This is a genomic window from Streptomyces sp. NPDC008139 (assembly GCF_042957025.1).
GTDB lineage: Bacteria > Actinomycetota > Actinomycetes > Streptomycetales > Streptomycetaceae > Actinacidiphila.
Genome location: NZ_JBIBHM010000013.1, coordinates 112,148 through 169,818 on the forward strand (window position 1 = coordinate 112,148; position 57,671 = coordinate 169,818).

The 57,671-nt window shown below is 71.4% G+C and carries 42 protein-coding genes (2 of these 42 running past the window's edge); 29 read left to right on the forward strand and 13 right to left on the reverse strand.

All coding sequences use genetic code 11. The features are described from left to right. Together ACFZBB_RS26725 and ppgK are read left to right on the forward strand one after the other, a co-directional pair. Window positions 1–931, forward strand: the 3' portion of a protein-coding gene (locus ACFZBB_RS26725; RefSeq protein ID WP_391127228.1) for a 4-hydroxy-3-methylbut-2-enyl diphosphate reductase. The gene continues 68 nt to the left of window position 1, outside the view; 931 of the gene's 999 nt are visible here — the last part of the coding sequence; its start codon lies off the left edge, out of view; it ends in the stop codon at window positions 929–931. A 30-nt stretch (window positions 932–961) separates the two neighbouring features. Further along, window positions 962–1,699 carry a polyphosphate--glucose phosphotransferase gene (ppgK, locus tag ACFZBB_RS26730; protein ID WP_355347972.1) on the forward strand — a complete coding sequence of 246 codons (738 nt, stop codon included), beginning with the start codon at window positions 962–964 and terminating at the stop codon, window positions 1,697–1,699. Here the strand turns inward: ppgK and ACFZBB_RS26735 are convergent. Next, entirely contained in the window at window positions 1,620–2,183 is a 564-nt protein-coding gene (locus tag ACFZBB_RS26735) for a DUF6542 domain-containing protein (RefSeq protein ID WP_391127231.1), read from the reverse strand. The genes ppgK and ACFZBB_RS26735 overlap by 80 nt on opposite strands. A 215-nt stretch (window positions 2,184–2,398) precedes the next feature. On the opposite strand from ACFZBB_RS26735, the gene ychF reads away from it, so the two are divergent. From ychF to ACFZBB_RS26765, 6 genes are all read left to right on the forward strand, one after another. Further along, window positions 2,399–3,487, forward strand: a complete 1,089-nt coding sequence (gene ychF / locus ACFZBB_RS26740) for a redox-regulated ATPase YchF (RefSeq protein WP_391127234.1) — start codon at window positions 2,399–2,401, stop codon at window positions 3,485–3,487. Between the two features lie 174 nt (window positions 3,488–3,661). Continuing rightward, window positions 3,662–5,080: a DUF234 domain-containing protein gene (locus ACFZBB_RS26745; protein WP_391127237.1), complete on the forward strand. Its 1,419-nt coding sequence runs from the start codon at window positions 3,662–3,664 to the stop codon at window positions 5,078–5,080. Window positions 5,081–5,641: 561 nt separating this feature from the next. Beyond that, the gene (locus tag ACFZBB_RS26750) at window positions 5,642–11,197 is read left to right on the forward strand and encodes a tetratricopeptide repeat protein (protein ID WP_391127240.1); all 5,556 of its coding nucleotides are present in this window, start codon (window positions 5,642–5,644) and stop codon (window positions 11,195–11,197) included. Window positions 11,198–11,238: 41 nt separating this feature from the next. After that, complete coding sequence (locus tag ACFZBB_RS26755) at window positions 11,239–12,528, forward strand: CHAT domain-containing protein (protein WP_391127243.1); 1,290 nt, start codon at window positions 11,239–11,241, stop codon at window positions 12,526–12,528. Next, window positions 12,525–13,583: a hypothetical protein gene (locus ACFZBB_RS26760; RefSeq protein WP_391127246.1), complete on the forward strand. Its 1,059-nt coding sequence runs from the start codon at window positions 12,525–12,527 to the stop codon at window positions 13,581–13,583. The genes ACFZBB_RS26755 and ACFZBB_RS26760 overlap by 4 nt, the downstream gene beginning before the upstream one ends. A 79-nt stretch (window positions 13,584–13,662) precedes the next feature. Beyond that, window positions 13,663–14,076 carry a hypothetical protein gene (locus ACFZBB_RS26765; protein WP_391127249.1) on the forward strand — a complete coding sequence of 138 codons (414 nt, stop codon included), beginning with the start codon at window positions 13,663–13,665 and terminating at the stop codon, window positions 14,074–14,076. 79 nt (window positions 14,077–14,155) lie between these two features. On the opposite strand, the gene ACFZBB_RS26770 is transcribed toward ACFZBB_RS26765, so the two are convergent. Next, window positions 14,156–14,719: a hypothetical protein gene (locus ACFZBB_RS26770; protein WP_391127251.1), complete on the reverse strand. Its 564-nt coding sequence runs from the start codon at window positions 14,717–14,719 to the stop codon at window positions 14,156–14,158. Between the two features lie 189 nt (window positions 14,720–14,908). Here ACFZBB_RS26770 and ACFZBB_RS26775 point away from each other — a divergent pair, with 189 nt between their 5' ends. Continuing rightward, complete coding sequence (locus tag ACFZBB_RS26775; protein WP_391127253.1) at window positions 14,909–15,493, forward strand: TetR family transcriptional regulator; 585 nt, start codon at window positions 14,909–14,911, stop codon at window positions 15,491–15,493. Window positions 15,494–15,512: 19 nt separating this feature from the next. Here the strand turns inward: ACFZBB_RS26775 and ACFZBB_RS26780 are convergent, their stop codons facing one another. Continuing rightward, a complete protein-coding gene (locus ACFZBB_RS26780; RefSeq protein WP_391127256.1) occupies window positions 15,513–16,259 on the reverse strand; it encodes a hypothetical protein in 747 nt (248 codons plus the stop codon). A 727-nt stretch (window positions 16,260–16,986) separates the two neighbouring features. On the opposite strand from ACFZBB_RS26780, the gene ACFZBB_RS26785 reads away from it, so the two are divergent. Both ACFZBB_RS26785 and ACFZBB_RS26790 read left to right on the forward strand, forming a co-directional pair. Beyond that, window positions 16,987–19,845, forward strand: a complete 2,859-nt coding sequence (locus tag ACFZBB_RS26785) for a hypothetical protein (protein WP_391127259.1) — start codon at window positions 16,987–16,989, stop codon at window positions 19,843–19,845. A 95-nt stretch (window positions 19,846–19,940) separates the two neighbouring features. After that, entirely contained in the window at window positions 19,941–21,311 is a 1,371-nt protein-coding gene (locus tag ACFZBB_RS26790) for a hypothetical protein (RefSeq protein WP_391127262.1), read from the forward strand. A 56-nt stretch (window positions 21,312–21,367) separates the two neighbouring features. On the opposite strand, the gene ACFZBB_RS26795 is transcribed toward ACFZBB_RS26790, so the two are convergent. Together ACFZBB_RS26795 and ACFZBB_RS26800 are read right to left on the reverse strand one after the other, a co-directional pair. After that, window positions 21,368–22,258, reverse strand: coding sequence for an RICIN domain-containing protein (locus tag ACFZBB_RS26795; protein WP_391127265.1), 891 nt, complete (start codon window positions 22,256–22,258; stop codon window positions 21,368–21,370). Window positions 22,259–22,346: 88 nt separating this feature from the next. Next, a complete protein-coding gene (locus tag ACFZBB_RS26800; protein ID WP_391127268.1) occupies window positions 22,347–24,410 on the reverse strand; it encodes a hypothetical protein in 2,064 nt (687 codons plus the stop codon). Between the two features lie 478 nt (window positions 24,411–24,888). Here ACFZBB_RS26800 and ACFZBB_RS26805 point away from each other — a divergent pair, with 478 nt between their 5' ends. Continuing rightward, window positions 24,889–25,836 (forward strand): GntR family transcriptional regulator, encoded by a 948-nt coding sequence (locus ACFZBB_RS26805; RefSeq protein ID WP_391127271.1) that lies wholly within the window; start codon window positions 24,889–24,891, stop codon window positions 25,834–25,836. A 137-nt stretch (window positions 25,837–25,973) separates the two neighbouring features. Here the strand turns inward: ACFZBB_RS26805 and ACFZBB_RS26810 are convergent, their stop codons facing one another. Further along, complete coding sequence (locus tag ACFZBB_RS26810) at window positions 25,974–27,344, reverse strand: glycosyl hydrolase family 18 protein (protein ID WP_391127274.1); 1,371 nt, start codon at window positions 27,342–27,344, stop codon at window positions 25,974–25,976. Between the two features lie 92 nt (window positions 27,345–27,436). Here ACFZBB_RS26810 and ACFZBB_RS26815 point away from each other — a divergent pair, with 92 nt between their 5' ends. From ACFZBB_RS26815 to ACFZBB_RS26850, 8 genes are all read left to right on the forward strand, one after another. Next, entirely contained in the window at window positions 27,437–28,504 is a 1,068-nt protein-coding gene (locus tag ACFZBB_RS26815; protein ID WP_391127277.1) for a DUF4190 domain-containing protein, read from the forward strand. A gap of 77 nt (window positions 28,505–28,581) precedes the next feature. Then, the gene (locus ACFZBB_RS26820) at window positions 28,582–29,334 is read left to right on the forward strand and encodes a GntR family transcriptional regulator (RefSeq protein ID WP_355348321.1); all 753 of its coding nucleotides are present in this window, start codon (window positions 28,582–28,584) and stop codon (window positions 29,332–29,334) included. Window positions 29,335–29,555: 221 nt separating this feature from the next. Beyond that, complete coding sequence (locus ACFZBB_RS26825) at window positions 29,556–30,029, forward strand: RpiB/LacA/LacB family sugar-phosphate isomerase (RefSeq protein ID WP_391127280.1); 474 nt, start codon at window positions 29,556–29,558, stop codon at window positions 30,027–30,029. 4 nt (window positions 30,030–30,033) lie between these two features. Further along, a complete protein-coding gene (locus tag ACFZBB_RS26830) occupies window positions 30,034–30,228 on the forward strand; it encodes an SPOR domain-containing protein (protein WP_391127283.1) in 195 nt (64 codons plus the stop codon). 59 nt (window positions 30,229–30,287) lie between these two features. Continuing rightward, the gene (locus ACFZBB_RS26835) at window positions 30,288–30,680 is read left to right on the forward strand and encodes an NUDIX domain-containing protein (protein ID WP_391127286.1); all 393 of its coding nucleotides are present in this window, start codon (window positions 30,288–30,290) and stop codon (window positions 30,678–30,680) included. 51 nt (window positions 30,681–30,731) lie between these two features. Next, window positions 30,732–31,529 (forward strand): alpha/beta fold hydrolase, encoded by a 798-nt coding sequence (locus ACFZBB_RS26840; RefSeq protein WP_391127289.1) that lies wholly within the window; start codon window positions 30,732–30,734, stop codon window positions 31,527–31,529. Window positions 31,530–32,366: 837 nt separating this feature from the next. Continuing rightward, window positions 32,367–34,895: a SpoIIE family protein phosphatase gene (locus ACFZBB_RS26845; RefSeq protein WP_391127291.1), complete on the forward strand. Its 2,529-nt coding sequence runs from the start codon at window positions 32,367–32,369 to the stop codon at window positions 34,893–34,895. A 212-nt stretch (window positions 34,896–35,107) separates the two neighbouring features. Further along, window positions 35,108–37,651 (forward strand): SpoIIE family protein phosphatase, encoded by a 2,544-nt coding sequence (locus ACFZBB_RS26850; RefSeq protein ID WP_391127522.1) that lies wholly within the window; start codon window positions 35,108–35,110, stop codon window positions 37,649–37,651. A gap of 37 nt (window positions 37,652–37,688) precedes the next feature. Here ACFZBB_RS26850 and ACFZBB_RS26855 read toward each other — a convergent pair whose 3' ends face one another. The 6 genes from ACFZBB_RS26855 to ACFZBB_RS26880 all read right to left on the reverse strand — a co-directional run bounded on the left by ACFZBB_RS26855 (window position 37,689) and on the right by ACFZBB_RS26880 (window position 44,672). Continuing rightward, window positions 37,689–38,405, reverse strand: coding sequence for a PspA/IM30 family protein (locus ACFZBB_RS26855; protein ID WP_391127295.1), 717 nt, complete (start codon window positions 38,403–38,405; stop codon window positions 37,689–37,691). Window positions 38,406–38,491: 86 nt separating this feature from the next. Next, complete coding sequence (locus tag ACFZBB_RS26860; RefSeq protein ID WP_391127298.1) at window positions 38,492–40,543, reverse strand: TPM domain-containing protein; 2,052 nt, start codon at window positions 40,541–40,543, stop codon at window positions 38,492–38,494. 189 nt (window positions 40,544–40,732) lie between these two features. After that, window positions 40,733–41,500 carry a succinate dehydrogenase/fumarate reductase iron-sulfur subunit gene (locus tag ACFZBB_RS26865; protein WP_391127301.1) on the reverse strand — a complete coding sequence of 256 codons (768 nt, stop codon included), beginning with the start codon at window positions 41,498–41,500 and terminating at the stop codon, window positions 40,733–40,735. After that, window positions 41,497–43,464 (reverse strand): fumarate reductase/succinate dehydrogenase flavoprotein subunit, encoded by a 1,968-nt coding sequence (locus tag ACFZBB_RS26870; protein ID WP_391127304.1) that lies wholly within the window; start codon window positions 43,462–43,464, stop codon window positions 41,497–41,499. Before ACFZBB_RS26870 ends, ACFZBB_RS26865 begins: the two co-directional genes overlap by 4 nt. A 1-nt stretch (window position 43,465) precedes the next feature. Further along, window positions 43,466–44,290: a hypothetical protein gene (locus tag ACFZBB_RS26875; protein ID WP_355348294.1), complete on the reverse strand. Its 825-nt coding sequence runs from the start codon at window positions 44,288–44,290 to the stop codon at window positions 43,466–43,468. 94 nt (window positions 44,291–44,384) lie between these two features. After that, complete coding sequence (locus ACFZBB_RS26880) at window positions 44,385–44,672, reverse strand: hypothetical protein (RefSeq protein WP_391127307.1); 288 nt, start codon at window positions 44,670–44,672, stop codon at window positions 44,385–44,387. A gap of 352 nt (window positions 44,673–45,024) precedes the next feature. Between ACFZBB_RS26880 and ACFZBB_RS26885 the strand changes: the two genes are divergently transcribed. The 7 genes from ACFZBB_RS26885 (at window position 45,025) to ACFZBB_RS26915 (ending at window position 55,025) form a co-directional block, all read left to right on the forward strand. Next, window positions 45,025–46,782 carry an ABC transporter substrate-binding protein gene (locus ACFZBB_RS26885; RefSeq protein WP_391127310.1) on the forward strand — a complete coding sequence of 586 codons (1,758 nt, stop codon included), beginning with the start codon at window positions 45,025–45,027 and terminating at the stop codon, window positions 46,780–46,782. Window positions 46,783–46,968: 186 nt separating this feature from the next. Beyond that, window positions 46,969–48,834, forward strand: coding sequence for a translational GTPase TypA (gene typA, locus ACFZBB_RS26890; RefSeq protein WP_391127313.1), 1,866 nt, complete (start codon window positions 46,969–46,971; stop codon window positions 48,832–48,834). Between the two features lie 440 nt (window positions 48,835–49,274). Then, the gene (locus ACFZBB_RS26895) at window positions 49,275–50,918 is read left to right on the forward strand and encodes an ABC transporter substrate-binding protein (protein WP_391127316.1); all 1,644 of its coding nucleotides are present in this window, start codon (window positions 49,275–49,277) and stop codon (window positions 50,916–50,918) included. 140 nt (window positions 50,919–51,058) lie between these two features. Beyond that, window positions 51,059–51,982, forward strand: coding sequence for an ABC transporter permease (locus tag ACFZBB_RS26900; protein ID WP_188285682.1), 924 nt, complete (start codon window positions 51,059–51,061; stop codon window positions 51,980–51,982). 1 nt (window position 51,983) lies between these two features. Continuing rightward, window positions 51,984–52,946, forward strand: coding sequence for an ABC transporter permease subunit (locus ACFZBB_RS26905; protein WP_391127525.1), 963 nt, complete (start codon window positions 51,984–51,986; stop codon window positions 52,944–52,946). 11 nt (window positions 52,947–52,957) lie between these two features. After that, window positions 52,958–53,986: an oligopeptide/dipeptide ABC transporter ATP-binding protein gene (locus tag ACFZBB_RS26910; RefSeq protein WP_391127319.1), complete on the forward strand. Its 1,029-nt coding sequence runs from the start codon at window positions 52,958–52,960 to the stop codon at window positions 53,984–53,986. Next, on the forward strand, window positions 53,949–55,025 hold the full coding sequence (locus ACFZBB_RS26915; RefSeq protein ID WP_355348275.1) for a dipeptide ABC transporter ATP-binding protein: 1,077 nt from the start codon (window positions 53,949–53,951) through the stop codon (window positions 55,023–55,025). The genes ACFZBB_RS26910 and ACFZBB_RS26915 overlap by 38 nt, the downstream gene beginning before the upstream one ends. Window positions 55,026–55,084: 59 nt before the next feature. Here ACFZBB_RS26915 and ACFZBB_RS26920 read toward each other — a convergent pair whose 3' ends face one another. After that, entirely contained in the window at window positions 55,085–55,468 is a 384-nt protein-coding gene (locus ACFZBB_RS26920) for a VOC family protein (RefSeq protein ID WP_391127321.1), read from the reverse strand. Between the two features lie 299 nt (window positions 55,469–55,767). Between ACFZBB_RS26920 and ACFZBB_RS26925 the strand changes: the two genes are divergently transcribed. Both ACFZBB_RS26925 and ACFZBB_RS26930 read left to right on the forward strand, forming a co-directional pair. Next, window positions 55,768–57,414 carry an ABC transporter substrate-binding protein gene (locus tag ACFZBB_RS26925; RefSeq protein ID WP_391127324.1) on the forward strand — a complete coding sequence of 549 codons (1,647 nt, stop codon included), beginning with the start codon at window positions 55,768–55,770 and terminating at the stop codon, window positions 57,412–57,414. 100 nt (window positions 57,415–57,514) lie between these two features. Next, window positions 57,515–57,671, forward strand: partial view of an ABC transporter permease subunit gene (locus tag ACFZBB_RS26930; RefSeq protein WP_391127327.1) — the start only. The gene runs 767 nt beyond the window's last position; only the first 157 of its 924 coding nucleotides appear in the window; its start codon is at window positions 57,515–57,517; the stop codon falls past the right edge of the window.

Consider the following 57,671-nt stretch of genomic DNA (forward strand, 5'->3'; position numbering starts at 1 on the left):
GGGCGTGGACCGGGCCGTGATCACCGTCGAGAAGGCGCTGGAGCAGTACGGCGCCCCGGTCTATGTGCGCAAGCAGATCGTGCACAACAAATACGTGGTCCAGACGCTGGAGAAGAAGGGCGCGATCTTCGTCGACGAGACCGACGAGGTGCCCGAGAACGCCATCGTGATCTTCTCCGCGCACGGCGTGGCCCCCGTCGTCCACGAGGAGGCCGCCCAGCGCAGCCTCGCCTCGATCGACGCGACCTGCCCGCTGGTGACCAAGGTCCACAAGGAAGCCGTCCGCTACTCCAAGGACGACTACGACATCCTGCTGATCGGCCACGACGGCCACGAAGAGGTCGTCGGCACGATGGGCGAGGCGCCCGACCACATGCACCTGGTCGACGGCCCCGCCGACGCCGCCAAGGTCAAGGTCCGCGACGAGTCCAAGGTCGTCTGGCTCTCCCAGACCACCCTGTCGGTGGACGAGACGATGGAAACCGTGGACGCGCTCAAGGAGCGCTTCCCCAACCTGCTCTCGCCGCCCAGCGACGACATCTGCTACGCCACCCAGAACCGCCAGGTCGCGGTCAAGCAGATCGCCGCCGACGCCGACCTGCTGATCGTGGTCGGCTCCCGCAACTCCTCCAACTCCATCCGGCTGGTCGAGGTCGCCCTCCAGTCCGGCGCCGGCGCCTCGTACCTGGTCGACTTCGCCGAGGAGTGCGACGAGGCGTGGCTGGACGGCGTCACCACCGTCGGCGTCACCTCCGGCGCGTCCGTCCCGGAGATCCTGGTCGACGGCGTCCTGGACTGGCTGGCCGAGCGCGGCTACGCCGATGTGCAGGTGGTGACCTCCGCCGAGGAGTCCATCCAGTTCTCGCTGCCCAAGGAACTGCGCCGCGATCTGCGTGCCGAGGCCGCCGCCGGGGAATCCGCCAAGAGGTGACTTTTTCCCGTCACCTCTAACCTGGGGGCCATGAATATGTTCGGTGTGGACATCGGTGGTACGGGAATCAAGGGCGCTCCGGTCGATCTGGACCAGGGCGCCCTGTCGGACGATCGCTACAAGATCGACACCCCTCAGCCCGCGACTCCGGAGTCGGTGATCGACGGGGTGCACCAGGTCATCGAGCACTTCGGCTGGTCGGGCCCGGTCGGCGTGACCTTCCCCGGGGTGGTGGTGGACGGCACCACCCGTACGGCGGCCAACGTGGACGGCGGATGGGTCGGCCTGGACGCGCGCGGCATGCTCGGCGACCGCCTCGGCCTGCCCGTGGTGGTGCTCAACGACGCGGACGCGGCGGGTGTCGCGGAGATGACGTTCGGCGCGGGCCGCGGCCGGGGCGGCACGGTCATCATGCTGACGCTGGGCACCGGCATCGGCAGCGCCCTGTTCGTGGACGGCAATCTGGTGCCCAACACGGAACTGGGCCACCTGGAGCTGCACGGGCACGACGCGGAGAAGAAGGCGTCGGTCAAGGCCCGCGAGGACGAGGATCTGAGCTGGGAGCACTGGGCGCACCGGCTCCAGAAGTACCTGGCGCACGTGGAGATGCTCTTCTCGCCCGACCTGTTCGTGATCGGCGGCGGCGTCAGCCGCAAGTCGGAGAAGTTCCTGCCCCTGGTGAAGGGGATCAGCGCCGAGATCGTTCCCGCTGAACTGCAGAACAACGCGGGGATCGTCGGCGCCGCGATGGCAGCCGCAAAGCTCTGATCCCGACGATCGCGGCGGCCAGCACCGTCCCGGCGTAGAGCCAGCCGGTCATCAGCGCCAGCCCGGTGAAGATGCCGAGCAGATGACCGGCCAGGCCACCGCCCCCGCTGTCGGCGGTCAGCGCGATGCCCACGGCGAAGGCGATCGGCGCCGCCACCGGGGCCGCCACCAGGTCGTACGGGCGTACGTACACCGCCGCCGCCACGCACACCGCGACGAAGACCAGGCCGAAGAAGACGCCGGGGCCGTCGAAGAGCAGGACGTCGATCCCGCCGCCCGCGACCGTCACGGCGGTGGTCAGCAGCCCGGTGCCGAGGCCGGTCAGCCGTGGCCTGGGCCGCTGGGCGGTACGCAGCCGGTGGACGGTCTGCCGTACCGCGGTGGCCATGACGGCCTGCCGGGGGTGCGGGGCGCGGTACACCCCGACTGTGGCCTCTCCGCCGGGTCCCGGAGCGGCACCTGAACGCGCACTGTGTTGGTCCACATACTTACAGTAGGCACGGCAGTCGGGTGATCGCACGGCGGGACACGCGCTTTGCCCCTCCGGGGCGGTGCGGGGCTTTTGGCGCGCACGTCCTCGGGGCGGTGTGCGTACGTCCTCGGGCCGGTGTTCGACGAGCGGCCGGGCGGTACGGCGGCGGCCCGTAGACTGGTGGCCGTCCGAACACCCACCAGCCCACCGCTCCGGGAAGTCTCCACGTGTCGCTCTCCATCGGAATCGTCGGTCTGCCGAATGTCGGCAAGTCGACGCTCTTCAACGCCCTGACCAAGAACGACGTGCTGGCGGCCAACTACCCGTTCGCCACGATCGAGCCGAACGTCGGAGTCGTGGGTGTCCCCGACGCCCGCCTCGGCACGCTCGCGGAGATCTTCGGGTCGGCGCGGGTGCTGCCCGCGACCGTCGACTTCGTGGACATCGCGGGCATCGTCCGCGGCGCCTCCGAGGGCGAGGGCCTGGGCAACAAATTCCTCGCGAACATCCGCGAGTCCGACGCGATCTGCCAGGTCATCCGGGCCTTCAAGGACGACAACGTGGTGCACGTCGACGGCCGCGTCTCGCCCAAGGACGACATCGAGACGATCAACACCGAGCTGATCCTCGCCGACCTCCAGTCCGTCGAGAAGGCGATCCCGCGCCTCACCAAGGAGGCCCGCCTCCAGAAGGAGAAGGCCGCGGTCCTCGCCGCCGCCGAGGCCGCCCAGGAGATCCTGGCCGCAGGTGACACCCTCTTCTCGCGCGGCATCACCAAGGGCACCGAGCAGGGCACCCTCCTCCACGAGCTGCACCTGCTCACCACAAAGCCGTTCCTCTACGTCTTCAACGTCGACGAGGACGAGCTGGCCGACGAGGACTTCAAGAACGAGCAGCGCGCCCTCGTGGCCCCCGCCGAGGCGATCTTCCTCGACGCCAAGCTCGAGTCCGACCTCGTCGAGCTCGACGACGCCGAAGCCCTCGAACTCCTCCAGTCCGTCGGCCAGGAGGAGCCCGGCCTCGCCACCCTCGCCCGCGTCGGCTTCGAGACCCTCGGCCTCCAGACCTACCTCACCGCCGGCCCCAAGGAATCCCGCGCCTGGACCATCAAGCGCGGCGCCACCGCCCCCGAGGCCGCCGGCGTCATCCACACCGACTTCCAAAAGGGCTTCATCAAAGCCGAGGTCATCTCCTTCGCCGACCTCGTCTCCACCGGCTCCGTGGCCGAAGCCCGCGCCAAGGGCAAAGCCCGCATGGAGGGCAAGGACTACGTGATGCAGGACGGCGACGTGGTCGAATTCCGCTTCAACGTATAGCGCGCGACCCGGCACCACACCGCCGCTCCGCCCGCCACGCGCATCAGCAGGGGTCCGGCCCTTCGGGGCCGGGCCTCTGCGTTTTTCCCGCGCTGGGATGGCCCGGGGCACGCCATACGCTAACCTCTATGTTAGTAACATTGTTGTTAGTGTCATGCGTGGAGGTCGACGGGCGTGGTGGATTTTGTGGGCCGTCGGCAGGAGCTCGCGACGCTGGAGCGAGAGCTCCAGAAGGTGGCGGCAGGGATTGGCGGGGAGCGGCCCGGTCGGTGCGTGATGCTGCGTGGGCGGCGCCGGGTGGGCAAGTCGCGATTGGTCGAGCGGTTCGCGGAGCGCTCCGGAGCTCCGTTCCTGTTCTACGCGGCGACCGGCGCGTCCCCCCGGGACGATCTGGCACGGCTGGCCCGGGACGCCCAGGCGTCGACGCTGCCGTTGGCGGGGCTGGTGGCCGCCGCACGGCCGGAGAGCTGGGACGCCGCGTTCGACGTGCTGGCCGCGGCGCTGCCCGTCGACCGGGCGAGCGTGCTGATCATCGACGAGGTGCCGTACCTGATGGACGCCGATGGCGCCTTTGAGGGGATGCTGCAACGGGCCTGGGACCGGGTACTGGAGGGCAAGCCGGTGCTGCTGGTCCTCATCGGTTCCGATCTGTCGATGATGGAGGCGCTGAACAGCTATGGACGCCCGTTCCATCAGCGTGGCCGGGAGATGGTGCTGGGACCGCTGAACCCCGCCGAGGTGGGGCGGATGCTGGGGCTGGAACCGGCTGAGGCCTTCGACGCCGCCCTGGTCACCGGCGGGCTGCCGCTGATCTGCGCGGAGTGGCCGCGGGGTGCGGGGCTGTGGGACTTCCTCGGTGAGGCGCTGAGCGACCCGGTCTCGGCCCTGCTGGTGTCGGCCGAACGTTCGCTGGCCGCGGAATTTCCGCCACAGGCTCAGGCGCGTACGGTGCTGGCGGCTGTCGGCAGTGGGGAGCGGACCTTCACCAACATCGCTCGTGCGGCCGGCGGAATCGGGGCCACACCGCTGCAACGAGCGTTGGAGCTGCTCACGGACAAGCGGATCGTCGCCGCGGAACTGCCCGTATCGCTGCGTCCGTCGAAGGATCGCCGCTACCGGGTGGCAGATCCCTACCTGCGGTTTTGGCTGCACCTGCTCGGCCCCTCCATGGAGGAGATCGAGCGGGGGAGGGGGGATCTGACCTTGGCGCGCATCCGGGAGAGCTGGACCAGCTGGCGAGGCCGCGCCGTCGAGCCGCTCATCCGCGAGGCGCTCGCCCGGATACTGCCCGACGATCAGCTCCCCGCGGCCCCCGCGGTCGGCGGCTACTGGACCCGCACCAATGACGTCGAGATCGACCTCATCGGTGCGGACCGCGCCCCCGTTGCCAAGGAACTGCTCTTCCTCGGCTCCATCAAGTGGCTGGAACGTTCACCCTTCGACCGGCACGACCTCGCGGCTCTCCATCGACACCGGGCCGCCCTCACCGACGAACCCGTTCCCGTCGTGGCGGTCTCGCGCAGCGGCGTCGAATCCCCGGGCCTCGACGCGACCTACGGCCCCGGTGATCTGCTGGCCGCTTGGCCGCTGTGAGCGGCGGATCCGCAGACAGGCGAGGGAGTTCGTGAGCGCGCGAACCGCTGGCGTCCTCCGCCGCCGACATCCTCTTCGTCCCCACCCACCCGCAGACGGGGGTGACCCGGAGCCCGGACGCCTCCCCCCCCGCGTGCCCTTGCCGTTCGGCGTGTGGCGCTCACCCTCGTCCGGCTGCCTGCCGTCCGCAGCCCGTGGCTGCGCCGGATCCTCGACCACCTCACCCGGCCGATGTGCCTCCGTCTCTTCCGACCAGGCTCGCCGATCGGGAAGCCGGCGGGCAGATCTCGCCAGAAGGGCAGCACGGCGATGAGCGTGAAGGCATCGGCGTCCCCGCACGGGAAATACGTGTCCCCGGCACCGGGCTGAGTCCGGTGGGAGCCGGTCAGGTCCCTTGGTCTGATCCTGACCGCTCGCCTGACAACGGCCCTTGCGAAACCGTACAGTTGAGGCTGTATCAGCTCACGGGGCACGACCTTGGGGCGCAGGGGGGAAACGTGGTGGGTTCGGTGTCGGAAGCCTGGTTAACGTCCTGGTTAGAGTTCAGGCGTACCCGCTGAGATGGACATGGTCGGGGAGATCGGCGCGTGGCCTGCCCTGCGGGGCAGAGGCCAGGGCGGCTTCGAGGGCGGGAGTGCCTCCCAGGCCGATCACCAAGGGGGCAATCCGCATACGGAGCAGCGCGCCACCGTGGTTCCGCAGGAGGCACAGGACGCCATCGTCCGCGTGCTTCCCGAGAAGCCGCTGACCAACCTTCCCCGCACAGCGATACGCGAGTTGGTCGGACGCGGTCGCGAACTCGCCGCGATACAAAGGGCGTTGACCGAAGGCGTCGGCGTCGTCTGTCAGGCGGACACACTGCGCGCGCTCGGAGGTGTCGGCAAGACGTCGCTTGCGCTGGACTACGCCAGGAGCTCCGGCGCGGACTACCGGGTGATCTGGTGGGTGTCGGCCGAGACCGAGGAGCAGATCGACGCGGCCTTCGGGGACTTGGCCGGATTCCTGCACCCGTCGTGGGCGCTGACCGCCGAGCCCAAGGTCCGTACCGAGTGGGCGCTGAGGTGGCTGTGCCACCACCGTGACCGCTGGCTGGTCGTCTACGACAACGCCGAGAACCCCGTGGACCTCAACCCCCGGATCAGCCGCCTGCTCGGGCACGGGCATCAACTGGTCACCACCCGCAGGGCCTCCGGGTGGCACTCCGCGGCGCGGGCGATCCGCCTCGACGTCCTCGACCCGGACTCGGCGGCCGAACTGCTCTGCCAGGGCGCTCTTCCGTACGGCGGCGCGGGCACCGCGGAACGGAACCAGGCGCGGCTGCTCGCCGCCGACCTGGGACGGCTGCCGCTGGCCCTCGCGCAGGTGGGGGCGTATCTGCATCAGACCGGGCTGGGGTTCGCGGAGTACCGCACGCGGCTCGGACAGACGCCCGATGCCCTGTGGGAAGCGGGCGCCGTGGACGAGCCCGCGGCCGACATCATCCGCCGGATCTGGCGGATGAGCCTCCCCGCGATCCGCCGCAAGCGGGAGTTCGCGGTCGACCTGCTGAAACTGCTGGCCTGGTACGGGCCGGAGCCGCTGTCCACCGACATGCTGCGGTCGCTCGAAGACGAAGGACACGACGTACGCGAAGCGCTGAACGTGCTCTCCGCCTACGCTCTGGTGACCCCGGGGGACGGCACCATCACCGTGCACCGCCTGCTGCGTACGATGCTGCGCGCCGAATCCGACGGCGCCGTTCACCGCGCCCGCGCGAAGCACGTCCTGGCCCGGAGCATCGCCGAAGCCGCCCGAATCGAAGCGGCCCGAATCGAAGCCGCGACCGAAGCCCCGCAAGACCTCCCCACCCCAGTTCAAGAAGACGACAGCCGCCTCTGGGCTGCCAACCTCCCCCACATCCAGGCCCTCGCGTCCACTGAACCCTCGGACGAACCGACCCTGGAGGTCATCGCCCTCTACCACCGCGCCGCACATCTCCTCGTCGCACGCGAGCACCGCGTCCTCGCGCTGCCGCTGCTGACGGCCGTGGTCGACGGCCAGACCCGCCTGCTGGGCGCCGAGGCGGCCGAAACGCTTGACAGCAAAGACGACTTGGCGGTGACCCACAGCAAGGTCGGCGACCCCGAGGAGGGCGTACGGCTGCGCCGAGAGGTGTGGGAGGCGCGGTCACGGCGGCAAGGGCCGCTCCACGCAGCCACGTTGGCCTCGCGCGACGGACTGGCGTACGCCTATCGCAAGGCGGGCGACACGCTGCGCGCGGTCGAGGAGTACGCCGTGGTCACCCTCCAGCGGACCGAAGAGCTCGGGGAGGACGCCCCCGCCACGCTGTCGAGCCGTAACGCCCTCGCCTACGCGCGCCAGCGCGCCGGTCTGTACACCGAGGCGGTCCGCGACTTCGAGGCCGTGGTCAGGGACCGCACCCGGGTCCTCGGCGACAGCCACCCGGATACCCTCGCCAGCCGCAACAACCTCGCGTACGCCCACCTCCAGGCGGGCCACCACGACACCGCGCTGACGACGTACGCCCAAGCGGTCGCCGACCGTCGGCGCGTCCTCGGCATCCACCACCCGGACACGCTGACCAGCAGAGGGTGGCTGGCCGACGCCTACGCGGCGGCGGGCGACGACGTCAAGGCGCTCGAACTGTGGACGGAGGTGGCCGGCGACCGGGCCGCCACGCAGGGCGCGGACCACCCCGACACGCTGCAGAGCCGCAGCGACCTGCTGTACGCGCTGGTCGAGGCGCACGGGGCGCACGCGGCGAAGGCGGACGCCGAGAAGTTGGTGACCGACTGCGTCAGAGTGCTGGGGCCCGACCACCCCGACGCCCTCGAAGCGGTGGACGACCTCGCCTACGTCCACTCGACGGCGCGCGACTACCCGAGGGCCGTGGAGCTCTACAGGGAACTCGTCGAGAAGTTCGCCCGGGTCAGGGGCGAGAACCATACGCGGACGCTCCAGGCCCGAAGGTCGCTGGCGAACACCAGGAACCTGGCGGGGGACAGCCGGCAGGCGGTCCGGGATCTGGAACGGCTCGTCGCGGACGAGACCCGGATCAGGAGCGGGGACCACCTCGCGACCCTGCTCACCCGGCTCTGGCTGTCGCGTGCGTACTGCGATGTCGGTGACTTCCGCACCGCCGTCGAGACCGGCACCGCGCTGGTGGCCGACCACAAGCGGGTGCTCGGGCCGCACCACCCCAACTCCTTCGCCAGCCGCGCGAACCTCGCCTATCTGCACAGCCTTTCAGGGGATCACCGCCAAGCCGTAGCCGCGTACGAGCAGTTGGTCGCCGACGAGACAGCGGTTCTCGGAGCACATCACCGCGATGTCCTTCTGTCCCGAACCTCGCTCGGCTTCGCCCGCAGCGCGGCACGGGACTACGCGGGTGCCGCCGCGGACTTCGAGGCGCTTGCCGAGGAACAGGCCCGCACGCTCGGCCCCGACCACCCCGATGCCCTCAGCGCCAAAGAAGCCCTGCGCGACAGCCGCAGAGCGGCGAAGGACCACACCGAAGCGGTGCGCCTGGCCACGGAGTTGGTCGAGACGTGGACTCGGCTCCGACCGGCCGACCACCCCAAGGCACTGTCCGCGCGGGCCTCGCTCGGCTACGCGCTGTGGGCGGCGGGGGACTGGGCACAGGCGACCACGGTCTTCGAGGAACTGACGGCCGCACGCACCCGCGTCCTGGGACCGGACCACGTCGACACCCTCCGGGCCGGCGAAGGTCTGGCCCTCACCCGCAAGTTCCTCGGCGACCACGAGCGGGCGATCCCCGCCTTCGAGGCCCTGCTCGCCGACCGGATACGCGTCCAGGGCGAGCAGCACCCGTCAGTCCTTGGCACCCGTGAGAATCTGGCCGAGTCCTGCCGCGCCGCCGGCTACCACCCGCGGGCGATCGAGCTCTACGAACAGTCGATCCGCATACGTACGCAGGCCGACGGCGTCGACGACCCCGAGGTGCTGGACGCGCGCAGGAGCCTCGCCGTCGTCCGTCGCGACGCGGGCGACCTCAGAAGGGCCCTCGCCGATTTGGAGGCCCTGCTCGCCGACCGGATACGCGTCCAGGGGCCCGACCACCTGGGGACACTGGCCGCCAGGGAGGACGTGGCCTCGACGCTCCGGATCGCCGAGGACTACTCCAGGTCCCTGGCCTGTTACGAGGACGCGGTGGCCGCTCGCCTCCGCGTCCAGGGACCCGACCACGGCGAGACCCTCAACGCCCGTATGTGGTGGGCCTTCACCCACCTGTTCGCGCAGAACTACGAGCAGGCGAAGGAGCAGTGCGAAAGCCTGCTGGCGGACCGGACGCGGCTTCAGGGCGCGGAGCACGTCGACACCCTCGAGGCCCGTGAGGACATGGCGCGTGTCCTGCTCTGGTCAGCCGAACACCGGTCGGCCGTGGAGTGGGACACCCGACTGGTCGAGGACCGCACACGCATCCAGGGCCCCGACCACCACGCCACGCTCCTCGCGCGCAAGCACCTCGCGTACGACCACCAGGCGGCGCTCGACTACCGCCGTGCGATCGTCGACGTCAGAGCGCTGCTGATGGACTATCAGCGCGTCCTCGGCCCCGACCACTCCGAAGTCCTCGGCATGCGCTACCACTTGTCCGGAGCCCTGTGGGACGCGGGGGCTCACCACCAGGCGATCCGGGTGCTGGAAGCGCTGGTGGCGGACCGCACGCGGCTGTACGGCAACGGCCACGTCGGTACGTTCGGCGTCCGCGAGCGGATCGCCTTCGTGTACCGGGATGCGGGGGAGTACGCGATATCCGCGGAGCACCTGCGCCGGCTGATCGCCGACCGGGTCGCCGTGCAGGGCGAGCGGCACCAGGACGTCCTCGACAACCGGCGGAGCCTCGCCCGGGTGGACCGGCTGTTAGGCCGGTACGAGGAAGTGATGTCCGAACTGGGGGAGTTGATCAGGACCCTCACCGAAATCAACGGCCCCGACCACGAGAGCGTCCTCGGATGCCGGACGGATCTCGCCTTCGCCCACCGCGACAACGGCGACGTGGCCGAGGCGATCCGTCAACTGGCCGCCATCGCCGAGGACTTCCGCCGCGTCCAAGGGCCGTCCCACCGGGCCACGCTGCGTGCCCTGAGCAGACTCGCGCTCGTTCACACGGAGACCGGTCTGCCCGACCGGGCCGTCGAGACCTGTGAGCGCCTGGTGGAAGAACGCCTTCGCAGGGTGGGCCCCGACCATCCGCTGGTGCTCAACTCCCGCGCCGACCTGGCCTACGCGCTCCTCCAGGCGGGCGAGCCCGAGCGGGCGGTGGCCGCGTACGAGAAGCTCTTCGCGGACCGGGCACGCCTGTGGATACCTGGGCACCCCGAGAGCGTCAGGGCGCTGGGCCGCGCCCACCGGTCGTCGGACGAACGCGGTGACTTCGTCACCACCGTGGTCACCGCGGCGCACCGGCCGCGCGACGGATATCCCGCACTGGCCGAGAACGTGGCCCGGGCCCTTGGCGAGTCGGGCGACTGGGCCGCCGCCGTCGAACTGCTGGAAGGCGTCCGCGCCGGTCGCGAGGAGGTGTTCGGGCCCCACCACCCGGCCACCCTGGAAACCCGCGGCGAATTGGCCCTCGCCCGGGTCCATCGCGGCGACGAGGTACCGAGAAGCGAATTCGCCGACATCCTCCGCGCGTGGGAGAAGGTGCTCGGACGTGAGCATCCCGGACTGGCCGTGCTCCGCCGCCGCTTCGCCCGCGCCAGCCGCGACTGGGTGCCGAGGGTCAGAATCCTCACCGAGCCGCGCGTAGGCCGGACGGCTTCCATCGAATGGCGCCTGGAGCGCACGGGCGGCCCGGACACCGAGGCCGAGGCGGACGAGCGCGATGCGGGCGAGCACGATTCGGGCGAGGCCGCGGCGACCGAGGGTCTCGCGCCGAGCCCGCCGACCCTGCTCCTCGTGCTCTCCGCCAAGACGCAGGCATACGTCAGTCCCGCGACGGCGGAGTACTCACCGGGATCCGAACCCCCGCGTTTCGACTTCACGGCGGTGGAGCCCGGAGTGCACCGCATCCGATTCACCGTGTACGACCGCGAATACGGGGTCGTACTCCAGGAGGTCGAGGCGAGCTTCGACGTTCCGGACGCTTCGTAGAGACGCCGCTCCACAGGTACAGGTACAGCAGGAAGAGACCGATGCCATTCCCTCAAGACGCCGATGTCGACGTACTGGACGATCCGTCGTGGCACTATTCCGTGCTACCGCCGCGTGCCGGTGAGCAGCGGCAGGGCGCGCCCGCGGCGACACCACTGGACCTCGTGGTCTCGCTCCACCGCGAGCGGTCCGACGAGTTGCACATCACCGTCCTCGCGCCGAAGGAGCGGACGCCCAACGCGGGCATCCATTCGGCACGCCTGTCGACCAGCGCCACCGGGGCGGTCAACGCGGGTGCCCGACTGCGCTCGTTGTGGCGCGACCGGTTGATCAACTACGAGTCGCCCGACGAGGAGACGGCCCCGCTCGGCAGCTTTCCCCTGACGGAGGAGGCCGACCTCTCCCAGCTCACCCAAGTTGCCGAAGAACTCACCCGGTTCCTGGTCGGGGAGGGCCACGAACTCCTCGTGGACCTGCTCGACGGACCCGGCCACGAACTGACCGCGGTTCGGGACTTCCTGCTCGGGAAGCTCGGCGGCGCCGAGTCCCTGCGCGTCACGTTCCACTCCGACGTCCATCTGCCGTGGACGATGATGGCCACCGATCCCGAGCTGGAGAGCGACGGCTCGTGGAACGCGTTCCTCGGCCACCGGCACCAGGTCGAGCAGACCGGCGAGAATCACGTGGCACCGCAGAACGAGTGGCAGCGGAAGGGCCCACGGCCCGTCACCCGGATCAACACCGACACCCTGCTGGAATCCGTCGGCCGGGCACGCGAGGTCCACAAGCTGCTCGACGAGCAGACCGAACTCACCGTGTGCACCCGGTCCGACGACTTCCTGCGGGATCTCGGTTCGCCCGTGCTGGACGACGAGGTCATCTATTTCTGGTGCCACGGGCACTTCGTGGCCAACGGTTCGTCCCAGCCCCATCTCGTGGTCAGGCTGTCCGACCAGGCCGACATCGACGCGTCCTTGCTGAGGCACAAACGGCGGCGCTACGAGCGGGGCGAGGGGCGCTTCACGCCGTTCATCCTGCTCAACGCCTGCCACACCGGGCAGGCGGCGGGCAGTACGGAACTGGAGCACCTCGGCAAGGCGTTCGTGGGCATGGGCGCGATCGGCGTGCTGGGACCCCAGATCGAAGTGCCGCAGCTCTTCGCCACCGAGTACGCGTACGCCTTCCTCGAGCTCTATCTGACCGGCGAACACACCGCGGGCGAAATCGCGTTGGCCCTGGTCCGTCGTTTCGCCACCGAGTTCCACAACCCGCTGGCCCTCGTCTACTCGCTGCACTGCGGCATCGACAGCAGCCTGAGGAAAGCGGCGTGATACGGACGAAGAAGCGCGGCCGGGGCGCGGGCCCCGATGTCGCCGTACGGGCGATCGACCTCGACGACCGCGGCAGGCTCCTCGTCCCCGGCACCAGTACGCCCGTGCCGACCAACCGCGTCGGCGAATACCTGGCCCAGAACGTGCGCATCCCGGAGCGCGCCACCGATATCTACGTGTACGCGCACGGGTGGCAGACGGCTCCCGAGGCGGCGTCGCGGTCCGCGGCGGCCCTCGTACGGCAGGCGATCACTCTGCGGGCGGCGCGCGGACGGATGTACCCCGGGCTCGGAGACGGCTATCGGCCCTGGGTCGTCGTCGTGCGCTGGCCCTCGTCCAGTCGTATCTCGCTCGGCGGATTCCTGGCGGTCCGGGACCGGGCGCACGCCATGAGCGCGGCCGGGACGGGCCACGCGCCGTATGTGCTCTCCCACCTCCTCGGTTACCTCGACACGCACAGGGCCGACCCCGCGGACCCCGCGGTGATGGCCAACCGGTACGGGCAGTACCTGCATCTCGTCGGGCACTCGTTGGGCGGCCGGTTCCTGTGCGAGGCCGTGCAATGGGCGACGGAACGGCCCGCGCGGCCAAGCGTGCTCGGCTGGAGCGCCGCCGCCGATCCGCGACGGCCCTTCACCGTCGACAGCATGCTGATCTTCCAGATGGCCGCGCCGCGCGACGCGTTCACCGACTCCTTCACCTCACTGTTCCCCGCCCCCGGCCGGGCGGGCGCGCCCTTGCGCGGTCCGCTGGTCCTCACCCACTCCCGCTGGGACCGGGCGACGGGCTTCTGGCATCTGCGGGCGGAAGGGGCGTCGGGGATCGGCCACTCGGGCGTCGGCAGGACGCCCGTACCGCAGTCCTCGATCCGGCTGCGGACGACGCGCACCGCGTACCGGCTGGACGATCTCGACCACCGCATCGTGAACGTGGACGCGGGATGGCTCTACCGGGGTGGTTGGGGGACCCGGCTGTCGCCCGCCGGGGCGCACTCGGACTTCCAGCATCCGGAGTCCTCTCATCTGCTGCTTTCGCTCGCCGCGCACTCGCGGTGACTCGGCCGGTGGGCTGGGGGATGGGGCGGGTCGGGCGGCGGAGGGGTGGGCGGGTGGGGAGAATGGCGGGGTCGGGGTGGTGAGTGAGTCGAGGGAGTTGGGGGAGAGCGTGGGCGTCGAAGTGGTGGTGCGGGTGGTGCCGGGGGACGGGGCGGACGCCGTGGAAGTGGAGCGGGCCGCGCGGGGGTTGAGGGCGGAGCTCCTGGCGGGGGACGAGGACGGGGTCCGGGAGGTGCGCCCGCGGGGCGAGGCGGCGCCGGAGGGGGCGAAGGGGGACGCGCATTCGTGGGCGGCGCTGGTGATCACGCTGGCGGCGTCGGGGGGAGTGCTGACGACGTTGATCACGGCGGTCAGCGGCTGGCTGGCGCGGCAACGGCCGGACACGACGGTTGTGTTGGAGGTCGGCGGGGACCGCATCACGCTGCCGGGCGCGACCGAGGCCGAACGGGCGCGCCTGATCGGGATCCTGGCCGCACGGCACGACGACGCGTAGCCACGACGACGCGTAGCCACGACGACGCGTCGTCAGGAAAACGCGCAGGAACGCCAACGCGCAGCCCAGCCAGGGGCGTTCAGGCGGGAGAGCCCGCGCGCTTGAGGCGCAGCGCGGAGACGAGGAAGAAGACCCCGCCGAGGAAGGCGTAACCCGCGAGATTGCGCAGGGAGGGATCGTCCTTGCCCGCCTGGGCCACGAAGGACGCCCCGGCGAGGACGGAGATGCCGCCGCTGGCGATCATCGGCCACTGGCCGCCCATGCGGCGGCGGGCGGCGCCGACGACGAGCTGGACGAGGCCCGCGGTGACGGCCCAGGCGCCCCAGACGCGTAGGACCGCGGGGATGCCGGAGGCGGCGGCGATCGCGAGACCGACGCCGGTGAGGGTGCTGAGCGCCATGTTCAGGTAGAGGCCGCGGACCGGTCCCGCGTTCGCGTTGACCGAGCGGGCGTCCACGACGGCGCAGGCCACGTCGAACAGCGGATAGACCACCAGTAGCGCGCCGCTCAGCGGGTTCAGTGAGTCGCCGCTCGCGAACAGCAGCGCGGCCCAGACGGCGGCGAAGGCGAACCGTACGAGGTACAGCTTCCGCAGGGTCACGGGGACGCTGGTGGGGGCTGCGGTGCCGACGAGAGTGTCCATGGGGGTGCCTTCCGGTAAGGGCGCGGGAAACGGCGAGTGGAGCGGTGAGGGAAGTGGGCGTGGGGCGGCGGCGACGAGGGCGCACCCACCCATGAGGGAGAACGTTCGGTCTCATGGTTATCTAAAGGCCCGCCGTGACCGCTGTCAAGACCGAACGTTCTCCCTCATCGCTTTGGTACGCTCGGACCCATGAGTCGGGGCACAGCAGGCGGCAGCACGTCCGAAGCGCGGGCCAGGCTGCTCGGCACGGCGACGAGGATCTTCTACGCGGAGGGCATCCACTCCGTCGGCGTCGACCGCGTCATCGCGGAGGCGCAGGTCACCCGCGCCACGTTGTACCGGCACTTCTCGGGCAAGGAAGAACTCGTCCTCGCCTATCTCGACCAGGCCGACCGGGGGCTGCGCGCACAGGCCGAGACCGCCCTCGCGGGCGCCGGATCGGCGGCCGACCAGGTACGGGCCGTCGCCCGGTCCATCACCGAGGGCATCCGGTCCCCGGGCTTCCGCGGCTGCGCCTTCCTCAACGCGGTGGCCGAGTACCCCGACCCCGCCCACCCCATCCACCAGGCCGTGCTGGCCCACCGCCAGTGGTTTCTGGACACCGTCACGGACCTGCTGGCCCAGGTCGGCTACGACCCCGCCGACGCGGCCGGCCGCCACCTCGTCATGCTCCGCGACGGAGCGATGGCCGCGGGTTGCCTCTTCGACCCGGAACTCATCTCCGAGACCTTCCTTCAAGGCGTCGAAGGCATCCTGGCGGCGCGTACCGCCTGAGACCCGCCACGTCAGGGCCTCACGCGGGCCTCAACGGGGCTTCCTCCCTCGGCGGTTCGGCGGTGAGGCCCCTGAAGGTGGTGCGGCCCCACTGGGAGGCGCAGTCGACTGATATGCCGTCAGGCGCCAAGCGCTCGTTGAGCCGTACGATCCGGGCCTGCAAGGCGCGGCGGGTCATCGGCTCGTCGGCCGCGCCGAGCAGGAGGCACAGGTCGTGGCAGCACCAGGGGCGCGCGGTGGTGCGGAGGATGTCGAACAGGACCTGCTGGGTGCCGCGTTGGGGGCGCGGCGATCCGTGGCGCGGTGCGGCCGGCGGCGGCCGGCGGGGCGATGACCTGGTGTCGAGCCACCGCCGTTCGGCGAGGATCCGGCCGGCCAGTTCACGGGGGTCCGTGTCGCGCGGGATGACGTTGGCGGCGCCGGCCAGCAGCAGGTCAGCGGAGTCCGTACGGTCGGGCACCAGCACCACCACGGACGAGAGGTGGCTGAGGGCGTGGACGCGCTGGCCCAGATCGCCGGTCCCGCGCGGGCTCGGGACGTCCAGCACGGTGAGGGGGGTCCCGGCCCTGCGCAGCAGCGTGCGGTAGGCGGATTCCGAACCCCAGGGGTGGCACAGCGCGGGCAGTACGTGGTGGGTGCGCAGGGCGCGCAGCAGGGCCGAGGTCCGCTCGCGGTGGAGCGAGAGAACGACGCTCACGGGATACGTGAACTGCTCCTCGGCCGGGACGGAGCGAATTAACTTCTCGCCAAACAGGTCAATAGGCATGGCAATGCCGCTGACACGGACCTCTCCTGTGGACGATCACGGGAGCCGGGGACGGCACTCGGGTGCGGGAGACGGGGGACGGGACGCGATGTTACTGACGGCGATCCCCAATTCCCTGTGGCTGAGCATGGGTTGGTCACCATCTGAGCACGGTCGGGCCCCGTGCTGAGCGTCCGGAGGGGTAGGCGGGAGAAGGGCCGGAAGACCGGCCGGGCCGTCGATCGCGGTCGGCCGCCGTGCTCCCGGCCGGGTCATACGGTGGGCGGCCACGAGGCGTTGGCCGGTCCGACACCGTGGTGCCATTGGGGTCTGATATATCTGGACGCCTGAATGACCCAACCAATAGGGCCAATTATCGCTCCACAGGGATAGGCAGTACACCGGCCGCCGAGCAACGCCGTTCCGGTCGGCCGGGATTGGGCAGGGGAGGGCAGGTGGTGGGGCGTCTCCCACACGTCCGCGAGCGGTACGCGTCCGGTACGGCGCGAGGTGACGGACATCGTTGTCCGGTCGCTCCCGCGCTGACACCGCGCGGGCCGATCTCTCGTGGGGCGAGGTGAGGACGCATCCGCCCGGTCCGCGGAGGCCCGCCGGTCCACGCAGGCTCGCGTGACCGGCCGGGAAGCACTCACCGAACGAGGACAGTGATGAGCCAGCAGGGCGCGGGACGGCCGCGGTCGCCGTCGCGCACGACGGCACGGTACGGGGACCACGGGGAGGGCGGGGCATGAGCCGTTGGGCCTCCCGCCTGTCCCGCAAGGGCGGCGGCGCGAGCGGTACGGGCGGCGCGACCCGTACGAGCGCCACGGCCGGTACGAGCCGCGGCGCCGGTGCGGCGGAGTCCGTCCCCGCCCCCCTCGTCGAGGACATCGACGGCGTCCTCCTGGTCCGCTCGGTGGACGACGACTCCTTCCCGATGGCCGTCCTGGCCGAAGTGGCCCACACCTTCGGCGCCGAGGCGGACATCGTCACCGTCATGGTCGGCTCGGAGGGCGCGGGGCAGGGCAAGGGCGGCGGTCACTGGCCGCGCCTGGTCACCCTCCTGGACTCGCTGCGCGCGCAGGGCACCCGCCGCGTCCGCCTCGTCCTGTCCGGCGCGGGCGACGACCGGCCCGGTCGCCCCAGCACCGCCCGCAGGATCGCCGACGGTTGGGGCTTCGAGGTGTTCGCGCCGGACGGCGTCGTCCTCATCACGCCCGGCGGCAGCCTCTTCGTCCGGGGCGACGACCGTCCCGAGGGCGGCTGGTGGCGTTTCGCGCCCGGTGAGGCGCCCCGGAAACTGGGCCCCCGCGCGCCCGCACCGGCCTGGCAGGAGGCCGTGGGCCGCGTGCCCACGCGGACATCGGGCGGCTGCGTGGTCGAACAGATACCGGCGGGCCTGGTGATCCGCCCCGCCGACGCGCCCGGGCCGCGCCCCGACGACCTGTGCTTCGCGGTGCCGCTCGACTCCGCGCACGCCGTCGTGCTGGTCGGCGCCCCGCACGCGGAGGACGTCGCCGCCGACGAGGTCGCCACCGTCCTGGCCGCGCTCCCGGCGGAACACCGCGCCCGCGTATGCCTCGCACCCGGCGGACAGGCCGACCTGCTGCGCCTGGCCCACACGGTCGCCGACACGCTGGACAGCCGGGTCGACGTCCTGACGGGCCTGCCGCTGCTCGCCGACCACGCGCCGCCCGGCGCCGTACCCCGCCCGACCCTGATCGGCCGCGACGGCGAACCGAGTTGGCAGCCGTACGTCACCGCCGTCGCGTGCCTCCCGACCGACGCGCAGGGCAGAACGCCCCTGCCCCGGCTGCTCGGCAGCCTCCCGCCCGACTGGCTCCCCGGCGGCACAGAACCGGGCACCGTACGGCTCACGGACGGCTGGCAGGCGACAGTGACGCGCTCCGGCCTCGCCCTGTGGGCCCAGGGCACGCCCCGCCCCCCGCTCGTGGGACCCGCCGTCGACCCCGAGACCTGCGCCATCGAACTCGGCGCGCCCGGACAGCGGTTGGACGCCTCCCTGCTCACCGCGCTGTCCCGCCTGCTCACCGGCCTCGGTGCCACGGCCCGCTCCAGGACCACCCTCCTCGTGCGAGGGCGGCTCACCAGCGGGGAGGCCGAACTGCGCCGCCTGGCGGCGGAGCACGGCGTACGCGGCATCCGCTACGTCACCGCCGCCCGCCCGACCCCGCCCTCCTGGCAGACCCCGCCCCGCCCGAGCCCGCCTCGCCCGAGCCAGGACCGCCCAGGACCGGACCGCCCGGCACCGGCAGCGTCCCCGCGCCCACACGCGCCCGTGGCCGTACCGCCCGACGCTCCTCGTGAACGACCGCCCGCTGTCAGGGAGTTGACCGGTACGGCACTGGCTCCGGCGCAGGGTACGGAGCCCGCACGCCGTCCGGCCGCCGCGAGCGTGCCCACCGACAGCGCGTCCCCGGCCGGGGACAGCGGCACCGACGGAGCGCTCGTCCGCACGCCGACGACGGAGACGGATGTCGCCGCGCGCGACCGTTCCGCGCCGGGTGCTCCGGGGGAGCGGGGCGGTGAACGGCCCGACGGTACGGACGAGGCGGGCCGTACGGTCGCCCCCGGCCCCCGCACGAACAGCCGGGGACACGGTCCGACGCGGTCGGCACCCGCGATCACCGCACCCCTGCGGGGCTCCGCACTCGTTCGCGCACTCGTCGTCTCACCCGGCCCCGACCCCGACCCCGAGCCTGACCCCGCCCCCGACTCCCACACCGACCCCGCCCCCGTACCCGTCGCTCAGCCGGAACAGCCGGAACGGCCGGAACAGCCGGAACAGCCGGAACAGCCCGAACAGCCCGAGCCACCGGCACCGTTGGCCGTCAAGCGGGAGGCGCCCCGCCTCGTGCTGCCCGGACATGTCAGCACCGCCGCGCAACGGGCGGCGTTCCGCGAGCTGGTGGGGGACGGCTGGGAGGGTCACGCCGCCACCGTGGACGAGCTGTTGGAGCGGAAGCTCGGGCCGCGCGGGGACGAGCGGGAGGCGGCGCGGCTCGATCTGGTCGCGGTGCGCGCGTATCTGACGGCAAATGAAGGGCCCTTGTGTCACCGGGAGTTGGTGCGGGGCCTGCGGGCGGGGGAGGCGCGGTCGCAGGCGTACGCAGGGTGTGTGGCGTCCGGGCTGCGGCGGCTGCCGTCGTACCGGGGCGTGGCCCTGCGCGGCGGCGCGGTGGGCGGTGCCGAGCCGCGGGTGGGCGCGCTGCTCCAGGACCCGTCGCCGGTAGGGGCGTTGGCCCGGATTCCGGCGGAGGGCGAGACCGCCGTGCGCTACGCGATCTGGTCGACGACCGGCCGCGAGGTGGGTGATCTGGCGGCGGCGGACGGTGAGATCGTCTTCGCGCCGGGCACCGGATTCCGCGTGCTGGGGACGTGGACCGCACCCGCCGGGACCTCGGTCGTACTGCTGCGGGAACTGCCCGCGCACGCGACCACGTACATGGACGGAGCACGGGAGTTGAGCCCACGGGACCTCACCGCGCTCACCGAACTGAAGGACGCGCTCGCCGGTGGTCCGCCCACCGAGGAGGGCCGGAGCTGGCCCGGGCGCTGTGTCGGGCCCGTGGGCGGCAGCGGGTAGCCGCCCGCACCGCACATCCGGGCCGCGCGCCCGCCGACACGCAGGGCAGGACACCGCGCCGCACGACCGACTGACCACCAGGCCGAAGGAGAACCATGAGCAGCCGTCAGACCCGACCCGACCCCGACGGAACGCCCCGCGCCACCGAAGGAGGCGCGAACTCGGCTGCCTCCAGGGGCGGTTCGTCCGTGCGCCGGGCGGTCACGCTGGGTCCCGTGGCGGCCGATCCGGGCGAGGCGCTGACGCCCGCGGCGCCGCGGTCCACCGGTGCGGCGGCGCCCTCGGCCCCCGACACCTCGTCGCGCCCGGGCACGTCGTCCGCCCCGGTGACGGCCGCCGCCGCGCGGCCTGAGCCCGCGGCGGGCGGTACGGCGGAGGCGGGCGGTACGTCCGAGGAGCCGACGCTTCCCGGAAAGGGATCGGCCGAGGAGACCCCGACCCCGACCCCGACCCCGACCTCTGCCTCGGCCTCCGCCCCGACCGCGGCGCCGGCCACCGCATCGGCCGCCGCCTCGGCCCCCACCACCGAAGCGGGCGAAACACCCGCCGAGACCCCCGACGCGAAGGCCACCCGCGAACTCACCCGCGAGACCGGCCCCGGAGCCGCCCTCCCGGCCGAGGGACCGCCCTCCGGCCCGTCCCGCAAGCCGCTGCTCGCCGCCGTCGGCCTGGTCGGCGTGGTCATCCTCGCGGTGCCCCTGGTGGCCTGGGCGACCAGCGGCTCCGGGCACAAGAACGACCATCTGACGACGGCGGCCAGCACCGCCGGGCGGATCACCGACCCGCCCGCGACCGTCCCGCACATCCCCCTCCCCCAGAAGTCCTCGGCGTCGCCCACCGCCAAGCCCACGACGAAACCCAAGGTCAGGACCAAGGCCGTGGCGCCGCGCCCGCCCGCGCCGCCGAGCCCGACGGCCCGGCCGACCGCGACACCCACGAAGAAGGCGACGACCCCGTACCTCGGCCCCGGCCCGCAGATGCCCGGCGACGACAGGACCGCCTCGGCCACGGTCCTTCGGCTCGCGGCGCGCGAACCCGGCCGCCACATCTGCTACCGGGTCTACGTGGCGACCTTCGGCTGGCAACCCGCCGTCTGCGACGGGTCCGTGGCGGGCTCCGAGGTGGACGCGCGGAGCATCAAGGCCATCCAGATCGCCGTGTCCGGCACCAAGGGCACCTCCGCCAACGCCTACTTCCAGGCGAAGGGGTGGGTGAACAAGTCGTGGACCACCGTGGAGGACGGCGCCGATCTGACCCTCGGCGCGGCCAAGCAGGACGCGCCCAACATCTCGGGCTTCGGCATCAGCGTCGGCAGGGCCACGGGCACCGTCTGCCAGACCACGTACAGCCGCGGCGGGCCGTGGGGCAGCATGGCCTGCGACACCCCGCAGACCGCCGACAACTACATCTTCGGCGGCACGCTGGACGAGACGCGCTGGCTCGACGCGGTGCGGTTCACCGTCTGACGGGCGTCCACGGGCAGGGGACGGCCGCACGTCGGCCGTCCGTCGGGGGTCCCTTGTCAGCCGAGCAGCCGCCAGCGGCTGTCGTCGTCGGTGCCGCACGCGTCGATCACGAGCCGCGCGGAGGGCGCCTTCTTGTCGGTGCCCTCGACGCGCAGGCACAGATGGTTGCTCGCGTAGTTGCGTATCCACACGGTGTCGCCCCCGGCCGGGGCGAGCCACCACAGTTGGTTGTCCTCCAGCGTCCCGGTGCAGTTCGCCTCGGACAGCTCGGTCCCCGACGGCTGGGCCCCGCGCTCCGGCGGGTCGATGCACAGACCGTCCGTCGTGTTGGAGAACTGCACGAGATCGGTGCCGCCGGGGCCGCTCGCGGGGAGCTTGACCGTCATGTTCCAGAACTGGTTGTCCTGGTCGGTGCCGTCGCAGTGGTACTGGTCGATCTCCAGGCCCAGTTGGCCCGGTCCGTTGTACGGGATGTCGACGCACATCCCGCTGTAGGCGTTCATGATCAGCACCTTGCGGTCGTGCGCGGTCAGCGCCCGCGGGTCCTTGCCGCCCGATCCGGCCGTGCGCTTGGGCGTCGGCGTGGTGGAGGGGGTCCTGTGCGGCTTGGGCGAGGTGGTGTGCGGGACGGGCTTCTCGGTCCGCTTCGGCACGGTCTTCGTCGGCTTCGGCGTGGGCGACGGCGACGCGGAGTGCGCGATGTTCTTGTAGGCGGCGGTCCGTTGGGCCGCCAGGTCCTGCTTCTTGTCGCGCTCGTCCGCCTGGTGGCTGCGCCAGGCGCCCATGCCCAGCGTGGCCCCGGCGGTGAGGGCCAGTACGGCCACGGCGCCCGCGACCCTGGTGCCCACACGCGAGCGCTCGCCGGGCTGACGGGCGTGCGTCGTCAACGCGTCGACGAACCGCGCCCGTTGCCGCCGCTTGGCCTCGTCGTGGTCACTCTCGCTCAACGCCGCTCCCCACTCGCGGTAGGTCCGACTGACAAGGTACGCGGGTACGTTCGCACCGCCCGCTCACGTCGGCCGGGAGGGGCGCAGTTCACCGCGGCGCCGATCCGTACAGCTCGCGCTCGCGCAGCACTTCCGCCGCCGTCGCCAGCGCGGTGGACAGGCGGCGCCGGTAGGTGCTGAAGGACAGTCCCGCCCGACTCGCGGCGGCCTGCTGGCTGCGCGGCCCGCTCAGATACGTGATCTCCAGGACGTTGCCCAACTGCCGCCGTCCCGGCTGCGCGCGCAGGTACGCCACCGTCTCGGTCAGTACCTCGCGCAGCGCCGCCGCGTCCCCGTCCGGCGGCACCAGCCGGGTGCCGAGCAGTGAGCTCTCCGCGAGCTGCCGCGCGTCCTGGAGGCTGCGGTAGGCGTGCTTGACGGCTTCCGCGAACTCCGGCCACGGCATGGCGGACTCCGCGGTGACGGCCACGGGCGCCGGGCCCGGCGCGGGCTCGTCGGCCAGCAGCCGGACCCGCAGATCCACCGCCCACCGGTCGAAGGGCGCGCTGCGCCAGTCCTGCACGAAGGCCAACGCGCCTTCGCCGTAAGCCTCTTCGCCGTACGGTCCTTCGGCCGGTGCCACCCGCTGCTGCCCGTACAGGTCGAGCAGCGAGGCGAGACCCGGCCGGTCCGGGGCCGTGCAGGTCCAGCTCACCGCGAGGTTCGGTGTGGTCGCCCACAGCGTGGTCAGCGCGAAGGCCGCGGCGGCCGCGCCGCCGGTGCTCCACCGCGTCAGCAGCAGCCGCTCGGCGCGCCGCAGCGGCCACCGGCCGGCGGTGTACTCCAGCGCGGCACGCGCCGTCGGGTCGTCGGGCAGCCCGGTGGCCCCCGGGTCCAGGCAGGGCGCGACGAGGGCGGCGGTGACGCCGCGGCGGCCGTCCTCGGCGACGCAGAAGGCGCCCGGCTGCCAATCCCACCACTGCCGGGCAAGACCGGCGGCCTCGTCGCCGTGCTCCTTGCCGATCGCGGCCAGCACCTCGTCCAGATCCTCCGGGCGGGCGGTGCGCAGCCGCAGCCGGTCCGTACCGCGCCAGTCGACCGTCTCCCGTGGGAAGCGGCCGGAGCGCCCCAGGTAGGCGAGGCCCGCGCCGAACGCCCAGCGGCTGCCGGTGCGGCACGCCAGTTGCTCGGCCAGATGTGCGTGCAGCCGGGTGAAGAGCCGTTCGTACGCCGACAGGTCGCGCCAGCGCAGCTCGACCAGGAGCGCCTCGCGGACCAGCTCGTGCGGGACCAGGCCCTCGGCGGTGCTGCGGACGAAGGAGAGTCCGCGCAGCCAGGCGCAGAGCTTTCCGGCCTCGGCTGACGGCACGTCCAGCGTGTGCCGCAGCAGATCCTCGGTGGTGACCCGGGCCAGCGCCAGGACGTGCAGCGCTTCGGCCTGACCGGGCGACAGACTCTCGCGCAGCAGCAGGTGCAGCAGTTCGCCCACCAGGTCGGGGGAGTCGGCCAACTCCCAGGCGGTGCGCGGCTCCACGGAGTCGGTGGCGCGTTCGCGCGCGTCGGCGAAGAGCGCCAGGGCCAGCGGCACGCCGTGCGCGGCCCGCACGATGTCGGGGATGTCCGCCTCCGGAACGTCCCGGTTGCGCAGCAGCTTCGTGGCCTCCGCGGTGTCCATGCCGCGCAGTTCGACACTGCGCAGCGCCTGCCACCACTGCACGTCGGCTCGCCACTCGGCCGACGGGGGCCGCCTGCTGCCGACCACCAGGAACAGGTGCGAGGGCATCCGCGGCAGGAAGTCGTCGCGCAGCCACTGCTCCAGCGGCCCGAGCGCCTCACCGGAGTCGATGAGCAGCAACTGGGCTTCCTGCGAAGGGCCTTGCGCGTCGAGGGCGGCCAGGAACGCCTCCGGTGTCGCGGCCGTGGTGCGCATGTCGACGGTGCGGACCGTCCTGCCGTGCGCCTCGGCCTCGTCGGCGAACCGGTGCAGCAGGCTGCTCTTGCCGAAGCCGCCCATGCCGTGCAGCCACACCACGAAACAGGAGCGCCGGTCGCTGAGCATCAGGTCCCGCAACAGCCGCAGTTCCGCGGTCCTGCCGGTGAACACCGCTCTCCTGCGGGCGGCCAGCGTGTACCCGTGGGAGTCGGCCGACAGGGGTGTGGGGGATATGCGCATCATCTATTGATGAGTCCTCGGGAACGGGTGCGGTTCCCCCGGGCGCCGGGACGTCCGGTTCCCGCGCCGGTCTCTGGTGCCGTCGGCTCGAACGAGAAGGGTCACTGATCGCTCCCGTTGCGGATGGGGGTGGGCGCCACAGGCCGACGCGACCGGGGCCGTCACTCGGCGGCGGGGTACTGCCTACCCTGGTGGGTCGATGTTAGACCCATCGATTCACGGACGGGCGACGGCCAGGGATATATGTCCCGTTGTGTCGTTGCGGCACATTTGCGCAGGCGAAGCGGGGTGCGGGCGCTGTCGATCTCCGCCGGGGCGGGGCGGCCTGACGTGCTGTCTGCCTAGCAGGTTGGGCCAGTTCAAGCCGAAGACAAGTGGGCGCGCGGGGCATGCTTGACTGCCTCCCGCGTGGATAAGGTGCTTTGGCTGAGATGCGCAACGGGGGAAGGCCGGGCACCTGGTGGACAGCGACTTGCGGGTGAGTCGTCACTCGGACGTACCCATCTACCGGCAGATCGTGACCCAGGTGTCGTTCATGATCGAGACCGGCGATCTCGCGGCCGGCCAGACCCTTCCCAGCGCCCGGCTGCTGGCCGACAACCTCCAGATCAACCGCAACACGGTGGCCCGCGCCTACGCGGAGTTGAGCGGGCTGGGCCTGGTCGAAAGCCGGGGCCGCAGCGGGACGACCGTCGTCGGTACGGGCCTGGCGCGTACGAGTTCGCCCGCCAGGGAACGGGCGTGGGCGGTACTGGACGCGGCGGCCAGGGAGTGCGTCGCCCTCGGCCTGTCCGCCGTCGAGATCCAGTCACTCGTGACGAGCCTCGCCCTGCGCGCCGAGGACGACGTCCTCAAGGTCGCGTTCGTGGAGTGCAACGCCGACCGGGCCGGCTACTTCGCGAGCGAACTCGGCCTGCACCTCGGTCTCAAGGTCAAGCCCCTGGTGCTCGGGGACTTCTCGCCCGAGGAGGAGCACGACGACCTCGCCCTCACCTCGTTCTTCCATCTGGCCGAGGCGCGGCGGCTGTGGTGCGGGGAGCCGACCGAGGTGGTCGCCATCGTCGCCGCGCCGCATGTGCAGACCCTGGTGCGGATCGCCTCCGCCGCCAGGAGCGGCACGGTGGGCATCTGTTACTCCACCTACGGCCAGGCCGTCAGCATCGGGGACTCCCTGACGCAGTCCGGGATCAGCAACGTCAGGGTGCTGAACGGGGACGAGGGGGAGGACGTCGGGGACCTCGAACTCGTCGTGATCCCCAGCGACATGCCGCAGTTGAAGGCACGCTTCGAGGAGCGGGTCGAGGTGGTCGAGTTCGGCAATGTGCTGGACGCCGCGTCCGTCCGGATGGTGACGCAGGTCGTCGGCGACATGCAGGCGGCCAAGCTGGCCGCCAAACGGGCCGCCGCCTCCGCCGCGCGCGGCTGACGTATCCGCCGCGCGTGGGGAGGCCCGGTGCTCCCCCGCGGAGAGGGAGGGCTGGGGAGCACCGGGCGTGAGGGGTGGGGTTACCCGAGGCCGAGGCGCCGGGTCACTTGGGGAGCCGGGTCACTTGGGGACCCGGGTCACCTGTGGTGCGCGGCGAGGCCCTGGTGAATGGCGTTGATCAGCTCGCCGTCCGCCGTGTCGCCGTCCAGGGACCAGACCATCGCGCCGCCCAGGTGGGCCCGCTTGATGTAGGCGGTCTTCTGGGCGATGACCTGCGGGTCGTCGTAGGTCCAGAAGTTGGTGCCGTCGTAGAGCCAGGCGAAGCCGTTCCGCACGTCCCGGTGGACGGCGTAAGTGCCGGAGGAGGCAAGGGCCTTGAGGGCGTGGTAGTCCTCGTTGCCCGCCTGCCAGGTGGCGGGGGCGGGGCCGGTGGACGGCTGGAAGAGGCCCGCGGTGCCGCCGTCGGGGACGCCGGTCCAGCCCTGGCCGTAGAAGGGCACGCCGAGGACGAGCTGCCGGGCGGGTGCGCCGCGCTTGAGCCAGTCGCCGACCGCCTGGGTGTCGCTGAAGTCGTGCGGGACGGGCGAGTTGCGCGGGGCCTTGAGCGCGGACTGCTGGTTGGTGGTGGCCTCGTAGGGGCCGTGGAAGTCGTAGCCCTGGACGGTGCCGAAGTCGAGGTACTTGAAGATCTTCCTGACCTCGAAGCCCGCGTCGATCTTGGCCGGTGCGGCGGGCAGGAAGGCGCTCAGGTCGTAGTGCTTGTGCGCCTTGCGGCCCAACGCGTCGAGCTGGCCGCGGAATTCGGCCGCGAGCGAGGTGAAGTTCCGCTTGTCCTCGGGCCGGTAGACGGTGTCGACGTCACCGGAGGAGCCGGGCCACTCCCAGTCGATGTCGACGCCGTCGAAGAGCCCGGCGGCCGAACCGGGGCCGCCCTTGCCGTCGAGCAGCGGCAGATTGCCCTTGACGAAGATGTCCAGGCAGGACGCGACGAGCGCCTTGCGTGACGCGGCGGTGCGGGCCGCGTCGGAGAAGTGCGTCGACCAGCCCCAGCCGCCGATCGAGATCATCACCTTCAACTTCGGGTTGGCGGCCTTCAGTTCGCGGAGCTGGTTGAAGTTGCCCGCCAGCGGCTGCTCGGCGGTGTCCGCGGTGCCGTCGACCGAGGAGGCGGCGTCGAGCGGGCGCTGGTAGTCGGCCCAGGCGTCGCCCTCGCCGGCCACATTGGCCTCGAAGCACTTGCCGTCGGCGCCGATGTTGGCGAACGCGTAGTTGAGGTGGGTGAGTTTGGCCGCGGTGCCCGAGGTCTGGACGTTCTTCACCTGGTAGTCGCGTCCGTAGACGCCCCACTGGGTGAAGTAGCCGACGCTCTTGTACGACGAGGCGGAGGAGCCGTGGTCGTCACGGCCGTGCGCCTGGGCGGCGGAGCCGCCCGTGACGGCGGGCAGGACGGCGACCAGGGAGAGGGTGGCTGCGGTTGCGGCCATACGGCCGAGAATTCTTCGACGCATGCGCGTGAAGGTATTGGTCTGGACCAATAAGGGTCAAGGGGGACGGCGCAACCCGTTCACAACCGGTCGGCGCCGAACCGTAGGATCCCCCAGTGGACATACCGCCGCCGCCCCCGCCTCCGCCGTCCTCCGACGACGCGCCCCCGTCCCAGCCCCCGCACGACGCCCCCACTTCGCCGTACGCCGGGCTGCCCTCGTATCCGCAGAAGCCGTACGACCAGCAGGGCGGACCGCCGTACAGCGGTCCGGGACAGCCGACGTACGGCGGCCCGTCATCGGGCGGGCCCGGCCCCTACGGCTCCGTGCCCCCGCCCTACAGCGGACAGCGGCCCCCCGGCTCCGCGCCGCCCTACGGCGGGCAGGCCCCGTATCCCGGGCAGGCCCCGTATTCCGGCCAGCCTCCCTACGGCGGCCAGGCTCCGCACGGCGGTCAGGGCCCCTACGGCGGGAATCCGTACGGCGGGCAGAATCCGTACGGTCCCCAGCCGTATCCCGGCTACCCGCAGGCCGCCGGCTGGTACAACCCGCAGGCGAACACCAACGGCATGGCCATCGCCTCGCTCGTGGTGGGCTTCACCTGCATCCCCGTCCTCGGGGTGATCTTCGGCCTCGTCGCGCTCAGCCAGATCAAGAAGCGCGGCGAGCGCGGCAAGGGCCTGGCCATCGCGGGCCTGATCCTCAACGGCGTCGCCACGGTGCTCCTCGCGGTCTTCATCGCGCTCGGCGTGTCGGGCGCCTTCGACGACGGCAACACCCGCGTCGACCGGATCAGGGTCGGCCAGTGCTTCAACACGGTCGACAGTTCGCTGGGCGACTACGGCGGCGACGGCGCGCGCTCCACCACCGTGGACGTCGTCGACTGCTCCGAGGAGCACGACGCGGAGGCGTACGCGATCTTCACCGTCGACGCGGCGGACGACGGCGGCTACCCCGGAACGGATCGCATCTCGGCCGTCGCGGAGTCGAAGTGCGCCTCTTACGCGGACGACTACGCGGACGGCACGCCCTGGGAGAAGAGCGCCGACGTCTACTACTACATGCCGCCGGCGGACGGCTGGCGCCGTGGCGACCACAAGGTGACCTGCTTCTTCGGCGCCACGCACGGCTCGATGACCGGCTCGGTGAAGGACGGAGGCACCAGCTCCGGATTCGGAGTGTGATGCTCGGGGGAAGGCTTGCGGACGGGCACCGACGGTTGTCAAGCTGTCGCAGACAGTCAACCCCTTGGGAGGGGCACGTGCCTTTCGGTGAGCAGCCCGCCTACCTTCGCGTCGCCGAGGATCTGCGGCGCAAGATCCTCGACGGGACGCTTCCGCCGCACGCGCGGCTGCCCTCGCAGGCCCGGATCCGTACCGAGTACGGGGTCTCGGACACCGTCGCGCTCGAAGCGCGCAAGGTCCTGATGGCCGAGGGCTTCGTGGAGGGCAGGTCCGGCTCCGGCACGTACGTACGGGAGCGGCCGAGGCCGCGGCGCATCGTCCGCAGCGGCTACCGGCCCGCCGGGACGGCCAGCCCGTTCCGGCAGGAGCAGGGGGACGAGGGGTGCAAGGGCACCTGGGAGTCGCGCAGCGTCCAGGACCACGCCTCGCCCGCCGTCGCCGAGCGGCTGCGGATCGAGCCCGGCGACCGGGTGATGCGCACCCACTACCTCTTCCGCACCGAGGGCGAGCCCTCGATGCTCTCCACCTCCTGGGAGCCGCTGGCGCTGACCGCCCGCACACCGGTGCTGCTGCCGGAGGAGGGGCCGGTCGGCGGCCAGGGCGTCGTGGAGCGGATGGCGGCGATCGACCTGGTGGTCGACCACATGGCCGAGGAGGTCGGCGCCCGGCCGGGGCTCGCGGAGGAGACGGCGGCGCTCGGCGGAGTGCCGGGGCACATCGTCATCGAGATCCAGCGCACGTACTACTGCTCCGGGCAGCCGGTGGAGACCGCGGACGTCATCATCCCGGCTGAGCGGTACCGGGCCGTCTACCACCTGCCGGTACGCTGACCCGCCGTCAACTCCCTTACGGCACAGGGCCGTACGGGCTGTACGGACGGTACGGGCTGTACGGGCGCCGGTGCGCACTCCGGCGTGCGCCCGGCGCGACCACCGGGGGTGTCGGACAGGTGTGACCTACAGTCAACTTCTGGTCGAACACCTGGCCGGAACGGTACCTCTTCGTGTCATTCCGTGCCCGCGCCGTGAACCTCGGGCGTAGGGTCGGGCATATGCGCATCGCCGTTTCCTCGGACATGGATGAACCGGTGGCCAGGCAGGTCGTCGACGAGCTTCGTCACCGTGGTCACACGGTGCTCGCCTACGGCGCACTGCGCCCCGGAGACCGCAAGGACTGGGCCTGGAGCGCGGAGGCGGCGGCCCGCGCGGTGGCCGAGGGTGCGGCCGACCAGGCGGTGGTCTGCTGCTGGACCGGCACCGGCGCGTCCATCGCCGCGAACAAACTCCCGGGCGTGCGCGCCGCGTTGTGCGCCGACGCGTACACCGCGCGGGGTGCCCGCCGCTGGAACGATGCCAACGCGCTGGCGCTGAGCCTGCGTTCGGTGTCCGGCGCCGTGCTCGGCGAGATCCTGGACGCCTGGTTCGACAGCGCCGCGAGCGACGCGGCGGACGACCGAGACAATGTCGCGCACCTGGCGGACCTGGAAGCCGGTTCCGCTGCCGCGACCTCGCCTGAGGGGGCCTGAGCTGATGACGACCGACCTCGTATGGCTCCTCATACGGCAGGACGAGAGCGGCAACCGGTACCGGGTCGGGCGCTACGCCACCCGCGCCGAGGCCGAGCGCGTCGCGGCCACGCTGAACGGCCCCGGCCTCAACCGGGACCAGCAGCAACGGCGTTACGTGATCGAGCGGTTGACGCCGCGCGCCGTGCCGTCCTCGTAACGGATTCGCGCCGCGCGCTGTGCGGGTCGCGTGTCTCCGTATTACGTATCCTGCGTCGCATGACCGAACGTGTGGTGGTGGGCGGGGCCGTGCTCGACGCCGGACGGCTGCTGGCCGCGCGGCGGACCGCGCCGCCCGCGCTGGCGGGACGCTGGGAACTGCCGGGCGGCAAGGTCGAGGCGGGGGAGAGCCCGCGGGACGCGCTCGTGCGCGAGCTGCGCGAGGAGCTGGGCGTCACGGTGGAGCCCCTTCAACGCGTCCCCGGTGCCTGGCCGTTGGCCCACGGCCTCACCCTGCATGTCTGGACCGCCCGCCTGTTGAGCGGCACGCCCCGCCCCCTCCAGGACCACGACGAGCTGCGCTGGCTGCTCCCCGCGCAGACCTCCGACGTCGACTGGCTCGACCAGGACCGCCCGGCCGTCGAGTGGGCGTCGCGCCTTCTGGTCGGCTGACGGCCTGCGGGTAGGGTTTTTCGGTGTCCGCGACCGAGACGGGGGATTCGAGTGCTGGTGCAGGTGGAACGCGACGGCGTGGTGCTGGTGCTCGGCCACCGGGTGGGCGAGGGCAGGCCGCTGCTGATCGTTCCGGGGGTCATGGCCGACGCCGTGTCGTGGCAGCCGGTGGTGGACGCGCTTCCGGCCGACCGGCCGGTGTACGTACTGAACCGGCGCGGCCGACGGCCCAGCGGTGAGCTGGGTGACGGGTACGGGGTCGGCACCGAGGTCGCGGATCTGCGGCGGGTGCTCGACGAGGTCGCCGGGCGGCACGGCGGCGACGGCGGGGTGGACCTCTTCGGCTGGAGTTACGGCGGCCTGATCGCGCTGGAGGCCGCGACGCGGCACTCCGGCGTCCGTTCCCTGACCCTCTACGAGCCGGTGGTGCGGCCCTTCGGCGCGCGGGTGCTGGACTCACTGCGCGCGGCCGACGCGGCCGGTGACCTGGACCGGGCCGTGGAGATCGTCAACCGGGACGTGTCCGGATTCTCCGCCGAGTACGTCGCCGAGCTGCGCCGGAGCCCGGCCTGGCAGGTGCTGCGGCCTCTCGCGGCGCCGCTCGGGCGTGAGCTGACCGCCCTGAACGAGCACCACGCCGACCTGGCCGCCTACGGCAAGCTCGACATGCCCGTCACCCTGCTGATCGGCGGCGACAACGACGGCGTCGGCCCCTACTACGAGCCCTTCGCCCGCATCGCGGGCGCCATGCCCCGCGCCCGCGTCCACGTCATGCCGGGCCAGGGCCACCTCGCCCACGTCCAGGCCCCCGCCGCCCTGGCCGCCGCCCTCACCCAAGCCCTAGCCTGACCGTCCCCGCACACACCTGCCCCCCGCCGTACCCACCCCGCTCGACCGGGCCTCCGGCCGCCCAGCGCTCGGTGCTTCCCACTGGCCCCGGCCCCGTCGAACTCGGCCTCCCGGCCGCGCCCGGCGCTTTCCGCGCCGCTGGTCTCGGCGCCCTGGCCGCATCTGGCGCCAGCGCCGGGCCGACCCCGGCCACCGGCCGACTCCCGGCGCTCCCGACTCCGGCTCCCATCGCCCGCGTCGCGCCCGGCGCTTCCCGCGCCGCTGGTCTCGGCTCTCGTCGCCCGCGTCGCGCCCGGCGCTTCCCGCGCCGCTGGTCTCGGCTCTCGTCGCCCGCGTCGCGCCCGGCGCTCCCGACTCCGGCCGACCCCGGACCTCCGGTCGCCTCCAGCGCCCGCGCCGCGCCACGCGCTTCCCGCTGACCCCGGCCGCACGCCCCCCGGCTGCTACGCCGTTTCGCCGTGGCCCGCGCGGTATCGGGGTGTTTGGGAGAATATCGGGTAAGGGGGATAATTCCCACTGACAGTGGCCGGGGTGGAACCGGCCCGACCCGGTCGGGGGTGACGCATGAGCGCCAGCGGCGGCGATGGCCCTGAGGCGTCCCCGAACCGCGCCCCGGACCCCGCCGACGGCGGTCCCGCGGAAGGCGGACAGGTTCCCGCCGGCGGCGGTCCTGCGGAAGGCGGACAGGTTCCCGCCGGCGGCGGTCCCGCTGAGGTCAGCCCAGCCCCCGCCGCAGGCGGGCAGGCCCACGCAGGGGAGGGCCCCCCGGCGCGCTCGGGCCAGGCGGCCTCGGAGGGGCCGGCGGCGGGTCGGCCGCATCGGCATCATCATCCGGATATGGATCCCGATCCGGAGTCGGGGGGTGAGGGGCGGGGGGAGAGCACGGGGACGCTGCTCGACACGCTGCGGGTGGCGGTCGTCATGCTGGACACGTCGGGGCGGGTGCTCCTGTGGAGCCCCCTGGCACAGGAGGTGCTGGGGTGGGCGGGGGAGCACATCGTGGGCCGCCGGGTGGGCGGGCTGTTCGGGCCGCCCGAGAGCCCGCCGGGACAGTCCCCGCGGCGCGGGCCGGACGAGATCCCGCGGATGCCGGACCCCAGCCCCGCCGAGCAGATCCTCGCCGACCTGCTGCGAGGGGGCCGCTGGGACGGCATCCTCTCGCTGCGGCACCGCGACGGCCACACCGTCCAGGTGGAGACCCGCGCCTCGCTGCTGGTCGACGGCGACGGCCGCCCCTTCGTTCTGGCCTCGATGGTCGAGACGAGCCGCCTGCGGACGCTGGAGCACGACCTCGCCGCCCTCGACTCGCTCTTCGACTCCTCACCCCTCGGCGTCGCCATCTTCGACCGCGACCTGCGCTACGTACGGCTCAACGAGGCGCTGGCGGCGATGGACGGCAGGCCCGTCGCCGACCACATCGGCCACACCGTGCGGGAGGTGCTGGACGAGCGGTCGGCCGCCGACCTGACCGCGCTCCAGCGGGACGTCCTGGCCACCGGACGGCCGGTGATCGACCTGGTCACGTACGCGCCGCAAGGCAGCGGCCACCGCTCGCTGTCGTACCACCGGCTGGTCGACCGGGCCGGGCGGGTGCTGGGGATCAGCGCCACCGTCATCGACGTGACCGAGCGCGTGCAGGCCGCCGCGAAGGTCGAGCGGGCCCGGCGGCGGCTGGCGCTGCTCAACGACGTGGGCACCCGGATCGCGAACGTGCTGGACGTCCGCCGGTGCGCCGAGGCGCTGGCCGCCGCCGTCGTGCCGACCTTCAGTGACTACTCCGGGGTGATCCTGCACGCCGAGGTCGCCGATGGCGGCGAGCTGCCGACCGCGCCGTACGGCGACAACACCCCGATGCGGCAGCTCGGCACGGGCGCGGTGCGCTGGGGGCCCGAGGTCGAGCGGATGATCCTGACCGGGCAGCCGATCCGCTTCACCCGCAAGTCGATCTTCGGCACGGTGCTGACCACCGGGCAGCCCCGGATGGTGAGTTCGGAGGAGGAGCTGCTGGCCACCACCTTCCCCGGCGACCCGAAGGTGCGCGCGGCCATCGCGCTCGGCGTCCACTCGCTGCTCGTGCTGCCGCTGCGGGCCCGCGGCGTCGTCCTCGGCCTGCTGGTGGTCAGCAGGGCCCGCGAGCGCGAGCCGTTCGACCACGACGACCTGGCCCTCGCGATGGAGCTGGCCAACCGCGCGGGCGCCGCCCTGGACAACGCCCGGCTCTACGTCCGCGAGCGCGAGGGCGCCCTGATGCTCCAGCGCAGCCTGCTCCCGCAGAGCGTCGTCGAACCGCCCGGCGTCGGCGTCGCCTTCCGGTACGTGCCCGGCAGCAGCGGCGCCGAGGTCGGCGGCGACTGGTTCGACGTGATCCCGCTGGCCGGCGGCCGGGTCGCCTTCGTCGTCGGCGACGTGATGGGCCACGGCCTGGGCGCGGCGGCCACCATGGGCCGGCTCCGTACCGCCGTACGGACGCTGGCCGGGCTCGACATGCCGCCGGACGAGCTGCTGCGCCGGGTCAACGAGCTGGGCGACGACCTCGCGCAGGGCCAGGCCGAGGGCTGGATGGCCACCGCCGTCTACGCCGTCTACGACCCCTCGACGCGCCGGATCGCCATCGCGCAGGCGGGCCACCTGCCGCCGGTCCTGGTCGAACCCGTCACGCGGGCGCCGGACGGCGAGGGACCCGGCGCCCACCCGGACGAGTGCCGGGCCCGGCTGGTCGAGCTGCCATCCGGCGTCCCCCTGGGCGTCGGCGGCGTCCGCTTCGAGACCACGGAGCTGGCGGTCGCCGACGGAGCGGTCCTCGTGCTCTACACCGACGGCCTGGTGGAGACCCGCGGCCACGACATCGGCGAGGGCCTGGAACGGCTGCGCCAGACGCTGTGCCGCCCGCTGCCCTCACTGGAGGACTCCTGCGACGACGTGCTCGCCATCATGCAACCTGGCCGCGAGCCCGACGACGTGGCGCTGCTGATGGCCAGGCTCGGCGGGCTGCCCGCCGGATCCACCGCCTCCTGGACGTTCCCCGCCGAGCCCAGCGCCGTCCGGCTGGCGCGCCGCCAGGTCCGTGACACCCTGGTCGAATGGGGTCTCGCGCAGCTCACCGACGTCACGATGCTGCTGGTCAGCGAGCTGGTCACCAATTCGCTGCGGTACGCGCACGGACCGATCGGTGTACGGATGGTGCGCGGCGGCTCGCTGCTGGTGGAGGTCTCCGACCCGCTGCCGGACCCGCCGCGCGAGCGGATCGCCACCCTGGAGGACGAGGGCGGCCGTGGTCTGCAACTGGTCGCACGGGCCTCACGGCGCTGGGGAACGCGTCACGGACCGTTCGGAAAGACCGTCTGGTTCGAACTGGCTCTGCCGTGACGCGCGTAATGATTCACGGGAGCTGTGCCGGGTATGCCGAAGACGCGGGAGCGAGGGGTGTGACCGCGCTGTCCCGGGGACGGTCCCCGTACCCCAGGAGCCGAGATGATGCTGTGATCGACAAGACCGTGTGCTGGACGGTCCTCATGCTGAATACTCGGCTCCAACCGGTCCATGTGTGCTGAGCTGGAGGGGTCGGGCGAGTGAGCGACATGCCAGCGAGGGCGGTACCGCCCCGAGACGACACGGACGCGGTCGACGCGGTCTGGCAGTCGAGTCCGCCCGGTTCGCTCTACGACTACATACGCGTGGCGTCGTTCTCGCTCGACGGTGACGGCCGGATCGACCAGTGGAGCGCGCGGGCCGCGCAGTTCTTCGGCGTACCCGCCGAGCGCGCGCTCGGCCGCGACCCGGTGAACGCCTTCGCGCCCGAGCACGTACGCGAGCGCGCGCACGAGCGCCTCGCGGAGATCCTCGACGGCCGCGAGTGGACCGGACTCGTGCCGTACCGGGACGCCTCGGGCGGCCAGGGCCTGGCCGAGGTCTACGTGATGCCCGCCGACCACGGCGCGCTGTGCATCGCGGTCGACGTCGCCACGCTGCGCCAGATCGAGACCGATCTGGCCGCCTCCCAGGCGGTGTTCGGGCAGTCGCCGATGGGCTTCGTGCTCTTCGACACCAGCCTGCGGCTGATCCGGGTCAACGAGCGCTTCGCGACCGTCTTCGGCCGCGAGGCCGAGGAGAACCACGGCCGAGGCCCGCACGACTTCCTCTCCCGCGTCGAGGCCGACCGGCTCAGCGCCGCGCTGCGCCAGGTGCTGGAGACCGGCGAGCCCGTCCTGGACATGCCGCTGGTCGGCACCGTGCCCGGCGATCCGGGGCGGCGGCGCTGGTCGATGTCGCTGTACCGGCTGCACAGCGGCACCGGGCGGCCGATCGGCGTCGCGGGACTCGCGATGGACGTCACCGGACGTCAGCGAGCCGAGCGCGAGGCCGCGCACGCCCGCCGCAATCTCGCGCTGCTCAACGAGGCGGGCGCCCGTATCGGCACCTCGCTCGACCTGGAGACCACCGCGCGCGAACTGCTGGACGTCGCCGTCCCGCACTTCTGCGACATCGCCTCCGTCGACCTCTACCAGGCCCTGCTGTCCGGCGCCGAGGACCTGACGGGCACCACCGACGGCAGCGGGGACGTGCGCCGGGTGGCGTTCGCCAGCTCCGTGTCGGACGCGCCGATAGCGATGGCCGGGGACGACGACGATGTGGCGGACGGCCCGGTCGCGGTCGGCGCCGTGCACCGCTACCGCTTCAGCTCCGCCAGCGCGCGGGCGCTGCGCACCGCGCAGCCGCAGGTCATCGACGGCGACGGCGGGCCCGACCTCGGCGGCACCCTCGTGCAGTCCACGCTCGTGGTGCCGATGGTCGCCCGCGACACCGTACTGGGGCTGGTGCAGTTCTCCCGTGCCAAGGGCAGCGAGCCGTTCGTGGACCGCGACCGGATGCTCGCCGAGGAACTGGCCGCCCGCGCCGCGGTGTTCATCGACAACGCCCGGCTCTACCGGCGTGAGCACGAGCGCGCGCTGATCCTCCAGCGCAGCCTGCTGCCCCCCGACGACCCCGAGGCCGCGGGCCTCGACATCGCCTGCCGCTATCTGCCGGGCAGCATGGAGACCGAGGTCGGCGGCGACTGGTTCGACGTCATCGAACTGCCGGGCCACCGCACCGCGTTGGTGGTCGGCGACGTGATGGGCCGCGGCCTGCGCGCCGCCGTCGCGATGGGCGAACTGCGTACCGCCGTACGGACCCTGGCCGCGCTCGACCTCGAACCCGCCGAAGTGCTGGGCGCGTTGGACGAGGTGGCCAACGGCCTCGGCTCCCCGAACCAGGGCCGTACCCGCCGGGCCAAGGACCGCGGCGGCGCCGACCTGTCCGAGGTCTACCTGGCCACCTGTATCTACGTGGTCTACGACGCGGTCACCCGGCGCTGCACGATCGCCAACGCGGGCCATCTGCCGCCGGTCGTCGTGGAGTCGGGCGAGTCGCCGCTGCTGCTCGAAGTGCCCAGGGGAGTGCCGCTGGGCGTGGGCGGCGAGCCGTTCGAGGAGATCGAGGTCGAGCTGAACGAGGGGGCGCTGCTCGCCCTGTACACCGACGGTCTCGTGGAGTCCCGCAACCACCCGCTGGACGAGGGTCTCGACGCCTTCCGGGACTCGCTGGCCGGGCCGCCGAGACCCCTTGAGGACATCTGCGACCACGTGCTGGCCACCTTGGACACCGCGCACGGTGAGGACGACATCGCCCTGCTGATGGCCAGGATCCGCGGTCTGCCCGCGGAGCAGGTCGGCGACTGGACGCTGGAACCGCGCCCCACGTCGGTGGCCAGGGCCCGCGAGCTGGCCCGCGAGCAACTGCTGAGCTGGGGGCTCGGTGACCTGGTCGACACCACGGAACTGCTGGTCAGCGAGCTGGTCACCAACGCGCTGCGGCACGGCTACGGCGACATAAGACTGCGGCTGCTGCTGGACCGCACCCTGGTGTGCGAGGTGTGGGACAGCGCCCTGGTGCAGCCGCGCCGCCGCCGCGCCCGTGACACCGACGAGGGCGGGCGCGGCCTGCAACTGGTCACGATGCTCAGCGAGAGCTGGGGCAGCCGCCGTACCCACCGCGGCAAGACCGTCTGGTTCGAACTCGCCCTGCCCGGCGAGCAGTCCCACTCCAGCGGTCCTTCGGTGGACGAACTGCTGAGCATGTTCTAGCGCCTGCCGCGCGCGGCAAGCGGACGGCCGTCGGCGGTCAGGCCGCGCGGCCCTTGAGCTCGGCCAGCCGCGCGTCGATCTCCGCGCTGTCGCCGAGCGCGTCCAGCGACTCGAACTGCGCGTCGAGCGAGGACGCGGCCAGCTCCTCCTTGCCCTTGGCCCTGGCCTCCTCGCGCCGCACCTTGTCCTCGAAGCGGCCCAGTTCGCTGGTCGGGTCGAGCACGTCGATGTTCTTGACCGCGTCCATCATCTGGTTCTGCGCCTGCGCGGACTTCGCGCGCGCCACCAACGAGTCGCGCTTGCCCTGGAGTTCGCCCAGCTTGGCCTTCATCGAGTCCAGGCCGGACTTGAGCTTGCTCACGATCTCGTTCTGCGAGGCGATCGTCGGCTCGGCCGTCCGCGCCTCCTTCTCGGACTGGAGCTGACGGCCCAGCGCGATCTTGGCGAGGTTGTCGAAGCGGTCGGCCTCCGCGGCGTTGCCCGAGGCGCGCTGCTCGTCGGCCTTCTTGCTGGCCGCCAGCGCCTTGTCGCCCCACTCCTTGGCCGCCGCGACGTCCTCGGCGTGGTCCTGCTCCATCAGCCGCAGATTGCCGATGGTGGTGGCCACCGCCTCCTCGGCCTCGCGGATGTTGGTGGTGTAGTCCCTGATGAGCTGGTCCATCATCTTCTGCGGGTCCTCGGCCTGGTCGAGGAGGGCGTTGATGTTGGCCTTGGCGAGCTGGGTTACCCGGCCGAGGATGGTCTGCTTCGTCATGGTCGTACTCCTTGCGTGTCCGTATCCGTGGGCCCGAAAGAGGGGCCGGAAAGTAGGGGGCGAGAAAGGAGGGGGGTCAGGGGAGTTCAGAAACGGCCGCCGCCGCCCATCCGGCCGCGGGTCTGGCCGCCGCCGAAGCTGCCGGGTCCCGAGCCGCCGCCCCCGAAGCCCCCGCCGAAGCCGCCACCCCGGCCGCGCCCGCCGCCGAGGATCTCGCCGAGGATGATCCCGCCGAGCACCGCGCCGCCCATGCCGCCGCCGGAGCGCCGGCCGCCGGACCCGCCGAAGCCCCCGCCGTACCCGCCGACGTCGCGCCGGGCCGCGTCCTGCGCCTGCCGGGCCAGCCGGTCCGCCTCCTGCGCGTGCGCCAGCGCGCCCGCCGCGTCGGAACCGGCCAGCGCCCCGGCCTGCTGGAGCCGCCGTTCCGCCTCGGTGAGCCGGGTACGGGCCTGGCTGCCGACCGCGCCGCGGTTGGTGGTGACCATGTCGCGGGCGGCGGCCACCTCGCTGCGCGCCCCCAGCAGCGCCTGGTCCAGCAGCCCGCGCGCCCGCTGCTCGCTGACCTCCCGCTCGCGGGCCCCCGCCAGCGCCTCGTCCAGCGCCGCGTCCGCCTCCTCGACCCGGCGCAGCCCGGCGATCGGGTCGTAGCGCCCCGCCGCCAACTCCTGCCGTACGTCGGCCACGACCGTCTCGGCGCGGGCGATCCTGCCCTGGAGGTCGGCGGTGGAGACCCCGGCGGCGGTGCCGCCGAGCAGGCCGCGGGCCTCGGCCAAGTCGGTGTCGGCCTCGGTCAGCGCGTCCCGCAGCTTCCCGTCGGCCTCCGCCAGTTCCTGGGCCCTTCGGGTGACGGAGTCGGTGAGCATGACCGCCTGGTCCAGCGCGCCCTCGGCGGCCCGTACGTACACGGCGACCTTGCCGTGGTCGGTGCCGACGGCGGCCCTGGCCTGTACGAGGCTGGCGTGGGCGAACTCCAGCCGGTCCCTGGCCTCGGCCGGGTGGCCGGTGACCGGGTCGAGCGCGGCGTCCGCGTACTTCTGCGCCAGCGGCGCCAGCGACGCCTCGGCGGTGTCGATCCGGCTCGGCAGCGCCGCCGCCTTCGCCTCGGCCTGCTCCAGCACCTCCGGCGCGTTCGCCTCCAGGGCGCGCAGCCGGTCGAATGCCTCGGACTCCGCGTCCAGCCGCCGGTTGGCCTGGGTGCAGCGGGACAGGATCTCGTCCAGCATCTGCCGGCGGGTCGCGTCGTCCTCGGGTATCGCGTCATCGAGTTGCTGCCGCAGCCGGAAGGCCGCGGTCAGCTCGGTCTTGGCGTACTCGACGGCCTCGGCGAACGGCCGCGCGGCCTCCTCGCCGAACTGCGCCGCCGCGAAGCCCACGTCCTCCTGGCTGGTGCGGACCGCGTCGTCGGTCTGCACCAGCAGATGCTTGGCCTGCGAGTCCAGCTCGGGCAGCGGGGTCGGCTGCGGGGCGCCCCAGCCGCGCTCGCCGGGCGCCGGTTTGGCGGGCTGCCGCGGGCCGCGCTTCCTGCGGAACGCCCACACCCCGACCGCGCCCGCGGCGCCGACGGCCACCACCGGAATCCACAGGTCGGCCGCGGAGTCGCCCGGGGGGGCCCCGCTGCCGCCCGGGTCCGCGGTGCCGGGGGTGATCGAGGGGACGGTCACCGGAAGGCCGCTGAGGACCGCGTCGTAGCCGGTGGCCGCGCCGATCGCGGCGCCCGCCCAGTCGTTCTGCCGCAGCGCGGGTTCCACGGCCTGGCTGCTGACCTCGTTGAGCTGGGCCGCGGTCAGGCCGGAGTCCTGGTCGGCGGAGACCGCGTACTGCCGGTCGTGGGTGGCCACCGCCAGCAGGACGTCCCGCTGGCCCAGGCCGTTCTTGGTCGCGGTCGCGTTCGCCCAGTCCTGCGGACCGCGGCCGGAGAAGGTGCGGACGTACGCCACGAAGAGCTGGACGCGCTGCTTCTGGTAGAGGCCGTCCAGCGCCGTGACGACCTGCGACTGCCGGTCGCCCAGTGCGCCGACCTTGTCGGTTATCTGGCCGGACCTGGACAGCGTGATCGGGTCGTCCGCCCGTGCCGACGGCGCGCCGGACAGCAGTATCAGGGCGCCGAGCGCCGCAACGATTCCCGCGAGTCGCCGCATGCGTACCGCGCCCTTCGCCGCGCCACGGCCGCTTGCCGCGTGCTCCTTTTCGGAGGCTATGTCCGGTGTGTCCGGAGCGCGACTCGGAGATCCGTTTTCTGTTCTCGCCCGCCTGCCCGCCTGCCCGCCTGCCCGCCTGCCCGCCTGCCCGCCTGCCCGCCCCGTGCGGGGCGGGCGGGGGGAGGGGAGCTACTCGCCCCGGCGGCGGATCTTGTTGCCCAGCCAGATCAGCGGATCGTACTTTCGGTCCACCGCCCGCTCCTTGAGCGGGATCAGCGCGTTGTCGGTGATCTTGATGTGCTCGGGGCACACCTCGGTGCAGCACTTGGTGATGTTGCAGTAGCCGAGCCCGTGGTCCTCCTGCGCGGACGAGGCGCGGGTCAGACCGACCTCGGAGGCCGCGTCCAGCGGATGCATGTCCAGCTCCGCGATCCGCATCAGGAAGCGCGGTCCGGCGAACGACGTCTTGTTCTCCTCGTGGTCGCGCACCACGTGACAGGTGTCCTGGCACAGGAAGCACTCGATGCACTTGCGGAACTCCTGCGAGCGCTCCACGTCGACCTGCTGCATCCGGTACTCCCCGGCCGCGACCCCCTTCGGCGGCACGAAGGCCGGGACCTGCCGGGCCTTGTCGTAGTTGAAGGAGACATCGGTGACCAGGTCGCGCACGACGGGGAAGGTCCGCATCGGGGTGACCGTGATCGTCTCCTCCGGTTCGAAGACCGACATGCGGGTCATGCACATCAGCCGGGGCCGTCCGTTGACCTCGGCGCTGCACGACCCGCACTTGCCCGCCTTGCAGTTCCAGCGGACCGCCAGGTCGCCCGCCTGGGTGGCCTGGAGGCGGTGGATGATGTCGAGCACGACCTCGCCGTCGTTGACCTCGACCTGGTAGTCGCGCAGCTCGCCGCCCTCGGCGTCACCGCGCCACACCTTGAAGTGCGCTTCGTAACTCACCCGTCGAGCTCCTCGTCCGTCAGGTATTTGAGCAGCTCGTCCCTGTCGAAGAGGTCGAGCAGGTCGCCCCGGATCGGGTCCGTCGCGCGCCGGCGCAGACCGATCTGGCCGTGGTCGGGGTCGGTGGCCGCCAGGTCCCCGGTGGGGTCGGTCAGCTCGCAGACCAGATTGACCTTGCGCCAGGCGCGGTCCATCTCCGGATGGTCGTCGCGGGTGTGGCCGCCGCGGCTCTCGGTCCGCTCCAGCGCGGCACGCGCCACGCACTCGCTGACCAGCAGCATGTTCCGCAGGTCGATCGCCAGGTGCCAGCCGGGATTGAACTGCCGGTGCCCCTCGACGCCCGCCCGCCGCGACCTGGCCCGCAGCCCGGTCAGCCGGTTCAGCGCGTCCTCCATCTCGGGACCGCGCCGGATGATGCCCACCAGGTCGTTCATCACCTGCTGGAGCTCCTGGTGCAGGGTGTACGGGTTCTCCGCGGGCCGCGCCCCGCCCGCCTGCGCGCCCTCGGCGGCCTCCGCCGCGTCCGCGTCCTCCGCGCTGAACGGCCGCAGCGCCTCGGCCGCGGCGGTGTCGATCTGCTCCTCGGGTACGACGGGACGCGCGCCCTCGACGAACGAGGCCGCGTACCGCGCCGCGTGCAGCCCGGCCCGGCGGCCGAAGACCAGCAGGTCGGAGAGCGAGTTGCCGCCCAGCCGGTTGGAGCCGTGCATGCCGCCCGCGACCTCGCCCGCCGCGTAGAGTCCCGGCACCCCGCGCGCCGCGGCCGTGTCCGGGTCCACGTCGACGCCGCCCATCATGTAATGACAGGTCGGGCCGACCTCCATCGGCTCCGCGGTGATGTCGACGTCCGCCAGCTCCTTGAACTGGTGGTGCATCGACGGCAGCCGCCGCTTGATCTCCTCGGCGGGCAGCCGCGTCGACACATCGAGGAAGACGCCGCCGTGCGGGGTGCCCCGCCCGGCCTTCACCTCGGAGTTGATCGCGCGCGCCACCTCGTCGCGGGGCAGCAGCTCCGGCGGTCGGCGGTGGGTGTCCGGGGCGGAGTACCAGCCGTCGGCCTCCTCCTCGGACTGCGCGTACTTCTCCTTGAAGACGTCCGGCACGTAGTCGAACATGAACCGCTTGCCGTCGCTGTTGCGCAGCACCCCGCCGTCACCGCGCACCGACTCGGTGACCAGGATGCCCTTCACCGAGGGCGGCCAGACCATGCCCGTCGGGTGGAACTGGATGAACTCCATGTTGATCAGCGGCGCCCCGGCCAGCAGCGCCAGCGCGTGCCCGTCGCCGGTGTACTCCCAGGAGTTGGACGTCACCTTGAAGGACTTGCCGATGCCGCCGGTCGCCAGCACCACCGCGGGCGTGTCGATCACGAACAGCCGCCCGGACTCGCGCACGTAACCGAAGACGCCCGCGACCTTGTCGTCCTGCTTGAGCACGCGGGTGACCGTGCACTCCTGGAAGACCTTCAGCCGCGACTCGTAGTCGCCGGTCTCCGCGAAGTCCTCCTGCTGGAGTGAGACGATCTTCTGCTGGAGGGTGCGGATCAGCTCAAGGCCCGTACGGTCGCCGACGTGCGCCAGCCGCGGGTACTCGTGGCCGCCGAAGTTGCGCTGCGAGATCTTGCCCTCGGGCGTGCGGTCGAACAGCGCGCCCCAGGTCTCCAGCTCCCAGACCCGGTCGGGAGCCTCCTTGGCGTGCAGCTCCGCCATCCGCCAGTGGTTGAGGAACTTCCCGCCGCGCATGGTGTCGCGGAAGTGCACCTGCCAGTTGTCACCGGAGTTGACGTTGCCCATGCTGGCCGCGATGCCGCCCTCGGCCATCACCGTATGGGCCTTGCCGAACAGCGACTTGCAGATCACGGCGGTACGCATGCCCCGCTCCCGGGCCTCGATCGCGGCCCGCAGCCCGGCGCCGCCCGCGCCGACCACGACCACGTCGTACGCGTGCCGTTCGACTTGTGTCATCTCAGAAGAACCTCGGATCGTCGAATACGCCGCTGGAGACCAGATAGATGTAGAGGTCGGTGAGGCCGACGCTGATCAGGGACGACCAGGCGAGCAGCATGTGACGGCCGTTGAGGACGCCGACCCAGCCCCAGAGGCGGTAGCGCACCGGGTGCGCGGAGAAGTGCCTGAGCTTGCCGCCCATGATGTGCCGACACGAGTGGCACGACAGCGTGTACGCCCAGATCAGGATGATGTTCACGAGCAGGACGACCGTGCCCAGACCCATGTGGCCCCAGCGGTCGTGCTCGTCGCGGAAGCCGAGCACCGTGTCGTAGGTGAGGATGCCCGCCACCGGCAGCGCGAAGTAGAAGAAGTAGCGGTGCACGTTCTGCAGGATCAGCGGCAGCCGCGTCTCGCCGGTGTACTTCGCGTGCGGCTCGGCGACCGCGCAGGCGGGCGGCGAGGCCCAGAAGCCCCGGTAGTACGCCTTGCGGTAGTAGTAGCAGGTCAGCCGGAAGCCGAGCGGGAAGACCAGCACCAGCAGGGCCGGTGACAGGCCCCACCAGTCGCCGAACAGCGGCCAGTTGGCGCCGCCCTTCATGTCCGCGCAGTTCGACGCCAGGCACGGCGAGTAGAACGGCGAGACGTAGGGCGCCGCGTAGTAGTGGCTGTTGGCGAAGGCCCGCCAGGTCGAGTAGACGACGAAGGCCGCCAGGCCGAGCGCGGTGACCAACGGTGGCACCCACCACCGGTCGGTCCGCAGATGCCGTTCGGAAATGGCCGCGCGCCCCGGCGTCAGGACGCCGCGGCGCGCGGTGGGGGAGGGGGTGGTTCCGGTGGCCAAGGAGGACTCCGAAGGAACGGGGGAGGGGACGCCGCCGGGTGCGGGCGCCGAGGGGTGCGGGGGTGGTACGGCCGCCGCGGGCCGGTGCCGCGCGCTACGGCGCGTGCCGGTGCGGCGAGCCCAGCCCCTCGTCCTCCGCGTCGGCCCACAGGCCGCGGTCGTACGGCGCGTCCGGGATCGTCACCATCTCGACCTTGCGGATGCCCGCGGTCGTCGGGACGGCCTCCTGCAGCAGAGCCAGGCTCTCCCGCAGATGGGCCGCGTCGGCCCGCACCCTGCGCATGTCCAGGCTGTCGCCCACGTGCTCGTCCAGCCGCCCGACACAGCGCATCAAATCGTCGAGCCGCCGTGTGACCGACGTCAGATCGTCTTGCAGGGACATACGGATGCCTCACCTTCTCCGCCGTGCGGGGGTGATGCGGTTGATGACGCTGCCGCGCCTGGAAGTGTCGCGCGTCACACCTTCCGTTGGGAAGACGCGTGCACCAATTCCCCTCCGGGGCGGTTCGCCGATCTCCGGGCTCGCCGCCCGCCCGGCCACCCCGCGCGGGTGGGCGCGCCCCTCATGGGGCGCCCCGGCGCCAAGGGGCCGTCCGGGTGGAAGAGCGGGGCATTGCGGTCGTGTCGGGGCGCAGACGCCACCCTTGCCCCCTCCACTGGGAAGTGATTACCCGGAAATCAGGCCAAATGAGTATGTCCCCGGTCTATGCCGGGCCGCCGGAGGTGTCCGATCCATGAACCGCAGCGCGAACCCACCCGTATTGCGCGCCGCCGTGGCGCTGACCGCCGGGGCGGCCATGACCCTGACCGCCTGCTCCTCGGGCGGCGGCGCCGCCGGGACGGCGGGCACCGACATCGCGACCGTCTCGCGCGCGGGCGTCCGCGACGGCGGGACGCTGCGCTGGGCGACCGATGAGCTGCCCCGCACGCTGAACGCGTACCAGGCGGACGCGGACGCCGACACGCTGACGATCGCGGGGGCCACCCTCCCGGCGATGTACCGGCTCGACGGCCACGGCTCCCCGCGGGCCGACAGCGACTTCCTGGCGAGCGCGGACGTCGCGCAGTCACCGCGCCAGGTGGTCACGTACCACCTGAACCCCAAGGCGAAGTGGAGCGACGGCCAGGCGGTCGGCGCGGCCGACTTCGTCGCCCAGTGGAAGGCGCTGAACGGCAAGAACAGCGCCTTCTGGACGGCCCGCAACGCCGGTTACGACCGGATCTCCGACGTGCGGCAGGGCAAGGACGCCCAGCAGGTCGACGTCACCTTCGCCAGCCCGTACGCGGACTGGAAGTCGCTGTTCAGCCCGCTGTACCCGAAGTCGGTGACCAGTGACGCGGACACCTTCAACGACGGCGTACGCACCAAGCTGCCGGTCGTCGCGGGCCCCTTCGCGGTCGAGGCCGTGGACACCAAGAAGGGCACCGTCACGCTGGACCGCAACAAGGCGTGGTGGGGCGAGCCCGCCAAGCTCGACCGGATCGTGCTGACCGCCGTGCCGGTGGACAAGCGCCCCGCCGCGCTCGCCGCGGGCACCCTCGACCTGGCTGAGATCGACCCCGGCGCGGTCACCGCCGTGAGCAGGACCAGGGGCCTGGCCGTACGGAAGGCGCCCGACGCCGCGTACGCGCAGCTCGCCATCAACGGCAGCACGGGACCGCTGGCCGACGAGCGGATCCGGCACGCCGTGGCCCGCGCCATCGACCGCAAGGCCATCGCCACCGCCGTGCTCAAGCCGCTCGGGCTGCCCGACGAGGCGCTCGGCAACCACCTGGTGCTGCCCTCGCAGGACGGCTACCGCGACAACAGCTCGGCGCTCGGCACCAACGACGTGCAGCAGGCCCAGGCGCTGCTGGCCGACGCGGGCTGGACGCGCAGCAACGCCAAGACCGGCGACCAGGCGGCCGGCGGCCCCGGCCGTACCGCGGCCTCCGGCGCCGTCACCGTCGTGGAGCCCGCGGCCGCCGTCAGCAAGGCGGGCAAGCAGCTCACCATGCGCTTCGTGCTCCCGGCGGACTCCCCGACGCTGGACGACGTCGGCACCCGGATCGCCTCAATGCTCTCCGCCATCGGCATCCGCACCGAGATCACCAAGGTCGCCGGCGACAGCTACTTCCAGGACCACATCGCCTCGGGCGACTTCGACCTGGCGCTCTACTCCTGGCCCGGCACGGCCTACCCGGCCACCGACGACACCCCGATCTTCGCCAAGCCGGTGCCCGCGCCCGACGGCTCGCTGACCGTGGCGCAGAACTACACGCGGGTCGGCACCGACCAGATCGACCAGCTCCTGGACCGGGCGGGCGGCGAGCTGGACACCTCCGCGGCCCGCGACCTGACCTCCAAGGCCGACGCCCGGATCTGGGCCGCTGCCGGTTCCATCCCGCTCTACCAGCGCCCCGGCCTGGTCGCGCTGCGCACCACCGTCGCCAACGCGGGCGCCTTCGGCTTCCAGACCCCCGACTACCAGAACCTCGGCTTCCGCAAGTAGGCGCGCGCGGCCGCGGAAAACCGTGCGATTACGGGCCCCAAATCCCCTCTGAAGCCAGCCATCGGCGGCCGAGGGGGGTTGGGGCCCGTACCATGGGGTAAGGCCGCGGCGTGACCTTGCCCGGCAGGCGAGCGCGTCAACGAGGAACGCGACGTCCATCCACGATTCCGGGAGAAGCGCCGCAGCATGTCCACGCGCCACGATATTCGTAACGTCGCCATCGTCGCCCACGTCGACCACGGCAAGACGACCCTCGTCGACGCGATGCTCAAGCAGGCCGGCGCATTCGCCGCCCACCAGCATCTCGACGATCGGATGATGGACTCCAACGACCTGGAGCGCGAGAAGGGCATCACCATTCTCGCGAAGAACACCGCCGTGAAGTACCACCCCAAGGGCGGTGGCGATGTCATCACGATCAACATCATCGACACCCCGGGCCACGCCGACTTCGGCGGCGAGGTGGAGCGCGGCCTGTCCATGGTCGACGCGGTCGTGCTGCTGGTGGACGCCTCCGAGGGCCCGCTGCCGCAGACCCGTTTCGTGCTCCGCAAGGCGCTGTCGGCGAACCTGCCGGTCATCCTCTGCGTGAACAAGACGGACCGCCCCGACTCCCGGATCGACGAGGTCGTCAACGAGACGTACGACCTGTTCCTGGACCTGGACGCCACCGAGGACCAGATCGAGTTCCCGATCGTCTACGCGTGCGCGCGGGACGGCATCGCCTCGCTGACCAAGCCGGAGAACGGCACGGTTCCGGCCGACAGCGACAGCCTGGAGCCGTTCTTCTCCACGATCCTGTCCACCGTCCCGGCCCCCACGTACACCGAGGGCGCGCCGCTCCAGGCGCACGTCACCAACCTCGACGCGGACAACTTCCTCGGCCGTATCGCCCTGCTCCGGGTGGAGGAGGGCGAGCTGCGCAAGGGCCAGCAGGTCGCGTGGATGAAGCGCGACGGCTCGGTCAGCCAGGTCAAGATCACCGAACTGCTGATGACCGAGGCGCTGACCCGCAAGCCCGCCGAGATGGCGGGCCCCGGCGACATCTGCGCGGTGGCCGGTATTCCGGAGATCACCATCGGCGAGACGCTGGCCGACCTGGAGAACCCGGTCGCGCTGCCGCTCATCACGGTCGACGAGCCCGCGATCTCGATGACCATCGGTACCAACACCTCGCCGCTGGTCGGCAAGGGCGGCAAGGGCCACAAGGTCACCGCCCGCCAGGTCAAGGACCGCCTCGACCGGGAGCTGATCGGCAACGTCTCGCTCCGCGTGCTGCCCACCGAGCGCCCCGACGCCTGGGAGGTCCAGGGCCGCGGCGAGCTGGCGCTGGCCATCCTGGTCGAGCAGATGCGCCGCGAGGGCTTCGAGCTGACCGTCGGCAAGCCGCAGGTGGTCACCAAGGTGATCGACGGCAAGATCCACGAGCCGGTCGAGCGGATGACGGTGGACTGCCCCGAGGAGTACCTGGGCGCGATCACCCAGCTCATGGCGACCCGCAAGGGCCGCATGGAGACCATGACGAACCACGGCTCCGGCTGGGTCCGCATGGAGTTCGTCGTCCCCGCCCGCGGCCTGATCGGCTTCCGTACGGAATTCCTCACCGACACCCGCGGCACCGGCATCGCGCACAGCATCTTCGAGGGCCACGAGCCGTGGTTCGGCGACCTGCGCACCCGTAACAACGGCTCCCTGGTGGCCGACCGCGCCGGAGTCGTGACGCCGTTCGCCATGATCAACCTCCAGGAGCGCGGCGTGATCTTCGTCGAGGCGACCACGGAGGTCTACGAGGGCATGATCATCGGTGAGAACTCGCGGTCCGACGACATGGACGTGAACATCACCAAGGAGAAGAAGCTCACCAACATGCGCGCCGCGTCCGCGGACAACACCGAGAACGTGGTGCCGCCGCGCAGGCTCTCGCTGGAGCAGTCGCTGGAGTTCTGCCGCGAGGACGAGTGCATCGAGGTGACCCCGGAGACGGTCCGCATCCGCAAGGTCGTCCTGGACCAGAAGGAGCGGGGACGCTCGGCCGCTCGGGCCAAGCGCTGACCGCGCAGCGCCCGTAGGGGCGCGGGGAGCCGCGCGACCAGACTCCGCCGCCGGACGGCGGGGACCGGTCACGCGCTCTCCGCGCCCCTTTTGGGTTTTTCGCACCGTCCGTTATTCGGACGTTCATCTCCGCTCACCGGCGTAAGAAAGATCACACTGTCCGTTTCGGACCTGTCTGTGTACGTTCCAGATTGTCCGAATTTTGAGCAGGCTCCTCTGCCCATCGTGACCGAAGCGAAACCAGACCCTGTTCCGAGCGACCTCAAACGTGCCCGATAGTGGACGAAGTTGAGCTCGGGTCAATGGGTCACGCGCTGATGGGGAGCGCCGACTCACGAGCACGGAAGGCCAGGCCCTTCTCCTGTCAGGGGTGTCAGGAGTGTCAGCGGCGACCGGCCTTCCTTTCACGTATCGACAGTGACTCCTGAGGAGGCAAACCCATGCGCGGTGCCAAGAGCGCCAAGTGGGTCATAGGCGCGGCAGTCGTCGCCCTCGCGGCAACCGCCTGCGGTTCCGGTGGTTCGGACAACAAGGCCGGCGGTTCCAACGACGGCATCGTCAGGGCGTGGTGGGGAGACCCCCAGAACCCCCTGGAGCCGGCGAACACCAACGAGGTTCAGGGCGGCAAGGTCCTGGACATGATCTTCATGAACCTCAAGGAGTACGACCCCAAGACGGGGAAGGCCAACCTTGAGGCCGCTGACTCGATCACCACGACCGACCAGCAGAACTTCACCATCAAGATCAAGCAGGGCCTGAAGTTCTCCGACGGCACCCCGGTGACCGCCAACTCGTTCGTCGACGCCTGGAACTACGGCGCGCTGCTGACGAACAAGCAGCTCAACGCGTACTTCTTCGCGGACATCGACGGCTACGCCGCGGTGCACCCCGACAAGGAGGGCGCCGCCCCGACCGCGAAGACCATGTCGGGTCTGAAGGTCGTGGACGACACCACCTTCACCGTCAAGCTCACCCAGAAGTTCTCCACGTGGCCCGACCGCCTCGGCTACAAGGCGTTCGCGCCGCTGCCGAAGTCGTTCTTCACCGACCACGCCGGCTACCTGAACAAGCCGGTCGGCGACGGCCCGTACATGATCGACTCGTACAGCAAGGGCTCCAGCATGAAGCTGGTCCCGAACCCGAACTACACGGGCCCGAGCAAGCCGAAGAACAAGGGCGTGCTGCTGAAGGTCTACACCGACAGCAACACCGCCTACGCCGACCTCCAGGCGGGCAACCTGGACGTCCTGGACGACGTTCCGGCCGAGCAGCTCAGCCACGTGAAGTCGGACCTCGGCGGCCGCTACCTCAACCAGCCGGCCGGCATCATCCAGACGGTCTCCTTCCCGCTGAACCAGAAGGCGTGGAGCGCCCCCGGCATGGAGAAGGTCCGCCAGGGCCTGTCCATGGCGATCGACCGGAAGACCATCACCGAGAAGATCTTCCAGGGCACCCGCACCCCGGCCACCGACCTCACCTCCCCGGTGCTGGGCGCGGCCGGCGGTTACAGCGACTCCGTCGGCGGCGAGTCGGTCACGTACGACCCGGTCAAGGCGAAGCAGCTCATCCAGGAGGGCGGCGGCATTCCCGGCGGTCACATGACCATCGGGTACAACGCCGACACCGGCTCGCACAAGCAGTGGGTCGACGCGGTCTGCAACAGCATCAACAACGTGGTGGGCAACAACAAGGCGTGCGTCGGCGCCCCCACCGGCACGTTCGCGGACTTCCGCAACCAGATCACCAAGGGTGAGATGACCCAGCCGTTCCGCTCCGGCTGGCAGATGGACTACCCGCTGATCGACAACTTCCTGACGCCGCTGTACGTGACGGGCGCCAGCTCGAACGACTCGCACTACAGCAACCCGCAGTTCGACTCGCTGATCAAGCAGGCGAACTCGGAGCCGGACACCGCCAAGGCGATCGGGTTCTACCAGGACGCCGAGAAGATCCTGATGAAGGACATGCCCGTCATCCCGCTCTGGTACCAGAACGGTGGCGCCGGCTGGTCGTCCCGTGTGTCCAACGTGACGGAGAACGCCTTCAGTGTCCCCGTCTTCACCGACATCACGGTCAACAACTGACCTGATGCGGTAAGCGCGCCCGCCATGGCACCCCGTGGCGGGCGCGCGTTCGGGGGGAACTGACAGCAACCGCTCGCGGTGCGGAGGTCGGCCGGGGTCACAAGCCCCGGCTCACGTCTGCCCCGATCCCTGGAGGACAGATGGGGCGCTACGTCATTCGACGACTGCTCCAGATGGTTCCGGTCTTCATCGGAACCACCTTTTTGATCTTCGTCATGGTCTACGCGCTCGGCGACCCGGTGGCCGCCATGTTCGGCGACCGGGCGCCCGACCCCGCCACGGCGAACCAGATCAGGCACGATCTGTATCTGGACCACTCGCTGCCCGCGCAGTACGGGCACTACATGTGGCAGATCCTCAGCGGCAACTTCGGTACCGCCGCCACCGGGCAGCCGGTCACCGAGCTGATGGGCACGGCCTTCCCGGTCACCATCCGGCTGACCATGGTCGCCTTCGCGATCGAGGCGGTCGTCGGCATCGGGCTCGGCCTGCTGGCCGGGCTGCGGCGCGGACGGTTCGCGGACTCGGGCGTGCTCGCGTTCACGCTGCTCGTCGTGTCCATCCCGACCTTCGTGACCGCCTTCCTGCTCCAGTACTTCGTGGGCGTGAAGTGGGGCCTGGCCAATCCGGCGGTCGCCGAGGGCGCCCCGATCGGTGACCTGATCCTGCCGGGACTCGTCCTGGCCGGTGTCTCGCTCGCCTATGTGGCCCGGCTGACCCGTACCTCGGTCGCGGAGAACTCCCGCGCGGACTACCTGCGCACGGCCGTGGCCAAGGGCCTGCCCAAGCGCCGGGTGGTCACCGTCCACCTGCTGCGCAACTCGCTGATACCCGTGGTGACCTTCCTCGGCACCGACCTCGGCGCGCTCATGGGCGGCGCCATCGTCACCGAGCGGATCTACAACATCCACGGCGTCGGCTACCAGCTCTACCAGGGCATCCTGCGGCAGAATCCGCCGACCGTCGTCGGCTTCGTGACGATCCTGGTGATCGTCTTCCTGGCCGCCAACCTGCTCGTCGACCTGCTTTACGCGGTCCTGGACCCGAGGATTCGCTATGTCTGAGATGTCCGACGCCCGGAGCGCCGCGAACGCGATATCCACAGCGCCCGCCGGGCTGCCCGTGGACGGACCGCTCGGCCCCGGGGAGCCGTCGAAGCCGTCGCGTGAGGCGGAGCGCGAGAAGCCGCGCAGCCTGTGGAACGACGCCTGGCACGACCTCAGCCGCAAGCCGATGTTCTACGTGTCCGGGCTGCTGATCCTCTTCCTGGTCGTCATATCGATCTGGCCCAGCCTGATCGCCGGCGGCAGCCCGCTCTCCTGCGACCTCGCCAAGTCGCAGAACGGGGCGACCTCCGGGCACCCCTTCGGCTTCGACCAGCAGGGCTGCGACGTCTACACCCGTACCGTCTACGGCGCGCGCGCCTCGGTGTCGGTCGGTATCTTCGCGACCCTGGGCGTCACCGTGCTGGGCTCGCTGCTCGGCGGCCTGGCCGGTTACTTCGGCGGCTGGTGGGACTCGATCCTCTCCCGGATCAGCGACATCTTCTTCGGCATCCCGATCCTGCTCGGCGGCATCGTCTTCCTGTCCGTGGTCAAGGGCGGCAGCGTCACCACCGTTTCGCTCTTCATGATCCTGCTCGGCTGGCCGCAGATCGCGCGTATCGCGCGCGGCTCGGTCATCACGGCCAAGCAGCAGGACTACGTGCAGGCGGCGCGGGCGCTCGGCGCGGGCAACGCGCGGATGCTGCTGCGGCACATCGCGCCGAACGCGCTCGCCCCGATCATCGTCGTCGCGACGATCGCGCTGGGCACGTACATCTCGCTGGAGGCGACGCTGTCGTTCCTCGGCGTGGGCCTCAAGCCGCCGGCCGTCTCCTGGGGCATCGACATCTCCCAGGCGTCCACCCAGATCCGCAACGCGCCGCACATGCTGCTGTGGCCCGCGGGCGCGCTCAGCGTGACGGTGCTGGCGTTCATCATGCTCGGCGACGCGGTGCGCGACGCCCTCGACCCCAAGCTGCGCTAGGAGGTACGGCGTTGACTGTCATCGATGAGACCGCGAACGCCCCGGCGCCCGGCGTGCCGACGGCTCCGCTGCTCGAAGTACGGGACCTGCACGTCGAGTTCCACACCCGCGACGGTATCGCCAAGGCCGTGAACGGCGTCAACTACTCGGTGAACGCCGGGGAGACGCTGGCCGTGCTCGGCGAGTCCGGCTCGGGCAAGTCCGTGACCGCGCAGGCGATCATGGGCATCCTCGACATGCCGCCCGGCCGTATCCCGCAGGGCGAGATCCTGTTCCAGGGCCGCGACATGCTCACGATGTCCGGCGAGGAGCGGCGCAAGCTGCGCGGCCGGAAGATCGCGATGATCTTCCAGGACGCGCTGTCGTCCCTCAACCCGGTGCTGTCGGTGGGCTACCAGCTCGGCGAGATGTTCCGGGTGCACCAGGGCCTGTCCCGCAAGGCCGCCAAGGCCAAGGCGGTCGAGTTGATGGACCGGGTGCGCATCCCGGCGGCGAAGGAGCGGGTGAACGACTACCCGCACCAGTTCTCCGGCGGTATGCGGCAGCGCATCATGATCGCGATGGCGCTCGCCCTCGAACCCGACCTGATCATCGCGGACGAGCCGACCACCGCGCTCGACGTCACCGTCCAGGCGCAGGTGATGGATCTGCTCGCTGAACTCCAACGGGAGTTCAACATGGGCCTGATCCTGATCACCCACGACCTGGGTGTGGTCGCGGACGTGGCCGACAAGATCGCGGTGATGTACGCGGGCCGGATCGTGGAGAGCTCGCCGGTCCACGAGATCTACAAGAACCCGGCGCACCCGTACACCAAGGGCCTGCTCCAGTCGATTCCCCGGCTGGACCAGAAGGGTCAGGAGCTGTACGCGATCAAGGGGCTGCCGCCCAACCTGCTGCGTATCCCGTCCGGTTGCGCCTTCAACCCGCGCTGCCCGATGGCGCAGGACATCTGCCGGACCGAGGTGCCCGTGCTGCACACGATCGGCGACGGGCGCGGCAGTGCCTGCCACTTCTGGAAGGAGACGCTCGGTGAGTGACCTCTCGAACCGGGGTGAACCCATCCTCCAGGTGCGGAACCTGGTGAAGCACTTCCCGCTGACGCAGGGCATCCTGTTCAAGAAGCAGGTCGGCGCGGTCAAGGCGGTCGACGGGATCTCCTTCGACCTCTACCGGGGCGAGACGCTGGGCATCGTCGGCGAGTCCGGCTGCGGCAAGTCCACGGTCGCCAAGCTGCTGATGAACCTCGAACAGGCCACCGCGGGCGAGGTGTTCTACAAGGGCGAGGACATCACCAAGCTGACCGGGCGGGCCCTGAAGGCCGTCCGGCGCAACATCCAGATGGTGTTCCAGGACCCGTACACCTCGCTGAACCCGCGCATGACGGTCGGCGACATCATCGGTGAGCCCTTCGACATTCACCCCGAGGTGGCTCCCAAGGGGTCGCGCCGCAAGCGTGTCGAGGACCTGCTGGACGTGGTCGGCCTCAACCCCGAGTACATCAACCGGTATCCGCACCAGTTCTCCGGCGGCCAGCGGCAACGCATCGGCATCGCACGGGGGTTGGCGCTCAACCCGGAGATCATCATCTGTGACGAGCCGGTCTCCGCGCTCGACGTGTCGGTGCAGGCCCAGGTCATCAACCTGATGGAGAAACTCCAGGACGAGTTCACCCTCTCCTACCTCTTCATCGCGCACGACCTGTCGATCGTCCGGCACATCTCCGACCGCGTCGGCGTGATGTACCTCGGGCGGATGGCGGAGATCGGCACCGACACCGAGATCTACGAGCACCCGACCCACCCGTACACCCAGGCCCTGCTCTCCGCCGTCCCGGTCCCGGACCCGGCCGCGCGCGAGCACCGTGAGCGGATCATCCTCTCCGGCGACGTGCCCTCCCCGGCCAACCCGCCCTCCGGCTGCCGCTTCCGCACCCGCTGCTGGAAGGCCGAGTCCCGCTGCGCCGAGGAGACCCCGCTGCTGGCGATCCCCGCCCGCTTCCAGGGCGGCTCCACCCCGGCCACCCACGAGTCGGCCTGCCACTTCGCCGAAGAGAAGGACGTCGTCGGCGCCGCCTGACAGTCCCGCACCCCAGAGGGGCGCCTCCCCCATCCCGGGCGGCGCCCCTCTCGCGCGCGTCAGGGATGGGCGGCCTCGCGGTCGGCTTGGCTGCGCAGGACGCAGAATTCGTTGCCCTCGGGGTCGGTGAGGACGGCCCAGCCGGTGCCGTCGGGGTTGCGGCGGTCGGTGAGGAGGGTGGCGCCGAGGGCGAGGAGGCGGTCGACCTCCTCGTCGCGGGTGGTGTCAGGGCGCAGGCACAGGTGGACGCGGTTCTTGGCCGTCTTGGGCTCGGGCACCTGGTTGAAGTGGAGCAGAGGGCCGTCCGCGAGGAGCACTTGGACCTCCGGGTCGCCCGGCCGGTCCTCCGGATCCAGCGGACGGCCGGTGACGCCGCTCCAGAAGAGAGCCAGGCTGTAGGCGTCCGCACAGTCGATCGCCACGTTCTGCACTACCGAGACCATGGCCCGAGCCTTCCCGATCCCGGCGCCCGGCGCCACCGGGTATCCGCCGGGCCGGTCCGCAGGCCGGACGGTGCCGCTCCGCCACCGCACGGGACCGGACGGCCGAGCGGGCGCGTCCGCCTCCATTCTTGACGCGGACAGATCACTTCATGCGTGCCGTGACACGGCTTTCTGACAGTGCGTAGCGCAATGGCCAACGCATTGGACATGCCGACACGGAGCAGTAGAAGTGCGACTTTGGCTCTATTGCGGTGTCATGGGTGACTAAGTGTCATTTGTGATCCATGAGGAGGCACGCGATGCGCGGAGCCACGCGCTTGAAGTGGGCCGTCTGTGCGACGGCCGTCGCCCTGGCAGCCGCCGCCTGCGGCAGCAGCAGCAACAACAGCGGTGGGGGCGGCGGCGGCAGCGGCTCCGGCGTCGTGCGCGCTTCCTGGGGCGACCCGCAGAACCCGCTGGAGCCCGCCAACACCAATGAGGTGCAGGGCGGCAAGGTGCTCGACATGGTCTTCCGCGGCCTGAAGAAGTACGACCCGAAGACCGGCAAGGCGACCGACATGATCGCCGACTCGATCACCACCACCGACTCGCAGAACTTCGACATCAAGATCAAGTCTGACTGGACCTTCAGCAACGGCGAGAAGGTCACTTCCGACTCCTTCATCAACGCCTGGAACTACGGCGCGCTGCTGAAGAACGCCCAGATCAACGCGTACTTCTTCCAGTACATCGACGGGTACGACAAGGTCCACCCGGACACCGCGGGCGCCAAGTCCTCCGCGACCACGCTCTCCGGTCTGACCAAGGTCAGCGACACCGAGTTCAAGGTGAAGCTCAACCAGAAGTTCTCCACCTTCCCCGACACCCTCGGGTACTCCGCGTACTACCCGCTGCCGAAGGCGTTCTTCGACGACCACGCCGCCTGGCTGAAGAAGCCGATCGGCGACGGCCCGTACACCATCCAGTCGTACAGCAAGGGCTCGCAGATGAGCCTGCGCAAGTGGGACGGCTACAAGGGCCCGGACCCGGCCCAGAACGGCGGCGTCGACCTGCGGGTCTACACCGACAACAACACCGCCTACACCGACCTCCAGGCGGGCAACCTGGACCTGGTCGACGACATTCCGGCCTCGCAGCTCAAGAACGTCAAGAGCGATCTCGGCGACCGGTACATCAACCAGCCCGCCGGCATCATCCAGACCCTCGCCTTCCCGCTGTACAACTCGCGCTGGTCGTCCGCGAACTCCGCGAAGGTCCGGCAGGGCCTGTCGATGGCGATCAACCGCCCGCAGATCACCCAGCAGATCTTCCAGAACACCCGCACCCCGGCCACCGACTGGACCTCCCCGGTGCTGGGCGCGTCCGGCGGCTACAAGTCCGGTCTGTGCGGCGCCGAGTGCACGTACGACGCGGCCAAGGCCAAGCAGCTCATCCAGGAGGGCGGCGGCCTGCCGGGCGGCAGCATCACCATCGGCTACAACGCCGACACCGGTTCCCACAAGGAGTGGGTCGACGCGGTCTGCAACAGCATCAACAACGTGCTGGGCAACAACAAGGCGTGCGTCGGCGCCCCCACCGGCACCTTCGCCGACTTCCGCAACAAGATCGTCAACAAGCAGATGGACAACCCGTTCCGGTCCGGCTGGCAGATGGACTACCCGCTGATCCAGAACTTCCTCCAGCCGCTGTACTACACCAACGCGTCGTCCAACGACTCGCACTACAGCAACGCCAACTTCGACAAGCTGGTCAACCAGGCCAACGCCGAGACCGACACCGCCAAGGCCGTCGGCCTCTTCCAGGACGCCGAGCGCCAGCTCGTCAAGGACATGCCCGCGATTCCGCTGTGGTACCAGAACGGCAGCGCCGGGTACTCCGACAAGATCACCAACGTCGAGCTGAACCCGTTCAGCGTCCCGGTCTACAACGAGATCAAGGTCAAGTGACGTCCGCCGGAGGCCGCACCGGTAACCCGGTGCGGCCTCCGGCCGCTCCGCTTCCCGCCCCTCCCCGTCACTGCTCGGAAGGCCCTTCGGAAGGCACCGCATGGGACGCTATGTGATCCGGCGGCTGCTCCAGATGATCCCGGTGTTCATCGGCAGCACATTCCTGATCTTCCTCATGGTCTACGCGCTCGGCGACCCCGTCGCCGCGCTCTTCGGCGACCGCGCACCTGACCCCGCCACCGCTGCCCAGATCCGCT

Coding starts and splice junctions, on each gene's coding strand:
- ppgK (WP_355347972.1), top strand. CDS start 962: ATGAATATGTTCGGTGTGGACATCGGTGGTACGGGAATCAAGGGCGCT.
- ACFZBB_RS26750 (WP_391127240.1), top strand. CDS start 5,642: ATGGACATGGTCGGGGAGATCGGCGCGTGGCCTGCCCTGCGGGGCAGA.
- ACFZBB_RS26755 (WP_391127243.1), top strand. CDS start 11,239: ATGCCATTCCCTCAAGACGCCGATGTCGACGTACTGGACGATCCGTCG.
- ACFZBB_RS26770 (WP_391127251.1), bottom strand. CDS start 14,719: ATGGACACTCTCGTCGGCACCGCAGCCCCCACCAGCGTCCCCGTGACC.
- ACFZBB_RS26775 (WP_391127253.1), top strand. CDS start 14,909: ATGAGTCGGGGCACAGCAGGCGGCAGCACGTCCGAAGCGCGGGCCAGG.
- ACFZBB_RS26780 (WP_391127256.1), bottom strand. CDS start 16,259: ATGCCTATTGACCTGTTTGGCGAGAAGTTAATTCGCTCCGTCCCGGCC.
- ACFZBB_RS26785 (WP_391127259.1), top strand. CDS start 16,987: ATGAGCCGTTGGGCCTCCCGCCTGTCCCGCAAGGGCGGCGGCGCGAGC.
- ACFZBB_RS26790 (WP_391127262.1), top strand. CDS start 19,941: ATGAGCAGCCGTCAGACCCGACCCGACCCCGACGGAACGCCCCGCGCC.
- ACFZBB_RS26800 (WP_391127268.1), bottom strand. CDS start 24,410: ATGCGCATATCCCCCACACCCCTGTCGGCCGACTCCCACGGGTACACG.
- ACFZBB_RS26810 (WP_391127274.1), bottom strand. CDS start 27,344: ATGCGTCGAAGAATTCTCGGCCGTATGGCCGCAACCGCAGCCACCCTC.
- ACFZBB_RS26825 (WP_391127280.1), top strand. CDS start 29,556: ATGCGCATCGCCGTTTCCTCGGACATGGATGAACCGGTGGCCAGGCAG.
- ACFZBB_RS26830 (WP_391127283.1), top strand. CDS start 30,034: ATGACGACCGACCTCGTATGGCTCCTCATACGGCAGGACGAGAGCGGC.
- ACFZBB_RS26835 (WP_391127286.1), top strand. CDS start 30,288: ATGACCGAACGTGTGGTGGTGGGCGGGGCCGTGCTCGACGCCGGACGG.
- ACFZBB_RS26845 (WP_391127291.1), top strand. CDS start 32,367: ATGGATCCCGATCCGGAGTCGGGGGGTGAGGGGCGGGGGGAGAGCACG.
- ACFZBB_RS26850 (WP_391127522.1), top strand. CDS start 35,108: ATGCCAGCGAGGGCGGTACCGCCCCGAGACGACACGGACGCGGTCGAC.
- ACFZBB_RS26855 (WP_391127295.1), bottom strand. CDS start 38,405: ATGACGAAGCAGACCATCCTCGGCCGGGTAACCCAGCTCGCCAAGGCC.
- ACFZBB_RS26860 (WP_391127298.1), bottom strand. CDS start 40,543: ATGCGGCGACTCGCGGGAATCGTTGCGGCGCTCGGCGCCCTGATACTG.
- ACFZBB_RS26870 (WP_391127304.1), bottom strand. CDS start 43,464: ATGACACAAGTCGAACGGCACGCGTACGACGTGGTCGTGGTCGGCGCG.
- ACFZBB_RS26880 (WP_391127307.1), bottom strand. CDS start 44,672: ATGTCCCTGCAAGACGATCTGACGTCGGTCACACGGCGGCTCGACGAT.
- ACFZBB_RS26885 (WP_391127310.1), top strand. CDS start 45,025: ATGAACCGCAGCGCGAACCCACCCGTATTGCGCGCCGCCGTGGCGCTG.
- typA (WP_391127313.1), top strand. CDS start 46,969: ATGTCCACGCGCCACGATATTCGTAACGTCGCCATCGTCGCCCACGTC.
- ACFZBB_RS26895 (WP_391127316.1), top strand. CDS start 49,275: ATGCGCGGTGCCAAGAGCGCCAAGTGGGTCATAGGCGCGGCAGTCGTC.
- ACFZBB_RS26900 (WP_188285682.1), top strand. CDS start 51,059: ATGGGGCGCTACGTCATTCGACGACTGCTCCAGATGGTTCCGGTCTTC.
- ACFZBB_RS26905 (WP_391127525.1), top strand. CDS start 51,984: ATGTCCGACGCCCGGAGCGCCGCGAACGCGATATCCACAGCGCCCGCC.
- ACFZBB_RS26920 (WP_391127321.1), bottom strand. CDS start 55,468: ATGGTCTCGGTAGTGCAGAACGTGGCGATCGACTGTGCGGACGCCTAC.
- ACFZBB_RS26925 (WP_391127324.1), top strand. CDS start 55,768: ATGCGCGGAGCCACGCGCTTGAAGTGGGCCGTCTGTGCGACGGCCGTC.